The following is a 54,881-nucleotide window of genomic DNA, read 5'->3' as shown; positions in this document are numbered from 1 at the left end:
ACTTTAACTTATCGGAGGTGTTAAAGGGTGTCAAACGCATATATTCGCACCGGAGAGTTACGCGATGGATTTACGATGATGTATCATGAAGTTTTCGACTTGTACCATCCATATATAGGCGACAAGGCGACACTATACTATCTATACCTATTGCGTTACCGAAATCATGAGTCGGAAAAGGAAACGTTCGGAAAGTCGTGGAATGGACGCACTAATGTCGTAGAAAAATTTCAGCTAAGTTATTCGACATTACCGATTCTTGATTCGATATTGGAGGCGGTTGGATTAATAAAAATCGAGTATAAGCCTGTTGGTCGCGGAAAGGACAAAATCATTTACATTGTCAATGATCCAATGGATAGACGTAAGTTTCGCGAACAAGAGGCTGTTATAAGGGAAAGGTTACGCCAAGTGATTACGAAGCATACAAACATAGGAAAACTGCTTGGTAAGGAGCAGGGGCTTAAATTACTTGCCTGAAAGTTATCTCTTTAGCTATGTAGATTTATATCTCTTGTAGTGTTAATGAAAAAGATAAATATAAAAAGACTTATTTAAAAAGATTAAATAATTGCGCCATTATAAAAATCAATAATGTCGCTACGCTTATAAAAGATTATGCGAAAATGTACTACTTATCTATTATCCGCAAAGAAGTAAATACAAAGTAGTAATAAATAACAGGCGCCAGCCACGCGCCACCAATTTACGCAGAAAGGGTCGATTCGCATGCCGGACTTTACGCGAGGTATTATCGAATTACAGCGACGTATTTACGCACAAACAGGACGTCGTACAGACGCGTATTACAAGGAAGGGTACGGAGCATTATTCGTATATGAAGGCGATCAGTTAACGCCGCAGAACGTCATTCACAGAGCAGACGAATTGCACTTAGCGCTATTAAATTTTTAAGGAGGCACACGAAAAATGTCCGAAATCAAAAAGGTAGTTTTACCGAAAGAAGTCGCCGAAGCAGTCGAAGGTTTTCGGTTTCATCTAGGTATGGACGAATTAGATTTAATCAACATTGAAAAGTTTGGAGAGCGGTATAAACGAGAATATCGTCAGTGGTATGGCGCTATTATAAAGTATTTCGAAGACAGCCGACTAGACTATATACGAGCACTAGTCAACGGCTATGAAATCGCCAAGTCGCCCGAAGAAAGATTGCGCGAGTACTTCAACGCACGGTCGGCAGAGTATCACCGCGAATTGGCAGTAGGATGGTCGGTGCGGGCGCAATATTATAAAGGACAGGTGATTGCTATTAAAGAAATGCTAGATATTCTCAGCATCAAACTTGAAGGCATTAACGCCTAATTTAAGCCGTCAAACAGTCGCATATAGACGTTTTAAACACGAAGTAATACAAATAGTCTCGGACGCAATAAAGGCGCTTAAAACGACGATAATACACGAGGAAAAGGGGCGATAAAATGGCACGTAAATCTACAACGCTAACTGAACTAAATGCAATCATGAAACGTTGCTCGGAAATATCCGCAGTACGATACGTAAGTCCAACGATTCATCCCGGATTTAAAATCGTAGTCGCAATCGACTTGCACACGTCGCAGGGTACGAAGCAATTTACAATCACGAACAATCCCGATGAGAATTTCGAGCTAACGAAGGCGGTCAACGAATACTTAGACGGATTGGAGGCGGTAAAATGAGCGGAAAAACGCTCGAAGAACTTAACCGATTTAACCCGAATGTGGTTTACGTAATTTATAGCGATGGTATTCCGTATCTTAACGATTTCGGCGGTCTTGAAGTCGCAAAAAGCGAGGCAAAAGCGTTAAGTAAGATCGCGTTTATCAAACGTAGGAATTTTGGGTATGGCGAATTTACAGCGGAAAAATACGTAAAGGAGGACTGGAAATGACTGACGAACAACTCGCCGCAATAAAAGAGCGGGCGGAAAAGGCTTCGGCTGGACCGTGGGAGATTGATGAAGAGATCGACGGAGTTTACAGTGGTAAGAATACGGTTGTGAGAACAGTAAATCCATCTTCACGTTATAGTTCGCGGATTGTCAGCGTAGGGCAAACTAGAAGACACGTAAAAGAGGGTGCCGAGCAAAACGTAGAATTCATCGCCAACGCCCGTCAAGACATTCCCCTACTAATCGCCGAAATCGAGCGCCTACGCATCGTTGAGCAAGCGTATGAAGCGCTGAAAAAGGCGCTGTAGAAAGGAGGTAGGTGCGTAATGCCTAAACGGAAATCAGACGTAACAATTCTCCGAGAGCACTTAAAGCAACGCCACGTCGAGGTATACGGAATTGATTACGTCAGCAACAATTACGCGATGGAAGGGCGTAATCTTAAAACGATGATAGCGCAATATGGCGTTGATGTCGTGCGCCAGTTCATAGATGCATGCTTTGCGGACTACCGACCAACGCGCGACTACCCTGGCTTAAATTTCGCGTTTATGTTTTCGTATCAAAGGGCGCGTATATTGCCGCGAGTGCTTGCAGACGAGAAGAGACGACATTTGGCGGAATCGCACGAAGAACAAACGAGCAGTACAAATTTAACGGAATGGTGGTAGGTAGCATGAATGAAACGGGCTATCGCACGGAAAAACGACACGCAAAGGTTGGCGAACGTATTTTGATTACGAAGGCGGAACCACTATGGGACCAAGCGTATAAAAACGGGGACATACTTACTGTGGTTGAAGCAAACGCTGTCGCAAAGGGTGACGTTTATGTAAAAGAACAATCGGATTTTATTGATTATAGCGAATACGAAGTAATTACGGAGGTGGAAATCGGAATGAACAACGGAATCATCGAACAAATGCATGCGGAAATTGCGGAATTAAAATCGAAAGTGACTGCGCTGGAAGACCGATTGTCAAACGGAAAGGTGCCGGAAGTGCCGAAAACAGGGCGTCAATTTCTATCCGAACAACGTCAGGAATCACGCGACGAAATCATTGAAAAGGCAAAGCGCGATGTTACGGAATTAAGTACGACTTGGCGTGCAGGATGTACTTCGTTAATGTATCCGCCTAGCGCATTTGATCCTAAAACGGAAAAGGTGAACTTCGAAATTAATCGCGAGAAACGTACCGTTGTTTGCTATATCACTTACGATTTATACGGAAAAACGCATACTAGCTTTCGAGGCATCGCCAAATGTGGGCCGACTGACTGCTTTAACGCTCACATAGGACGCGCAATCAGCCTTCGCCGTGCGCTAGGACTCGAAGTGCCTGCGGAGTATTTATCGGTGCCACAGCCGACGGAGGTTCGAGTGGGTGATGTTATTAAAACTAGTGCGTATAGAGAGTTAAATGGTTCCGAATTTAAGACGGATGTAAATTCCGGTATGGTACGTAAAGGACTATTGAAATATATACGTTATGAAATCATCGACGACAGTCGCGAAAATGAACCGAAGGTGGTGGCGGAATGAATACGTTCGAAAATTCGAAAGTTAATCTGCATCCAATTGAAAAGTTCGTCTTGCTCGTAAATTCGGCGTTTGTAGCGTTTGTTATATTCACGCTATCTTACGTTATGATAACGGAATTTGGCGGATTATATGGCTTCGTAGGCGTCATTGGCGTTCTTCTTTCGCTGTGGTATCCGATTATGGTATATCGCGCAATCCACGGAAAAGGGATGAATCGCTAATGACCACGGATAAATGCTATTGCCTCGAACGTTTCCGCAAGACAGACCCGAACATCAACGGCGACTGCCTGCGCGGAAACTGTGCGAGGTGGAGGAGCGAAAATGGATGGCTTACCGTCAGCGAAGCGCTCGGACCGTTGCATCCATCGAAGTGTCCCGAATGCGGAAACGTCAATTATCTGACGGAAGAAGGCACGAAAAGCACCGTCCATTGTCAGCGGTGTTATCGCCATTATGAATACGGAGGTGTTGCGGAATGACAAGCGTAAAGGGAATGACGTGGGGAACACCGGAATTTGTTGCGGTAGCAAAGCAGGCGGAAGAACAAGCGTCAGTGGACGAACGTGTAAAGGAACTGACGGAAGAACTTTGCCAAATAGTTTGTAATAGCGTATTTTCCCACGAAACATTCGAACAAGCGCGCCAAGAAGTCAAACGCGTGTTTGAGCTGTTCGATGAAACGGAGGTCGATGGTTATTGAACCTTAACCGCATATTAAAACGTTCAAGCGACAAGACTTACACCGGATATGATTATACGCTAGATGGGGCGAGTGAACCACGTGTAAAAGGCGAAGATAAACGCAAACGAACGAAGCTCGAACGTACAGTTCGAAAGCGAATCGATAGGAAGGAGGCGGAACAGTTTGACGAACACTCATGCGAATAATTGTCTGTTGGCTGACCATTGCTCACTCGCAGGCACGGCGAAATGCAACCGAACGTGCGGCGCATTTATTGCCTTGCATGGCATGACCGGCAAAAGCGGTCGAGCTGGCGTTGCTAATATACCGAGCGATTACCGGCTCGTGACGCTTGCCAATTCGCCAGCGCGCGCTAGTCAGCCGGATGTCTATAAAAACGTTGATGCATATGTTCGGACGTTCGAGCGCATGTTTGAGACGGACGCTGAACGCATTAAATCGCTGTTCCTTTTCAGCGAAAGTCCTGGGACGGGCAAAACAACGACTGCATCGGCGATCGCTAACGAATATTTAACGCAACATTATATTGGATCGTTGAAACGGAATAGGCAACCGTTGCAGCGACCGGTTTACTTCCTTGACGTAAATAACTGGCAGACGTTATATAACGAATTTAATCGTGCCAACATTCCGGCTGATGTTGCGGAACGAGCATCGCGCGAATATTACCGTCAAATGGAACTGGCGAAACAGGCGCAATATTGTGTGCTCGACGATATTGGCGTAAGGCAGGCGACCGAAGCGTTTAGGGCGGATTTGCATTCGATCATTAACGCAAGGGTGGCGAATGGGCTACCGAGTTGCTATACGTCTAATTTGCCAATCGAGGAAATGTCGCAAGTTTTTGACGCGAGATTATACGATAGGCTTCGTGACCATTGCGCGGTATTGAGTTTCAGCGGAACGAGCAAAAGGGGGATGCGTAAGAAATGAACGAAAGGGAACGAATAAAGGAATCGCTAATAACGCAAGGTTTCGATGTTGTTAACGTAGTAACAGCGTGGTCAAACGGCAGTAAAATCAGGCGCTATCAAGGTCAAGGAGAAGGAAGCGAGTGGCACAGTCCAAAAGACGGCTATCGCAAGATGTACGCTGTGTTAATCGAGGTGAAGGAGGCGACCGAATGACGAAACAACGCTTTAACTTCGGCGATTTGGTCCGTGTTGCCGGCTACTTTCCTCGCGTGTTCCAAGTCGACGGTTGGCGCACGGAACACTGGCATTATCCGGAGGAAGAATGGACGGACATGGTTTACGAATTGCACGACGTACAAACAGGTGATTGGCTTGAAGCTGACGAGGAAGATTTGTCGATAGTTGTGCCGGCAATCATGGCGAAGGATTATATCGCGTATAGGCTAGTGCAGAACGATAGCGACGGATGGCCGGATACCTATGAAAAGGAGGCGGTTAAAATGGCGAAAGAACCACGCAAGCTGACAGCACGCGAATTATCGGCGCAATAGGCGGAAAGACGCAAGAAGGAGCGCAAGGAACGCGAAGTAAAAGTTAACGCGCTGCTCGACGAATTGAACGACTATAAAGCACTTGCGGACAAATTCGGCGATGAAGCGTACAAGGCGCACGTTGATTATTTAACGTTGAAGCTTGCGGAATTGATGACGAAATGAATATGCAGATAAAGGTGACGCATAAATATTTCGTTGTGCCTGCGGAGGTTGACGGACAATCGTATGTGATCGAGAAAGATGACGAAATGCTAGTAAAGCAAGTACGCCGATATGGTCCGATAGATGACGAAATGATTGGCGAATTACTGTACCGGATTGAAGAGGGAAGCAAGAACGTAATACGGCGCGCCTTTGAGGAAATCGTCAAAGTGGACGCTAGTTTGATAGATTCGTCAAAATAAAAGGAGGACGTTAGAATGGCGGAATTATACTTGTACAAATACAAAGCGGAAGAATTAATCCACGTAATGCAGGTCGCGTTGAGTACGCATTTGCCAGACCAAGTAAGGAGCGATATTTACCGGATGTTGTACGAGGCGGTGACGGAAGAAAACAAGCAAGCGATATATTGGCGCAACGTGTGGGAGGAACGATATGATAAGCTGATTGATCGCGATTATGTGCGAAAATGGAACGAATTAAGGCTGAAACTTGGTCGGATGGATGATGCGGTTAAGACGGATGATGTGCTTGAGTTAATGTTGAAGTTGGATAGAAGCGAAAGTATTCGATAGTTGACACAAATTACGAATTAAGGAGAGCGGGTGGGAGGTTTGTCCAAAGTATTAGATGCGTGTTGCGGTAGTAAGATGTTTTGGTTTGACAAAGAAAACGAAGATGTACTTTTTATGGATAAACGAGAGTTAGAAACAACTTTAAGTGATGGCAGGAAATTGGTCGTTAAGCCGGATATTGTGGCTGATTTTAGAGAAATGCCCTTTGAAGATAATTCTTTTTATCTAGTTGTTTTCGATCCTCCACATTTGCTTAAAGTAGGCGAAGAATCTTGGTTAGCAAAGAAGTATGGAAAGTTAGAAGAAAGTTGGCAGAGTGATATAAAACAAGGTTTTGACGAGTGTATGAGGGTTTTAAAACCAAACGGAACACTTATTTTTAAGTGGAATGAGGAACAAATAAAACTTAGTGAAATATTAAGAGTGATTGACATTAAACCGTTGTTTGGTAATAAACGGAGTAAAACACATTGGTTAGTTTTTATGAAGTAATTTCGCAATATGAAAGGAGTTGACGGTATTTGCAATACGCTAATCTATTATTCTCGAAAATATGCGACGAGGATAACGTTTCAGCACTTACGCGCTACGGAATCACAAGCGCCGATCTACCAACAGCAGGCGAACGCCAAGTCTTCCGTTTCATCAACGATTATGCCCAACAAAACGGAGGCAAAGCGCCCTCTTACGCCACTTTGACGGCTGAATGTCCCGATTTCATTTATACGCCACAGGTAGGCGATTCCTACGAGTATTTAGCGCGTCAGATCAAGAAGTACGCGGCGAAAATGTCGTTCGTCGAGCTAGTGAACGGAAGTGCCGACAAGCCTGGCGAAATGTTCCGTAAATTCGACGAGCTAGGCGAAAAAGATTTCGAAAGTTACGTCGAATGGTTGCAAACGACGCTCGAAGGGATTAAAATAGGAACAAGCGTTCGGAAATCAGTAGGCAAAACGTTAGCCGAAATTAAGGCGGACTTTAAGGCGGAATTCTTGAAGCGCGAGGAAGGATCGTCAGCCAAGCGTTGGGATACGCCGTTCGAGTCATTAACGCGAGAAATTTCCGGATGGTTCAGCGGAGATGTTTACGGAGTTATCGGTGAGTCAGGCCGCGGTAAAACGTATTTGCTTTGCGTCATTATTGATTCGTTATTGCGTCAGGGCGCTAATGTCCTCGTCAAGTCGTTCGAGGTCAAGGAGTACGTATGGATTTCGCGACTAATTAGCGTAGCGACCGCAGTTGACGAATTGTTGGTCGATGAGCTAGGGCGAAATTTGGGGCTGCCGAATAAGCGTATATTAGCGGGCAACCTTGACGATGAAATCCGTGCGCAATTCCTTACCGTTGTTGAAACGCTAGATTCGTATTATTCTGGAACGCTATTTTTCCAAGGCAAAAGTGGCGCAGAATTAACGCGTTCACTCGACGATTTAGAGCGTGAAGTCATGACGGGAACCATTGACGCTGTGGTGATCGATCCATTCTACGGATTGTCGGACGTTTACGGCAAAAACGTTAATAAAACGGCCGGTGGCGCGGCTGAATATGCGGCAACACGATTCGAGCAGATTATCGGCGATAACGATGTGGTCGGATTCTATACGGTGCAGGCGACCGTTGAAAAGAAGCAGACGGACGACACAGGCACGCGTGAGCTAAAAATACCGACGCGCGACCAAGTAAAAACATCGAAGCGCCTGCTCGATATTGCGACAAATTTAATCGGATTCGATAGCGTGGAAAAAGAAGGAATCGCGATGCTTGGAATCGAAAAAGGGCGTAATGGCGGTGAAGATTTTCGGCTCGAACTAATGGCGCTATTTGGCTACGGAGTGCTAAAGGAGTTTCCTAGCGGTGAAGTGGCTGCGAAACAATTCGGATTTTAAGGAGGCGAAATCATGCGGAAATTCTTTTACGTATTTAACGAAGCCGACGTCAGTAAATGGAAATATTGTCCGTTATGCGGCTCCCCAATTATCGAAGTATATCCGGGCGATTTCTGCGGACATATAACGTGTGCGGGCGATGATGATTGCGAAATAGACTTCGAGATTGAGTTAGAGGACGTGAGCGCCGATGGCGGAAATTAACATACGCGGTCAAACGCTAGACATCGACGTAGAGGCGGAGCTGCGCCAATTCGAGTGGACGCGACCGACCTGGAACGCAGACAAGCTCATCGCAGCATCGCCGTTCAGGTTCGACCGTTCGCCGTCGTTCTTTGTCCGCCTAGAACCTTACGCAAATTATCCGGCTGGCACGTGGGCTGATTCGGGCTACTATGACGCGGAGTGGTCAAGCGGCAACTTGATGAAACTCTTATCGTTCTTGCGCAACGAAACACATGAGGAAACCGAGGAATATTTGCTTGATACCTACGGATTTTTGGTAAGTAATACCGAGATAAAATTGAAGCCCGTTAAGCTACGCGTTCAGCGATCTAGGCAGTCGTTGAACGACGGGCTATTGGCGCAATATGCCGAGGATTACGCTTACTTGGAATCTCGGGGCATTAGCGTAGGAGTCCAGCGACAGGCGGGCGTCAAATATGATGCGCAAAATAAGGCGGTCGTGATTCCGTGGCGGCTCGCTGACGGGCGGTTGGCAAACGTTAAATACCGCAAAACGTTCGGCAAAGCGTTTTGGTACGAGCGCGGTGCATGGCCTATTCGCGAACTAGTTTACGGAATTGAGCAGGCGGAAAAGACAACAGTGCTGTGCGAAGCTGAGATCGATGCGCTGTCGTGGCGGATGGCGGGTTATGCTGCGATTGCGGTCGGTGGCGCGAGCTTTAACGAGTTTAAGCGTGACGTCATATTGCAGTCGAAGGTCGATGAGCTTTTAATCGCGACGGATAACGATAAGGCTGGTGAAAAGTTGCGGGAGGAAATTGCGTATTATTTGCGCGGGCGAGTTGGATTGCGGAATGTTTACGTAGACAGTCGAGTGAAGGACGCTAATGAGGCGTTGGTTAAATTAGGCGCGGAATCATTGCGGAAATCTGTGTCTCAGTCGGAAAGTGTGCGATGCTTGTACGTGAAAACCCGTACTTTCGGCTTGGGTAAGCGAACATAAGCGTCAAATCTTACCCGTCCAAATCTTGCTTCGGATCATCGTATGCCCATTCGTATAGATCGTCGATATCGCAGCCAAGTTCGATCGAAATGACTTTCGCGGTATCGACTCTCATTATATTGCGACCGCGTTCCAAATCGGATATTTGCGATTTCGATTTACCTATTCGGTCGCCGAGTTGGGCTTGCGTAAGGCCGCGGGCTTTACGATGTTTTCGAAGCAAGCACCTTCCGACTTTAATCGTGATGCATCACCTCAATTATGTATTTATTTTTGACTTTTGTACTCTATGTAAATAACTTTTTCTATTGGAACTTCAAGCTCTTGACATAATTTTATTAGCGTTGAAATACTCACAGGCTCATTTTTACTTATTTGCGCTTGAGTTTTAGCATTTAAACCTACCAATTCTCTAAAATCACTAAGTACTTTTCCTTTCTCTTTCAATGTTAATTTTAATGGGTCGTAGTTAATCACGAAAATCACCTCCTTATATCATTAATGTTTACAAAATGGAACATTTTAATTATAATATAAATTATACCAAATATAACAACAATTGTCTTGTGATTATACATAGGAGTGGTTACTATGAAAGTCATAAAAAAAGAAATATTCGATTACATATCAGATAACGATATAGTTGAAAAAGAATTCGCGGTAAAAATCGGGTGTAAACCTTCCCAACTCTCTGACGCAAAACTCGGTAAAAATTTAAATTTCAGAGTTTTATTAAAGGCGGTAATCGTTATGAACGGCAAAAACTACAAGAAAAAATTGGAGGATTGGTGCCTACGATTAGATTATGCAGAAGGAATAAAGCATGCGTTTGAATATGCTAGTTTAACAAAAAATGAAAAACTTTTAGGTAAAATGTTGGATAAACATAAAAACTCATTTGGAGTAGTTAAAGAATGTTGCATAGTATACGGGTTGTTATATAAACATATTAGATATGAATTTCCCGAAACCGAACTAAAAGATAGAGCTGATGCTATTAAAGGAATAAAAAACAAAACGTTATTACTTCTGATAGAAATAATAAAAGTAATAGGTTTATATTATAAAAAAAAGTATTTAAGAATGCTTGAGGACCTCGAAACAATTGAAGATAGCATAAAAAAATTAAGCGATAAAAGAGAATTATTTATAAAAGAATGCTACTTCATTCGTTGTTCAGAAGCTTACGCCCCAGCTTTGTTTCAACTAAACTCTTTAGATTCCCTCCGACAACACGCAAAAAGATTAATTAATACAAATATAAGCGCGACATTAACTGCGGCTGGGTATTATTATATGGGAATGTCGTACATTGTTGAGGACAAGGAAAGGGCCCTCCAAAATCTTCAACTTAACTACGAAATCCTAAAAGGCCGTCATCACAGATCAGCTACACACGCATTGTCGTGCTTAAATTTTGCAAGATCATATCACTACGAAACTTTAATCGCCGGCGAAGAAGATGAAACAATAAAAGTATATAATAAAATAAAGCTTAACAAAAAAATTACTGACGAAGAAAAAGACATTATAAAAAACAGTCAAAGTTCTATTCCATTTAAAAAATACTATCTCTCCCTAGAAGAATCTTCCGTAGAAAATCTAAGCGAATCAGTAGCAATATTTGCATCCGATAAAAAATTATTTTATGCTAACTTAGTTCTGCAAGATATAAAAAAACTAAATCCAAATATGTTGGTGATTGACGGCCTCCTAAAAATAAATTTCTATCAAAAAGGAGAAAACCAATATGAAAAAAACTGCTATCACTGTTTTAGCGATTTTAGGGATTTTAACCTCATTTGTTGTTAGTTTTTCAATAGCGAATCATCAAAGTAACGAAATACAATCTGCCGACCCAGAACCAAGACCATAATAAATGTGATCCCCTTTCCAACTAGGTTAGGGGTTTGTTTTTTGTTTACATATGTATACACAAAAAATCATTTATAAAAGATTGTGTATTTTATAAATATTCCCTTTTCATTGGTTTATTATGTAAGCATAAAATAAATTTAATTATTTTATAAAAATATGCGCGAAACAAAAATGGTGCGGGTATTATTATGTGTCAGATGAAAAAGGGGGAAACAAAATATATGAATCTTGAAAATTTAATAGCAGATTTTAAAAAAACCGGTAGCGATACTATATTCGAAAAGGTATATCGAGAAATCGAAAAGGAAACACGGTTTAACCAACAACAGTACATCGAAACTGTTGCCGAATCAATAAATGCAACTGAACATGAAACTCGCGAACTGTTTGACGATTGCATAATTTACACTATTAAAAATTACAACGAATCAAAACGATTCATCCCGTACTTTAAATGGAAGTTCAGAAATATGCGTGCTAACTTTATGCGTGATAAACAAACGGTGGATTCAATCGAAATATATGCAAGTCAAATGAATGAAACAGCAATGCATCATTTTGAAATTGTAGACGAATTTAATCTCGAAAGACATATAACCAAAAAGAAAAAGGCCGACCAGATGCAACTGATCGACTTTTTCCTGAATGGAGCGGACACAACAACGACTGCAATCGTTGAAACGTTCCTAGCACATCCTAAACCTACTGCGACTGCAATCGCAAAGGAAATCGGGTGTCACCATTCGAAAGTAATACGCGCTTTAAATCGCCTGGCAGCGAAATATGATACTAAACAGTTCGGGGATTACCACGACTATTTAGTTGCGCAATAAACGAAGTCTATGGGGCATTTAGGCAATACGTCCCATACGCTTCTTATAGTTTATTATACGTCTTTGTAGTGAAAACGTAAATAAACGCTTTCTTGCTAATATTATCAGCATTCGACACATTTCGCAATAGGACGGAGGTAAACGTAATGAAACTGAAAAGAACGTTACAGCGCATTAAATGCGACCCCATCCATCTATACGAAGGAACAGGCGCAGAAGTTTCATTAAATATTAAGGCGGTTCGCATCGCATGAAAAAATATACGGTCACGGACCACGCAATCCAACGCGCAACAGAGCGACTCGGTATTATGGCGGAACATGCAACGAATCATATTGTTCAACTGATGCAAACAGCGTTCTATAACGGCGATACACCGTCCAAGCACGGCGGCATGGCAAAAGTTTACGATCACTATAAAACGCGCACGCGAATCATAGTCGGCGAGGATTCGAAAATAGTTACCGTTTATAGAATGCCCGCAACAACGAGCGATATTCCGCAAGCATTCTCGAACGACATTCGCCAATTAGTTAAACGCAAGTTTGCGAAAGCGCAACGCGAACACAAACGAATAGCACGCACGCTTGAAATCGAAATAGCGGAATTGAATTTACAGATCGCGCAGTTACGGTTGAATATTGCGAAGGCAAGATCGCCAAAGGTTCGCGCTACTATACAAGCGAAAATGAACGAAATCCAGTCGTTATTTAACGCAAAAGAAATCGAGTTAAGTAGCGAGAACGAGTCATTTTTGGAAATGAAAAGCGGAACGGAGGCGCTACTATGACCGCAATCATCGCAATCTATCTCGTTAACCTTATCGCTTTATTCACGTATTTAACTTGGAAAGGAGCAACGGAAGATGACCGTCAAAGTCGTTGATATGACGCAAGTCAAGCGAAATAAGAAACGCAAACAAATCGAATCAATGTACATTGCGTTTTACGGAAATACGTATGCGAAAATGAGCGCGAAGTAATGGGGATGGCGCATAAAAAAGATCGCAGTAGTTTCCGTTATCAAGCGAAATATAAACCGATTGGTAAGAGAATACACGGAGAAGACCCGTTATTACAAAACTTAAAGAAAGAATTGATATCAGAGGAGCAGACGAGGCGCACTAAGTAATTCTCGCGTCCGTAGGAAATCGCGAAGGGTAGTCGTTAAGTAATTAAGAGTCGCATCGATTCGCTAAACGCTGTCGGTGTTTCGATTGCAGAGACTCGCGGTTTGCTACGGGCGCGGGAAGTTATGAGGACGGAACAGCTGGCCGTCACGCTTGCCGGAAACACTACGATCTCCGTCGTAAGCTACGGTGTGAATCGATCGGCGAGTAGTAAAAAGAGCGTAAAAGCTAAGAGATGCGGAAGTGGCACTCCGCCATAACAATCCGGTGTTCGAATATTAATCAAGGAGGACGTTAAATGGGAATTAGAGATACGCTAAAGAAACGCGAGGAACAACGTGACGCAGCAGCCAACGGAGGTGGTCCAAGCGATTTACCGGAAGGCGTAAAACGCTATGTAGGAATGGGAAGCTATGGCGAAGTAAATAAGGATGGTCGCACGTTTATTGTTCTTGCTGATCCGGACGAATGGTTCTACTACTTCGTTCACCAAGACAAAAAATACGAAAATGGGCGAACAACTCACGCGTTTAAAAAGCATACGTGCTTGCATTCGCCGAAAGAAGTCAACGCCGATTTAGTGAAATATTTCAAGCCGGGCAAGTCCGAATGTATTTCGTGCAAAGCGGGCGCTAAACGCAAAATGTACGCAATGATTCCGGTTTACGATTTAGAGTACGGAACATATCGCGTAATCGACACCGTTGAGTTCCACGTAAATAACTTAATCGCCGACTACGATAAAATCGAAAAAACGATGAAGAAGGCGACTAAGAATCCGGATTATTCTATCGTTGGCGAAGCAGTTCATATTAAACAAGTCGATAAAACCTTTTCGATGGAATCTGGCGACGCAACTGACGAGCAATTAGAAGATGCGAAGAGATTCATCGGCGCGGAGTTCGATTACGTTGAGCTTGCGAATTTCCGTGAAATTGACGACATCAAAACGTTATTGACTGACGCGGAAGACGGTTCGATTGACAAGTCGGTGTTGGGCGCAAGTGAAACGCAAGATGACGATGATCTAACGAAACAATTTTAAACGGAGGTGATTAAATGGCCCACGAAACCCAAGTAACGGGCGCTATATCGGAATTGACCGCAGCTAGGGCGATGATGGAATCGCTCGGCTGGGAAATTAGTCGACCGTTAGTGCCAGAAGTTTACGATTTCTTGGCGCGCGATCCGGTCAACGGCGAAAGCTATCGCGTCCAGGTTAAAACCTTGCGCATCCGTACAGACCGAAATAATGCGCTCGTTGTTTATGCGAAGAAAGGAAACGGTAAGCCCTATACGCGTGATGAGATCGATCTGATAGTCGGCGTAAATGGCGATCGTGCTTTTATGTTCGAATGCACGGGTTTATCGGAATATTGGAGCACGGAACAAACGGCTAAGACGCGATGGATTGAATTAACAAATACGAAAACGGAGGCGGTAAATTAATGGCGAAACTAACAGGCGTCAAAACTATCGACATGGTTAACGGTGAAATTACGAAGGTTGCTTATGATGGCGCGGAATACGTGAAGGTTGACGGGAAGGCACAGGCTGGCGATTTAATCCGTTTCACAGTAAATAAGTTAACCGATATTGATAGCGGAGATTTTTTCGAAATTGGCGCGGAGCTAGAGTATTACGATAACGGCGGCGATGAACGCGACGCGAATTTTTACTACGCGGAAGGGTATTTCAATGTTTTCCGCAAAGTAGAAATGCAACATCACGCCAAGCAATCGCCTAGCCTTTCCGAACGTGTTGACGCGCTAGAGAAACGAGTCGAAGCGTTGGAAGGCGAAGCGCCTGCGGAAGAAAGCGACGAACCCCAATACGTCCTAGTTACCGACCGTGAGCCACAAGTTGGCGATTACGTTAAATATGACGATGATCTTAGCGATTACATTACCGCGGACAAATATTACGAAATTATCGAAATTGACAGTTACGGCGACCCGCAGATTATCGACGATGATGGCGATGAATATGATACTGGCGGCGATGATTTCGAAGTTTATGCGAAAGCTGGCGGAAGCGAATCCATTTCGGATGACGACCTAGTAAACCTCGGCGCAATCAAAACGAAGAAAGGCGACTTTGTTAAGTTTCACAAAGATCACGGAAGAAGCACGACTGCCGGTAAGCTGTACGAAGTTGTCGACGATAGCGACTACTACAAAGATGACGAAGGCTATACGGGATTTACAACGAAAGGCTGGGGCGGACTAGAACAGCGTGACGTGTATCGTTTGATTACGGAGTCTGAGCCAAAATTAAAAGTCGGCGATAAAGCACGTTTGCTATCTACTCGTGGAAGCCTAAGTGGATTTAGCGCAGGCGATATCGTAACACTACACGAAAACAAAGTCGGTAAGTCAGATTTTATGGTAAAAAAAGGAGGATCACGCGGATATACAAACGCAAGCAATCTCGAAAAGGTTAGCGAAGAGGAACTAGCGCAAGAATTTCACGTAGGTGATTACGTTAAAATCCTTTCCGCAGGAGAGTACGGCGGGGTAGACGTTGGTACAATCGGTAAAGTATCCGTAGGTCACGGAGAGTCATATGAAATTCGCGTTGATAAGTTAGACGGAAGTGATCACGATTACTTTGTCGCTAGTCAGCTTGAAAAAGTTAGCGAAGCCGACACAAAATTCGCGAAGCCAGGACGTAAGCAAGGCGAATTCAAGAAAGGCGATATTGTTCGCGTGATTAATGGAAGAGGCAGTGGTTTTAGCGGTCATAACGGGACTATTTCGGAAATTGACGAAGATGATGAGTCATCGGTTCCGTATCATGTCATTAAGCCGAAGTCAATTCAAAGCGGAGCAGATACGTGGCTTAGATCGGATCAAATCGAACTAATCGCGCCAGTCGAAAGCCGAGGCGATCGAGCATGATCCATCGTCACGACGCATACCTACAACCGCCCGAGCCAGTCATCGCTGGAAAATGCGCAAACTGTGGCGGCGAGCTATACGACGGATGCGAGTACGTTCGCGACCGGTACGATGACGAGTGGTATTGTGACGATCAATGCTACGTCGAGCGCAGGCGGAATGCTGGCGACTTGGTGACGGAGGTGATCGGTGATTGAAATTACGGTTAAATGTGACGCAGCCCGACGACGCAAAGGAGCGCGTCCAATCGGCAGCACAGCGGAAAGTGGCAGCGACGGAAACGATCGACGAAGCTTGGACGCGAATACTTGCGATGAAAAACTCCGACGCTGACCAAGCGCGACTGATCGAGGTTAAAAACGCAATGCTTTCGGGGGTTCTAGGCAGACATCCCGAGAGCGTTGCAAAGCGCTTTAGTAAGGCGGAGGCGCTTCGGCTTTATAAGGAATTGGCGGAAAGCAAACGGGAGGCTAAGTTAGCGGAATTAGTCGCCAAGACACCGAGTAATTACGTGCTAGTCGATACATTCGAAAAATTATACCGATTGCGCGACGACATAGCAATGTCTGACATAATCGCGTTTGACTGCGAAACATTTGGCGAAAACGGAGGGGCGCTAGACCCGTGGCGCGGCAAAGTTGCGGGCTTCTCCGTTTCCACTCGCCGAGCAAGCTACTACGTGCCGATTAATCATCGCGGAGCAGATCAGTTACACATTCACTCTATCAGCGAAATATGGGACGTATTAGAGGACGCTAAAATCGTTATGCACAATGCGCCCTTTGATTGCAAGTGGTTTGCGGTACATTACGACGTAAATTTAACGGACGCTTTGTACGCAGACACACGTATAATGGCGATGAGTCTTGACGAAAATCGCGACCACCGTTTAAAGAATCTATTAACGGATTGGCTGAAACAGCCGAGCGATAACTTTGACGAATTGTTTCCGAATACGCCGTTTAATGAAATATCGCTTGATGTAGCGCTTCCTTATGCGGCAGGCGATACGGAAAAAACGTTGGCACTATTCGATTGGATTTCGCAATGGTACGACAAGCGACCGGATTTGCAGGAAATCAAGCGCTTGTTTTACGAAGTAGAAATGCCGGTACAGCGTCAGTTTATTAAGTCCGATCTTCGCGGAATTAGGTTCGACGTAGAGCACGCGGCTACACTTGACGCGAAACTTGCTATTGAAGAGGCGGAGTTGTACCGAAAAATAACGGATTTATTTGGCGAAGCAATCAACCTGAATTCGCCGGCGCAACTTAGCAAGAAATTATTCATCGACTTGAAACTAACGGACTACGGAAAAGGTTCAACGAATAGCCGATTCATGAAGAAGTTAAAACGTGAGCATCCGGTTATACCGTTGTTGCTTGAGTATAAGGAGATCGGAAAGCTTCGTTCTGCATTTACGCAAAAGTTGCCGAAAGAGGTAAAGTCGGACGGTAAGATTCACCCGTGGCATAACACTTGGGGCGCAGCGACCGGTCGGTTTACATGTAAGGACCCGAATACGCAACAGATTCCTGCCAAACGACCGGAAGTTCGACAGTTATTCCTGGCAACTGGACCCGACCGTATTCTCGTTTCGATAGATTACAGCCAAATTGAACTTCGTGTATTAGCGCACATGGCGAACGAAAAGGTATTGATTGATGCGTTCGAACATGGTCGCGACATCCACTCGACAACAGCAGCGTTAATCAGTCCGTATTCATACGAGGAAATAGAAGTGAACAAGGACACGGACGGCTCACCGCAACAGAAATATCGAAAGCAAGCGAAGATTGTAAACTTCGGCATTGTGTACGGAATGGGCGCAGGCAAGCTCGCGGATACGTTGGAAATTACGAAGAAAGAAGCGCAAAAGATTATCGACGACTATTTTCGCGGATATCCAGGCATCAAGCGATATATGGACGAACAGCACGCGAAAGTAATGAAGCAAGGATTTGTTACGGATATATTCGGACGCAAGCGCCGATTGCACGAAGATATTAAGTCAAAAGAGAAATGGCGAGTGTTTAGCGCTCAAAGGATGGGCGGAAATTTTCCGATCCAAGCGAGTGCCGGTTCGATATTAAAGAAGGCTATCGTCGACTTGCAGACGGTGTTACCACGGCATGATTCGCACATTCTGCTCCAAGTACACGATGAGCTAGTTCTTGATTGTCCGCGTAATATTACGGAGGAATCGTTGCAGGAAATAAAAACAACGATGGAAAAGGCGGTAAAATTGCTCGTTCCTGTACGTTGCGATGTCGAGATAAATCCGGAAAGATGGCTCGAAAAAGTAAGTAACGAAGATTGGTTCGATATGGAGGAGGACGAATAAATGGAAGATAAACAACAGTTGTTATTTCGCGCTATGCAGTCGGCAAAATTACAGGAGTTGGCGGAGCTAAAAGGCGGAACAGGTCATTTACGTAAGCCATTATCCGTAAAGGAAGAGGAATCGCGCAGAATTAAACGTAAGCAAGCGAAAATGTCGCGAAAGGCTAATCGATGAAGGCACTCGCATTCCTAGCCGTATTCGCCACCGTGCACTTTGTCGCACCATTCGCGGCGCCATCGTTTGCGCCAACGATCATCCAATCGGCAGCCATAACGGTGTTGGCATTCGTGGCTAGGGCGTTGTTGACGGCAAAAGACGAGTATACGTTGTTTATTTACGAAAAGGAGGACGATTAATGGGAAACACTTACGTATTTATCGATTTAGAAACGACAGGGCTTGATTATAAAACGGAACAAATTACGGAAATCGGAGCAATTAAGTTAGACGATAACTTCGACGAGATTGATCGTTTTCACACGATGGTTTCGCTTGAAAAAGGACGGGAATTGCCGGAGTTCATTACGAAGTTAACCGGAATAACCGCGCAGGACTTAGAAGGATGGCCGCCTGAAAACATCTGTTTAACGGAATTAGCGACTTTTATCGGCGACTCTATCGTAGTTGCGCAGAATGCTCCGTTTGATCTTTCATTTATTAGTCGAGGTGACATTTATCCGGAATCATTTATATGTACTCGTGCACTAGCTCGCTACGTTGAGCCAGAATTGTCCGCTAGTTTAAAGGACGTTTGCAAGCGACGCGGAATTGATTTAAATGGTCATCATCGCGCCTTAAATGATGTCGAGGCAACGATCGAAGTATTTAAGGAATATGTGAAGGAAGCGCCTGGCTACGTGTTGCTTAACGTTGTGCTAGACGAACCTAGTCGCCCATTGAAGTTTGTACCGAGAGGATCAAAAATACGTCATATTTACCATGTTGCACTTACGCCGTTAGAAATCGTTGAGATTGCTAGAGCGCTTCCCAACGGAGAATTAAAGGAGCGTCTTTCCGGCGCATCAAACAGAAAGGGAGCGATTAATTGACTCAACAATTAGCGGAAAAAATAGCGAAGGATTTCTTGGACTTCCTAGACGAGTTTCACCTATACGAGCAGCCATATGACGATAAGATGGACGCTGAATTTTACGAACAATATGCACGCGTTCTTCGCGAACAATCCAAGTGGGGCTACTTTAATTGGAAAACGGCGCCCGACGGAACACCTCGTCCGTTATTTTCGCCGAGTGGTGCCGGAAAGAGCGAACGCGAGTTATACGAAAAGGCTATTAAGGCGAAGAAGGATAAACGACCGTCAAATCGAAATCAACGTGATTGGACAGGACTCGGCTCCCAGGTTGGGGCTTATATTCAACGCGAAGTAATGCTTGCGGAATTACACTACGAAAAGCTAACCGGCAAGAAACCGAAGTTTAAATTCGAGCGTACTGAACGAAACGAACCGGCATTTGAACATTTCAAAAAAGTAATTCACGAAGTGGAGCATAATGGCGAAAAGTTCGGCTTAAACGGATTGCCGGACGGAATTCTCGAATATACGAGCGATGATGGCGAAATCTTACGCGTAGGACTCGAAGTAAAGTCGTTTCAAAAAAGCTATACGGAGTTCAAAAAACACGATAAGCCGAAACTCGACCACGAATTGCAAACGACAGTTTATTCGGAAATGTACGGATTGGATTATTACATTATTCTGTATCACCTAACGTATGGAGCCGATTGGGATCGCGAATTTAGTCGAAGTAAAACTTACGGAAGGTTCATAACGCAGGATCATCGCAATGAAATTCTCAACAAGTTTGCTCGCGTTACGAAAGCGTGGAGAACGGGCGTAGCACCGGGATTGGACTTAAACGCATGGAAATATAACGACTACAAGACGTCAATTGCGAAATCACTTACAGAGGAAGAATTGGCGAAAGTGAAAGACCAAGTTCGCCGAATGATGCGTTCTGGATTGCCGGATTGGAAGAAGCAAAGCTATTACGACGTGTACGAATTTATAAAAGAGACTCGCGAAGGGGGAATTGCGTAATGTTAAAAAGTCGCAGAGAACGTAGAGAAGAGGCACGTAAAAATAAAACGAAATTTGAACCGCAATATAACGGGCGTACTCCACAATCATACGAAGAATTTTACGGAGTTGGTTACGAAAGATTTAACAATAAATTCGTAACGATTAAGGAGGTAAAATGAGAATCCTAGCGTTCGACATATCCGCAAGCCCTGGCGTCGCTGTTCTCGAAATCAAGCGAGGTCGCCCGTTGCTTGTCTACGCAGATTCCATCAAAACGGACACATCAACGCCCGACTCGCAAAGATTCGCCTACGTAGAAGCTTTCGCAATAAAGGCGATACACGAACGCGGTCCATTCGACGTAGTAGTGCGCGAACATTTCACGAAGGGCGGAAGCAAGCGCTCAACGCAGCTCGTATTCGGTTCATGGGCGATGATTGACGCGGCGCTCGGTAAATACGGCTATAAAGTAGACGCGGAGATAACACCGACAACCGTTAAGAAAATCGTAGGCGGAAACGGCAGCGCAAGCAAGGAAGAAGTCGAAGCAGGCGTTCGTCGCATATTAGGGCTTGCGGACGATTACGTATTCAAATCGAATGATGAATCGGACGCGGCGGCGATCGGTCTTGCGTATCTGATTCGCGAAGGACTGATCGAAACATGAGCGACGCTGAACTGTACGAAAAATTACTCGTCTCACTCCAACGCGAGCTTATCGAAATTGACCGAAAGATCGAGCAGGCTCGCGTTCATGAGGCGGACTTGCTCGCTAGGCGGGCGGAAGTAGTCGAGGGGATTAGCGGAATAACGAAAATGAAAGGGCGGATTGAATGAATTACGCAAGTTTAAACGAGGACATCAAGCAGTTTACCGAGGTGTTTCCGATAACACCCGATATGAAAATGACGTTCGATGGCGTGTCGCGCTTAATTATGCTCGACCGTTATACGTTCAAGGATACGGAAAAGAAAACGTTAAAAGTCGGCGATTTCGTCGTACTTACTGTAAAAACTGACCCGAAATTCCCTGCGCGTGGTTACGGCTATGTGACCGCAATAGATTGGGCCGAAGGAAAAGCAAGCGTCAAACTGGACGAATCATTTACCGGCGTGTTGGAGGACGATGTTGAAATTACTACAGGCGTCGTGACTCGTCCGTTAGATATTATTGACAAGCCACTCGAAATTTATTACGAGCAGATTGCGAAAAGAAATGCTCGCGGGCTTGCGGCAGTTGAAGAGGACGAAGCAAAGCGTGAACAAAGCCAGCGCGACTTTTACGAGATATTAGTTTCGCTTGACTTCGTGCCAGGCGGTCGCGTTATTTACGGAGCTGGCGCAAATACCGATGTGACATATTTTAACTGTTACGTAATGCCATATCCGAAAGACTCACGCGAAGGCATCGGAGAACACCGCAATAAAGTAATGGAGATCATGTCGCGTGGTGGCGGCGTAGGAACGAACGGATCAACATTGCGCCCAAGGAACGCATTAGCTCGCGGCGTTAACGGAAAGTCAAGCGGTTCCGTTTCATGGCTCGATGACATCGCGAAATTAACCCATCTTGTCGAGCAAGGTGGAAGTCGACGCGGGGCACAAATGCTGATGATGGCGGACTGGCACCCTGACATTATCGAGTTCATCATTTCGAAAATGCAGAATCCTCGGATCATACGATACTTAATCGAAACAACGAACGACGAGCAAATCCGAACGCTCGCGAAAGATAAGCTTAAATTTACGCCGTTGATGCAAGCGGAAAAGGATATTTATGAGAGTTTCATCGAACAAGGCGCTGATAAATGTAACGATGTAGCAATGCAAAAAGCAGAACAAATTCTCGAAGATGGAGGAACATATTCCGTCAATAACGAGGAATTCCTAACGGGCGCTAACATCTCCGTTGCATTAACGAAAGAATTCATGCAAGCAGTCGAGGATGACGCGGAATATGAATTTCGCTTTCCTGACGTTGAAAATTACAGCGCGGAGGAAATGCAGGTGTATAACGATGAATGGCATAAACACGGCGATGTGCGCGAATGGGAAGCTCTAGGGTACGGAATCAAAACGTATCGCACGATCAAGGCGAAGGAATTATGGAATCTCATTAATATTTGCGCAACGTATTCCGCAGAACCTGGCGTGTTCTTCATCGATAACGCAAATGAAATGACAAACGCAGTTGCTTACGGTCAGAAGGTCGTTGCAACTAACCCCTGCGGAGAGCAACCACTCGCACCATATAGCGTTTGTAATCTCGCAGCAGTAAATCTCGCTAACATGGCAAACAAGGAAACGAAAACAGTAGACTATGACCGCCTTAAAAGAACCGTCGAAATCGGCGTTCGGTTGATGGATAACGTAATTGAGGCAACGCCATACTTTATGCCGGAAAACACGAAACAAGCGCAGGGAGAGCGTCGACTAGGTATGGGCGTTATGGGACTTCATGACCTACTAATCTATTGCGAGGCTGAATACGGAAGTGATCTCGGCAATGAAATCGTCGATAAGGTTTTCGAAGTAATGGCGACGACAGCATATCGCGCATCTATTAATCTCGCAAAAGAAAAAGGGAGCTTTCCGTTTTTAGATGACGGATACGATACGGGGAACCGTCGAAAATTTATCGCAAGTGGTTATATGTGTAAAATGCCCGAAGATATTCGCGAAGACATATTTAAACACGGCATACGCAATTCGCACATCTTAACGGTAGCACCGACGGGCTCAACCGGATCAATGGTCGGATGCTCTACCGGATTGGAGCCTTACTTCTCGTTCAGTTACTTCCGCAGCGGTCGACTCGGTAAGTTTATCGAAGTCAAAGCGGAAATCGTACAAGAATATCTCGACGCAAATCCGAGCGCTGATCCGAACAACTTGCCGTCATGGTTCGTTAGCGCGATGGAATTATCGCCGGAAGCGCACGCGGACGTCCAATGTATTATTCAGCGTTGGGTTGATAGCTCGCTTTCCAAGACGGTGAACGCGCCGAAAGGCTACATCGTCAGCCAAGTACAGGCGGTATATGAGCGCTTATACAAAGGCGGAGCAAAAGGTGGCACAATTTACGTCGATGGCTCGCGTGATGCACAAGTGCTTTCGTTGACGGCCGAAGAGAACACGTTTGAGGACGCGGAAATAGAAGCACCAAAAGTCGTGCTAGTGGATACGATTAATGACGTTCGATCTACCGACGTGACTTACGGTAACGAAATTGGCAATAAGTGTCCTGTTTGTCGCAAAGGTGAGGTAATCGACGCGGGCGGTTGCAACACATGTAATAACTGCGGTGTTCAGTTGAAATGCGGTCTATGACGGGCCACTTTTCAATTCTCATCCGTTAAATACATTAGGAGGCGGGTTTATGGCATTTTTCGGAGTAACAGCACGCAATGAGGAACAAAAACGCGCCATGCAAGCGTTAATCAACGATAAACCGTTCACATTCTTAACAGGTCCAGCGGGCAGCGGTAAAACATTAATTGCACAGGCTGTCGGACTAGAGCGCGTAATTGAAGCACCAGTTTACCGCAAAATGATTTATACACGACTACAAACGCAAGTCGGGATGGACGTCGGGGCATTGCCAGGCGATCTAACCGAAAAGACATATCCATTCATTGCTCCGTTTATGGATAATCTCGAAGTCATGAGCGAAAAGTCAAGCGAAATTAAGCGTTACTTAACCGAGGGAGACGATGATAAGCGTAAAGTGTTCTTCGATTCCATTCAAACGATTCGCGGGCGATCGCTTAACTACTCCTTCGTTATGTTCGATGAAATTCAAAATGTCGACATTCATACAATTGCTGCGCTTGGCACGCGTCCGGGCGTGAAAGCAAAGTTCGTTTTCCTCGGCAACTTTTCGCAGATAGATAATCCGAAATTGCGCGGCACTAACACAAACGGGCTATATCGATTGCTAAACGGATTATACGAACGTGGCGCGCATGAATATTTCGACCATATTAATCTAACGAAAACACAGCGTCATCCTGTCGTTGAAGTAGTCGAAGATATTCTGCGTAATCATGAAATGCCTGCGGAATTTGCGGAACTAGAGGCGCGCGGCAATGTCTAAATCCGAAGTTATCCACGTTTTATCCACAGTAAGCAATAAGGACACAATGGCGCGGTTTGTCAGTCGGATGGACTGCGCCACAGTTAGCGAGCTATTCGCGTATTTAGAGTACGCTGACCAAGCGACGATGGGTCGATGGTATGGCGTTTATGCGAGCTTAATTAAGGGAGGCATATCCGATGTTTAACGGTCTGGATTATCGTGATAGAGATTTATTACTCAAGGCAATAGTACGGTTACTAAACGCAATTGCAAGCCATTTTGAGTCTAAACAAGGAGGACGAAACGAATGAATAAACAATACGAAATGGTGGCGGACTTTCAGCGCAAAATGGGTCAGCCAGTGGCGGATAAGCCGACGGTAATGAAATGGGACAGACGAAGTGATCGTTATCATTATATGGAAGAGGAATTAATCGAATTTTTTGAGTCAGACGAATTAGTCGACCAATCAGACGCAATGATAGACCTCATTTATCTCGCAATTGGTACGCTAGTTGAAATCGGCGTCAAGCCTGAAGCCCTATTCGAAATTGTGCATAACGCGAATATGTCGAAGCTATGGCCGGACGGAAAGCCACGCACGAATCCGGAAACTGGCAAAATTATTAAGCCGCCGACATTTGTGCGTCCAGAACCGTTATTGCAGGCGGAAATCGAACGACAAGCATCCGTCAAGACACCGCGCAAGGAATCTCGCAAACTATCCGATTATCATACGGAAACGACGGTTTATCTTGACGAAAGCGAGGCGGAATGATGCTTGATGTCATCGTTACAATCAGCATTTATCTAACATTAATACTAGGTGTCGGAGTACTTATTATTGCTTGCTATTACGTATGGGACTACGCGGTAAAACTTATTTTAACCTTCTTTAAACTCCACGGATTATTTATACGTTTTATGTACGAATATTACAACGAAAAACACCGTAGACCTTCCGATTTAGTGAGACCGGAAATATCGGATAAGGAGGCGGAATGATTGGCGGACAAACAATACTTAGAACTAGCACGACACATACTCGAAAATGGCGTTGAGAAATCCGATCGAACCGGCACAGGCACGCTATCAACCTTCGGCTATCAAATGCGGTTTAACTTAGCAGAAGGTTTTCCGTTGCTGACTACGAAACAATTGCACTGGCCGTCAATTGCGCATGAGCTTTTATGGTTCTTGCGCGGCGACACTAATATAAAGTACCTCGAAGATAATGGCGTTAGGATTTGGCGTGAGTGGTCCGATGAATACGGCGATCTTGGCCCTGTCTATGGGCAACAGTGGCGCGGTTGGAATGTTTGGAATGACAGCGGTGATTTCGTTACAACGGTCGGTCATGATCAAATCGCGGAAGTCATTCAACAAATCCGCACGAATCCAGACAGCCGACGCCTTCTAGTTAGCGCGTGGAATGTCGGCGAACTCGATCAAATGGCGTTGCCTCCGTGCCACTTTGCGTTTCAGTTCTACGTAGCAAATGGACGATTGTCGTGCCAGCTTTACCAACGCTCGGCTGACGTATTCCTCGGCGTTCCGTTCAATATCGCAAGCTATTCGTTATTAACGCACATGATTGCGCACGTAACTGGATTAGAAGTCGGAGAATTTATCCATACGCTAGGCGATGCGCATATCTATACGAATCACATTCCGCAAATGTATGTGCAATTGCAGCGCGAGCCTCGACCGTTGCCAACGTTGAATATTAAGCGTAAAGTAACGGACATTGACGAGATCAAATTCGAAGATTTCGAGATTATTGGCTACGATCCACACCCTAAATTAACCGGAAAGGTGGCAGTATAATATGACTAAAATTCATACGATTGCAGACGAATCACTTGGCGGTGTATTACGCGAATATGTAGAGGTTGACTGGAAGGCTGACGTTGGGGACTACGTAATTATTGTTAATGCAGAGTCAGACTCGTACCATTTTGGCGAATATAGAAACGGTGATATAGCGATTATTAAAAGATTTAGGAATGATGATAGTCAAGTCGGAGTATATGCGGAAACTACGCTTATCGATGGTGAGGACGCGCAGTTATACGCACATGAATACAATGCGTTAGAACCGACCGACATCGTTCAAATCGACGACAGACGCTTTCGCTTAGTCGAGCGAAAAGCCGAGATTGGCGAGGACGTGCTCGTAATTGACGATGCCTGCAATCAATACGACTTTGGCGGAGTATATACGGTTGCATGTGTTGATTATCACGCTCATATACCTTCGAAAAATGGTGGATTGGTCTTCATGGAGGACTATGAGTATTATGTACTCGTTCCGATCGAGCAAGACGATCAACCTATCGAAGCACACGCAGACGATCCCGACAGCATAATTGACTTGCTCGCGAACTTGGCGCGCAGAGTTACGGAATTAGAGGCGGAGCTGAATGAACGCAAGAGAGTAGACGAAAAGCTTGACGCTGACATCCATGCGGAGTCACAGCGCCACATGTACCGTCAACAAGAGACTGAACGCGTATGGGAAAAACTCCAAGGATTAGCGAAGATTACCGAAGCTAACACGGACGACATCGCGGACTTGGACGAACGCATTATCGAGTTAGAAGAAGGCGCAAGCGCGAAGCAGACAGACGTCGTAACATACGAAAAGTTTCTCGACGCTGTTGCGGATAAAGTGGCGGAAAGGCTGGTGGGTCGATGATCCATCGCGACGTCAAAATAACGAAGATTTGTCTAACGGGATTGCTTCGGAGTGGAAAGGATACTGTTGCCGACTATCTTTACGCTAAACACGGCTTCTATTGTACGGCGTTCGGCGACTCTCTAAAGCGAACAGTCGCGGAAGTGTTTCCGTGGTCTGTGACGTCATCAACGAAGCCACGCGCGCTCTTGCAACAATACGGACAGCTTATGCGCGAGATTGATCCCGACGTGTGGGTACGTCATGTTGAGCGTAAGATTGACGCAATGACACGATACTACATCGACAAGGGCGAAACGGAGATAGGCGTCGTGATTTCCGATCTCCGCCAGCCTAACGAGTATGAATGGGCGCGCGCCAACGGTTTTACAATCATTCGCGTCACAGCACCAGAAGAACTCCGCCTAGCCCGTGCGCGATTGGCTGGCGATGATTTTACGGAAAGCGACCTCGATCACGATACCGAAAGTCATGTCGGAAAATTCGAGGTAGATTACGAAATTATTAACGGTGGGACGGTCGAGGAATTGCAGGCGAAGGTTGACGAGATTATGGCGGAAATTAGCGGAGTGAAATAGGCAATCACTCCGGCTTACTCCGTGTCATCTTTCGCTAATTCAAATCCACGCCACCTAACGCCGTTTTGGTCTTCCCAGCCGATGTCTTTAAATTTCACCGGAAGCATATCGCCAGTCAACGCCAATTTCGACGCAATCTCTTTGCCGGCTTTTGCGCCGAGATAGCCGCGCTTGTCGAGCTTAACGGCAGTCGCGTTCGGCACCTTGGCAAGCTCCTGTTTAACTAAACCTAATCTTTTATTTTCAACATCAACGCTGATAACAACGTACTGATAAGCAGACAGTTTTAATTCACGTTTAGCCGTGCTACTTACACCGAGTCGGTAGTATTTATCAATTGTTAACGCAGAGTCACCGCGACTAGCGAGTTTCAACGGTTCAAACGGCATAGTAACACCTCGTTTTTTTCTATAAATATAACGTAATAACAAACGAAAGTCAAACGAACGGGAGGTTATTAGATGGAAGTATGGCGAAATCTAAACGGAATTGTAGAAAACGGAGAAAACTATGCATTGTCTACGTGTGGAAACGTAGTGAATATAACTACCGGACTTGCACTAAAGCCGTCGCAAAAACGATCCGGGTACTGCCAAGTTGTGTTGCAACGTAACAAAAAGCGAAGGTATTACGTGGTTCATCGTTTAGTGGCTATTGCTTTTCTCGAAAATCCAGATAACAAAGCAATGGTCAATCACATAGATGGTGTCAAAACGAATAACCACGTATCTAATTTAGAATGGGTTACGCCTAGCGAGAACAATATACATGCAATAAAAACGGGTCTGGTTAATATAGAAAAACAGACGGAAATATTAGTAAAATTCAACTCCCAAGAAGTAATTCAATACGATTTAAATGGACACGTGATCAACCGGTTCAGTAGTTGTGCAGAAGCATCGCGTAATACCGGTATGCTGGCAGATACGATTCAAAAACAATGTCGAGCCAACGCTAAGCCGCGATTTCGAAACTTTTACTTTAGGTTCGCAGACGAAAAACAAAAGGAAAGGAAGGCTAACTAATGCGTGTTTTAAAACTTCACTCGCGCGTACAGTCCGGCAAGCAACGGCCAGCCTGCGTGGTCAACGAACGTCAGGCATTGCTCGTAAGTGACAGCGTAGTAAGAGTCGGTCTCGGCTTCGCGCAATACTTCGATTGATTTCGCGTGATCGAGCGTCAGATAGCGTCCGCCCGAGTGTAGAACGACAAGGTTATCGTCAACGATGAGCGTGCCGACAGTGTAGCCGTCCAAGCGGTCGATTAGGTCGTTATAGCGAGACATAATAAAGTACCTCCGTTTTGATTTCGTCTTATTGCGTCTATATTAGCGTGTTTAACGACGAAGTGTCAAGCGAAATAAAGCCCGCCAACAATCAGGCGAGCCAACTAACGAAACTAGGCAAGCGTAATAAGCCCGCCTTTGTATAGTTGCGGAACTTCACGCGGCATTTAATTGGCGACACAAGATACGAATAGTCATCGGTCGATTTAGCGATTGGTATTCGGTACACACGCGACTTTTCGCTCGCAGGCACACCGAGTTCCATTACGCCAAGATAGCGCCCATCGGCATCCGAAAGCAGCCATCCGAATTCCTTTTTGCGATATCCGGTCACGAACACATCAGCGTATTGATAGTTAATCACTTTAAGCCACGAATTACTACGTTTGCCGACTTCATAGCGCGAGTCTTTGCGCTTTAAGACGATGCCTTCGAGCGATTGATCCTTTACTGCGTCGAAATAAGCAGCGCCATGACCTTCGACGAATTGCGTCTTGGCGAGCAGCGCAGAATCGGTCGGTATCAATTCCGCAAGTAGTTCTTTGCGCTCGAGTAACGGTCGACTAGTCACACGCTTGCCTTCGTGGTGTATGACGTCAAAGGCAACGAACGAAATAGGCGTTGTATCGCGTGAACTCATAAAGCGACTCATAGCCGCCTCAAAGTCCGGCTTGCCCTCATTATCTGTCGCGATTAACTCGCCGTCTAGCACGGTGCCAGGCGGAATATCAAGCGCGGTTAGTTCGGGAAACTTTGCGGTTATTTCGTTCTTGTGGCGCGAATACAGGCGGACTTTGCCCGCGTTGTCTGCGGAATATATTAAACGGATGCCGTCGAGTTTGAGTTCCGTTAGGTACTTGGAATCTTCGAACGGCGCATCTAACTTGTGTAATAACATTGGCGAAATAAACATCGAAAACACCTCGCTTAATTATAGCACGAATAGGCAGCGTGCTTGACTAGGCGATTAATGGAAATGGAGGAGATTCTTATCGGAACAGTGAAGGTGGATATTAATTCGAAAGAACGGGCGCTAGAAACACGCTACAAGGCGCTGGACAATGCGCAGGGAGTTCGCATGCTACTAGGCGATTACCATGCGCTGGTCAGCCGTCGGGAGGATGATGAAAAATGAGCGTTTGGGATAATGACTTTAACCGTACGTACGCAGAATACCATGGTGCGCCATTGCGTTCGAGAGAATGCGATCATTGCGGGAAAGAATTGATTTCGGGAGAGAAAGCGAAAATACACCGAGAATACGGGCGTCTATGTTTAGACTGCGTTGATTATTTACGTGAGGAGGGTATGATTTGACGAATACAATGTATAGCTTCAAAATCGGTTATCACAATGCTCAGATTCACGAATATATAAACGTCTTGATTTCTTTGTTACGTAAACACAAAAAAGAAGGACGTCCAGTTACCGTGGAGCAAAGAATGCGTAGGGTCGATGTATTATGTGAGGCATATTATCAGGAAATTGGAATTATGCCGAAAGTACCTGCGCTAGAACGTCTAAGTTATATAACGATGTTTGATGAATTGACGGATAATCACCCGGATAAGATGACTCGCGAAGAGTATCCGATTTTAAGCGAAGACCAGGGAGAAAGACGTCAGTTCCGTGAAAGGGTAGCGAAAGACATGTCGATAGGCGACCGTAGATTCTTCGGACGAAGGAAAGTATCATATACGGACGATAATGGAGCCCCGCAAGTGAGAAATTCTAAGCTAGTTGGCAATACTGATGTAATGGAAAGCGTAGATTTGCGTTTAGACTTATTAGACGCGATAGATAAAGCTAATTTAACTACACGTCAAAGACAATCGTTATGGCTAGTTTATGGGGAAGAGATGACGCAGGAAGAAGTAGGGTTCGTTATGGGCATATCGCAACCGATGGTCGCAAAAAATATTGACGTTTCATTGTCGAAATTAAGAAAAATATACGGAATCTAGGTTATAAATTAAACGGTTAGTTACCTGTATAGACGCCGAAAGGGACGAAATAATAAACGCTATAAATAGAACCGACCACGCGGAATCATGCGGACCAAGGTCGGTCGTTTTTAGTTACTATGAAATTTTTACTAAAATAAAGGATAATCCCTCCTTTTGTCGAATTAATTAGGTAGAAAGGAGGTGTGTATTTGGACGCGGTAACAAGAAGTACACTAAATCTATACTTACTTTCTGTTAACTCTTTAATAGATAACGGCGAGAAAGAAACAATTGAATTTATAAATGAAGCTTTAGAAGCTAAAACTGTATTTGATATATTGGAAGTTAAATACGGAGAAAATCAACCTTTTGACTTTGTTGACAGAAATAAGGTCCACGATTTACTACATGACATGTGGGCTACTTTTGACGGCAGAGAAGAGAGAAAGTTTTGGGTATCTAATAATGGATTATGTTTGCTAGTTGCTTATATTGGTGAACTAATGGCAAATTATTAATCCACCTAATTAAAGATCGTCGATTTTTCGGCGTTCTTTTTATTTGCGCTAAACAGTGTAGGCAAGGTGAACGAACGAGTCGGGTATGCTCCGACCAGCCTTTCCGTATCAACTAAACGGAGGGTAACCGATTTGAAAATCGATCATAAAGGAAATACAAGCGAGCACCGTTACTTCGACGGTGTTTTTTCGTATGTAGACGAAAACGGCGAAGCGCGTATATCAGCGCCAGCATATACGCACCGAGTCGTTAGTAACGCACAGACCGAAGCGTATAAGGCGGAACAGGAACGCGAACAATGGCGCAAAGGACGTCAGCCTAGTTTTACCGCGTCGAACATGCTGAATTTGCACGAAGTATATAGCGTGCTTACAACGGCACAATGCGGCTATTTAATGCTGCTACAATGCTACGTAGATTTCGACGGAGGAACGCTGGTAAATCCGAATAAATCTCCGATGACTAAAATCGATATGATGAGCGTGCTACAGCTCGCTAAGAAAACGAGCACCTTTTATGATTTCTTGGACGCATGTATTGCGCACGGCATTATCGCTGAAACTGACGGCGTATTTGCGGTTAATCCACGCTATCATTTTCGTGGCGCATTCGACGATCAGTATATTGTTAAGAGTTACAGCGCCAAGCTAAAGCGTGTCTACCGCGAGGTAAAGGCGGCTGACATCGGACTGATTTATCGCATGCTGCCGTTTATCCATTACGAAACAAACGCACTTTGCGCTAACCCGTTCGAAGCGAATCCGTCACAAATCCGTTGGTTTACGCGGAAAACATTGGCGGAAGCAACTGGCGTCAGTCCTGGCGAAATAAGCCGTAGATTGCCGAGAATGACGTTTGATGGCGAATATGTAATCGCACAGGTTATCGTTGGCGGCAAGCGTATGTACATGTTTAATCCGTGGGTATTTTATCGGAAGAGTAGCGAACCAGATGCGACGTTGCAGGCGGTATTTAACGTTAAGCCAAAACGGAAGTAAAAGACAAAACCTTGCGCCACTTCATTCGCTATCGCTCATTACGTGTCGCTACTATCATTTATTATTTTCCGCATATGGTTTTAATTAAAAGATAGAAGCGCCGAGTGAGGTACGAACGAAGGCGCAGGCTTTGGTAACAAAGACTAAGAAATAATTACACGTTTTTTATAAACGTATAGCATAGAAAACAAGAGGAATACGGCGTAAATAAGCGATTTCTAACGGTTTTTAGCCTTTTTTACTTATTCCGAATAAGCGCACACTTTTAGCCGATTTTTCCGAATAAGCGCACACTTTTATTGCACGAATTTACCACGGCAATTTTATGCGGATGTAACATGGACACTATTACGCATATTAGTAAGAAGGAACACGGCGTATTATTGCGGAAGGTGTTACGCTAAAAATCAGCAAACGCGCTCACCGCGGACAGGTCGCCAAAACTCGAGGGCAAGCGCTGTTTTCCTTTACTATACTAAAGCAACCGTTATGCAAATCGTATGCATAAACGTACTTCCAACGATTACCAACCGTATTCAATAATAACGGGAAATAGCGTATGTATTCAGCCTATAAACAGCGGTATAACAACGATGTATAAAACCGTGCATAACCGATAAATTAGCGTACTTGAAGAACGTTGATATAATAACGTTTATGCAACGTATGTATTCCCCATAATGTGTATTATGTAAACTAAAAACGTATATACAATACACGAATATGCAATCGTAGTATACAACGGAATGTATACCATATTCATAGTAATACATTAACACTTTTCTGTACGAAAGTGTAAAAATACACCCCGGGGGCTTTATTTGGCTAAAGCGTCGGGTCTGACATCCGATTATTTCTTGCAAATTTTTAAACCCGAGGGTCATCAGCGTACTGTAGCGAACGCATAACGTTATGACGCGCTATATATGGCTAAACAGCCGTTTTAATTTGTCGCTAGACATAGACGCTAAAAACACGAAAGGAGGACGTTAAAATGACGAATGCGCGCTTTGAATTTAAGGAGCATTTACTCCGCGAAGGTCAACGACTTGCCGCGCAATTGCTAGTCGAATACGAATTTACACCGAAAGGTGATCGGAAAACCAAGGAAGAAATCGCGGAAGAAGCCGGCATTTCACGCATGCAATTACACCGTTGGGACACGACGGATGAGAACTTCATCGCGTATAAGAACTACCTTGCATCGCGCGTTGTCGACTCTCAACTTTCGCTAGTTTATTCGAAATTGATCGACGGAATCAAGAACGGATCGATGAAGGGCATCGAGCTGTACTTGAAACGGATCGGCGACCTTAACGATAAAAGTGAAGTCACGATTAATACGACCGGCGGCGATGAATCGTTCGAGGATCGCAAAGCAGCGTTGCTTGAGCGATTGAAAGGTAACGAACAAAATTAAGGAGGTGCGCTGCTATCGCATATATTGACGGCGTTTGGCTCGATCGTGATACGCGACAACGGCGCATCGATGAGCTAACGGAAGAAAACGAATTATTGGCGAAGATTATTGCGGGTCCAAGCGGAACGAACTACGATTTAGACCGGTTGGAATCGAATCTTGCGATATTGGAAAAGTTGAATCGCGTACATCGCGCAGAACACGATTTGATTTATTTTACCTACGAATATTTCAGCGAAGATTGCAATTCGGACAATTCTTCGAATCTGATTCCGGCAGGGCAGTCACTACAGAACGCTGCAGACTTTCACCGAACACTTTGCTCGTTGCTCGATGAGGTAACACGCGGAGAACAAGAAACAAACGTCGGATGGTCTGTGGGACGTCGCCATGCTAAGACGGCATACTTATCAAATTCTTACTTGGCGCATCAAGTAGTTTATCGCCTACAAAAATATATCGTCGAAGTGTCGGAAACAACCGACGTAGCCGGCGACTTTATAAAATGGACCGTAAATCAGTTGAAGTTTAATGAAAAGCTTCGCGAGGATTTCGGTCCTTTATTGCATCCAAAACCATCGATGAACGAGGTTGACAACAAGTACGAATTTATAACGTCAACAGGCACGAAGGTGGAATCAAAAGGAATAGGAACGCAAATGCGCGGATTGCGTCATTTATCCGAGCGCCCTGGGTTGTTCATCCTAGATGATTTAGAATCCGGCGAGAATACGAACACGCCAGAATTACGCGCGAAAAACCTTCACTGGTTCCGTTCAGAAATGTTAGAGGCGCTCGGCTTCGGCGGCATGTGTATTTACATGGGTACGATAGTCCATTACGATAGCTTGCTTAATCATGTGCTCACTAAGCGTAAGGACTTCGTTTCGCGAAAGTTTCCGGCGATCCTCTCGTGGTCTGAACGCGAAGATTTGTGGGAACAATGGCGTAATATTTACAATGCCGATGAAAAGGACGCAAAAGAACGCGCGGACGGTTTTTACGAAGCCAATAAAGACGAAATGTTGCGAGGTACTAGCGTATTATGGCCGCAAATGTACTCATACAAGTACTTTATGGAAAAACGCGAATCGATGGGCGCTAGGGCGTTCAACCAAGAATACCTTGGCAATCCTGTCGACGAAGAATCACAAATATTTAATCCGAGCGAATTCATTTACTACGTTGAGTCGGATTTAGATATAACGCAATGCGACATTTATGCAGCTGCCGATTTCGCCATGGGAAAGCAAAAAGGCGATTACTCTGCGTTTATATCGATTGCAAAGAAACGCGACACGGGCGTTTGCTATGTTATTGATACGTTTATTGAACGCGTAAAACCAGACGTTTTCATGCGTGAAATCGTTAAACGAACGCTTCATTACCAGTACGAAGGGATTGCAGTCGAGGCACAGCAGGCGCAGGAATGGTTCGCAGATAAACTACAGGAAGAACTACAAAAACATGGATACCCTGCATATACGCGATTATCAAAAGTTAAGCAGAAAACGCGAAAAGCGCTACGTATTGAGGCTCTATTGCCGGACATTCAAGCCGGACGAATCAGATTTCGCAAAGATCAGCGCTTATTGCTCGAAATGTTTGAACTTTATCCGAACCATAATCACGATGACGGACCGGACGCGACCGCCGACGCTTTTAAGTTAGCGAAAGGATCAACCGTTATAGTTCAGACGCTTAAAAAACGATCAAGATAACGAAAGGAGGCGCTTAAATGTCCTACAACGTACTATCCGATTACAACATTATGTCACCGCCAGATATGGACGTATTACTTTTTAACCCGTTCCAGCAGGCGCTAGGACACGAAACATTCGCGCGTATACAGCGACAGCTTCGATTCTATGATTATTACGAAGGCAAGCAACACGTCGACCCACAAACGGGACAACTCGTTAAAGCATCGGAATTGCCACGACCTGACGGACTTGATTACGACCCAACACGATACGCGACGAATTATTTTAAGGCGTTCATCAAGCGTAAAGCACGTTGGCAAATGGGCGGAAAGCACGGATTATCCGTTTCGCCGAAACAAATCGATGACATGCTCGACGCGGTTAAGCCGGAATACACGCCAAGCGATGCACAAGTGACGGAAAATACACGCGCGGAATCCTACGAAAAGCTTCTCTATCAATTGTGGCGCGAAAATAAAATGCGTGAGAAGTTGTTAGTGGCGGCGCGTGATCGTTTAATTGCCGGACGAGTCGGATGCAAGATCGTGTTCAACCCGAATACCGGTAAAATTCGATGGGTATTCCGTCCAGACACGGAAATATTTCCGGTTTATACCGACGATGACTACGAGGACTTGGTCGCCGTTCATTTTATTGTGCCGAAAATCATCGACGATAAAGAATTCTATCAAAAGCAGACTTTTTCGCTGGAAAACGGAGAATGTTTCCTTGAGGAAGGCATATACGATCAAAATTTACGCTTGAAAAAGACGATTACCGAAAAACAATCAATGGGAATCGATTTTATTCCGGTTGTACTTTTTCCGGTCTACGATTTAAACGGGGAAACATACGATAACAGTGAAGTCGACGACATGAAAGAGCAAACGGACATTCTTAATAAGATGAACGAAGACGCGATCGACTCTTTAAAATTCGAAATGTTCTCGATGACCGCATTAATTAACGTACCGGAAGGAACATCGAACAAAGTTGATATTGCGCCAGGCGCTATCATTGAAGCGAGAGGGTCAACGGACGGTCAATCGCCGGACATTAAAAAGGTCGAGGGCGGATTCCGTTGGAAAGACGCTTTCAAGGATCAATACGCGCGAGTAAAAGGAGCTTTGCACGAAATTACTGGATTGCCACAAGTAGTTCCGCAAGAGTTAAACTTTGGCGGGTTAAACGGCGAAACTTTACACGTGCTATTTCACGACATTATTCAAGAAACCGAGGAACATTGGCTCTCGTGGGGTCCACGTTTAGAGGAATTACACGAAAAAACCGTGCGATACTTACAAGCTCGCGTTGATAGAGACGTCTTTGCATACGACCGTAAAGTCGTAAAACTAATCGGAACGGACTACGAAAACGAAGTCAAATTCGTATTACCATTACCGGATAATCGCAAAGAATTAGTCGAATTATTAACGCTTGAAATGGACGCAGGACTGGAGTCGCAAGCAGGCGCAATGAACCGTTTAGGCGTTGAAAACACGAACGCTAAGAAGCAGGAAATTGACAACGAACGAACTGCCTCGAAGATAGCGCAAGACCCTTATAACGAACAAACCTCGTCCGAGTGACGTTAAACGGAGGTATATATGTTATTTGAAAAACCAAGTCTATTACGTTTGAATTTACAGCATTTCGCAGAAGACCCACCAGTCAACGAACCACCGGCAGCGGAGCCGTTAGAACCGCAAACACCGGTCGTTGATAATAAAATTCCATACGACCGTTTTAAACAAAAGGTCGACGAAGCTAACGAATTAAAACGTCAGCTTGCGGAATTGACTAAGACGAAAGAAGATGCTGAACGCAAGAAGCTCGAAGAACAAAACGAGTTTAAGGCGTTGTATGAAAAAGCGCAAGCCGATCTTGAAAAAATTCAAGCGGAAGCGCAAACGGTAAAACTCGAATCCTTAAAAACTAGCTTGCTCGTTAATGCCGGCTACACTGGCGAGCAGTTAGAACGCGTACGCAAATATATTGTTGGTGCCAGCGAAGAAGAATTAAACGCATCACTCGAAGAATTAAAGAAAGACATTCCGCCTAAGTCGTTAGGTGTTGATCCTGGCGCTGTTAATACGCCAAGACAGCAACCACAACAAAAAGACTTAGCGGAAGAAGGGCGCTCAATTTACGAAAGATTAAAAGCGGCCGGAAAAATCCGTCGCTAATAACAAATAGGAGGAAAACGAAATGGCATACAATTTACAAACTTCACAAACAGCTTTCAAAAGCGGAAAAAATATTCTAGCTTCCGAGCATTTTCAGTTCGTTGAAGCAGGCGCGACAGTGAAAGCAGGGGAAGGCGTTCTTGTTCCAGGTCAAGCAATCGCGCGTGTCGCAGCTGACGGAAAGTGGGTAAAATTCGTTGATGCAGACGTAGCAAACTATGACGACTTCGGAATCTTAAACGTAGATGTTGACGCAACTACTTATGACGCTATTGTTGGCGAAGTATTAGTAAGAGGTTCCGTATATGATGCAAAGTTAGTCGGAGCAACGGCAGTATTTAAAGGCAAAGTACCGACAATTCGATTTGTAAAACATATTTAACTCGGCGCTTTCGGTGGAAGGTGTCTTTTTTATTACCAAAAATCAATTTTAATCTAGGAGGAATATAAAATGGCAGGAATTACACATTTAAAGGAATTTCAGAAGCCGTCACTTCGCGGACTAATTGACGCGACAGTCCAAGACGCAGTACCAACGCTTGGTGATCGTTTCTTACCGAACGCTAACGTTTTCTCAAATACTTTCGCGTATGACGTTATTAAAACAAATAAATACATTGGCGCTATGATCGGGTACGGTTCAGAGCCACCGGTTGTTGACCGTGACGCGGTTGCTTCTAAAATAGGCGAAATTGCGAAAATGGGTCTTAAATATATTGCAACCGAGGAAGAACTGCTTGCGTTACACCAAGCACGTAATGACGGAGAAAAAAGTGCGATGATCGATAAATTAACGCTAAAAGGCGTCGATTTAGTTCAAGCTATCCAACGTCGAATCGACGTAATCAAAATGGAGGCTTTAACTAAAGGAAATTTCGCATACAACAAAAACGGCGTAAAGGTTTCCGTCGACTTCGGTATTCCGGCGGAACATAAATTGGCGTTAACTTCTCCTAACGATTGGTCTGACGTTAACCGTGACGTAATCGCTGATTTACTTGGGTGGGTTTCAACTTACGAAGCAACAAATGGTCAATCTCCGGCTGTTATCTTAATGAGCCGTGAAGCTCAAGCGAAATTACTTGTAAATAAAGTAATCGTAGCGGAAGCAGGACGACCAACTGGATCAAATCGCGTAAGCCAAGCGGAACTAAACGAAGTGCTAGGCGGATTCGGATTACCGCCAATCCAAATCGTTACTGATCGAAAAGTTACGGTTAAAGACATCTATTCCGGTAATGACGAAGTAATCGAATTTATGCCAGCTAATCGCATCGTAATGTTAAGCGAAGGCGTTGGCGAATTCTTACTTGGTCCTACGGTAGAGAACGACTTCCAACCAGGTATCGCATTAGAGGCGAAGGATAAAGACGAGCCAATTCAGTCTATCTTACGCGCTGTTGCTGCGGGATTCCCTGCGTTAGAAAAACCATCTTTAATCTTCCACGCTGACGTATATACGATCTAATAACGAGCGCTCTTAGGGGCGCTTCTTCTTTATAAAAATTAATGGGAGGTGTTCGCATGAAAATCGAGGTTCTTGACGCCATTATTGACGGACATGTTAAGGGCGAACAACTCGAAGTATCGGACAAATCTGCGCAGTATTTAATTTCTATTGGTTATGCAAAGGAAGTTAAAGCGGAGGAAACACAGAAGCCTGCGCGTACTAGAACAACTAAAAAATAGGGAGGACGTTAGATGGCGACATTAGCCGAACTATCAGAGCGCTTATTAAAACGGTTTAAGAACGTCCCGAACGTTGCTATCGAGGATACAAACGATTGGACGGAAGAATCTATGCTGGCTCACGGTTATCAGTCGACATCTACCGTTCCAACCGATCAAGAAACGCTTATACTGCTTTATGCTCAAGCGGAAGGATTATCGCAAATTTCGCTTGCCACGGCGCATTATTTTAAGTACACGGACGGTGAGGAACAAGTCGACAAAACGATGATTCCCGAACAATACCGAAAACTTGCGAAAGACATTCGCGAAGAATATGAGCGCAAAAAGTCGGTCGATTCGGGAGCATCCGTTCGATATATGAAGCGAGTTGATCGTCCGTGACCAACCAAGAACGCCTCGACGCAATCCTCGAAAAAATAGCGACCGACTACGGTAAGCTTAACGCAAAGCAGCAGGCATTCGCGGTAAAAGAAATCGGACGTATTCGCGCGGAAATCGCCGACTTGCTTGCGGACTATGCGGGCGATGACGGCACGATTAAAAAACAACGCCTTACACGTTTGTTACGCAATCTTGATTCAATCGAGGCAGGCATACGAAAAACCGGAATGACCACGATGGAAACCGTCATTAACGAATCCTCTGCGTTCACAACAAACGCAATTACCGGCGCATTAACCGAAGTTATAGGCGCGGCAGCGATTAGCGGAATTGTGACGGACAGGATTAACGAGGACGTGGTTCGATACGTTATTAATCGATTTGGCGACGATGGACTCGTATTAAGTGATCGCGTGTGGAACGTGGCGGGCGATATTCGCGATGAAATGGCGAAAACATTGCGATCGGGCATTATTCGCGGCGAATCGGTCGGCACGCTTATTAAACGTGTGCGCGACGTTCACGACAATGAAACCTGGAAAATTAAGCGGCTAGTCGTGACGGAAGGAAATACAGCGCATAGGGTAGCGGATGCCTATTGTGCGCAGCGAAGTCCTGTCGTGCAAGCTGTTCGGATTCACCGCGGTAAAGCTGATCGTCCCGAGCACCGTTGCTCGCAGTTGGAGCAAGAGGATAGATACGGAATGGGAAGCGGTGTTTACTTACCGTCGGATTCCGAAGTTTTTAATCCACATGTAAACTGTACATCTTTCTTGACCTACGTATTAACGGAAAAAGCGAAATAGGAGGTGCGTAAATGCTAACGCAATCAGACATCGAATTTATAAAGGCTAATCGTGCGGAAATAACGCAGAATCGCACCGACTCTATTACGTTAGTGCGAATGGTTGCCGGAGAGCCTGACCCGTACACAGGTGAGCCAACTGTCGGGGAATCAACGGAATTAATCGACGTAATATGGAAGGAATACTCAACGGTTGCAAACGGTGAGCGTTCTGTCATTAATGGCGTTGAATTAATCGCTGGCGACGTGCAGGTGACGTTCGAGTTAACGGTCGATTTATTGAATGTGATACGCATCGAAAAGAACGACGTTAATTACTCGATCGTTACCGTCGATGAAAAAGGCCTAGGCGAAGTCAATCGGCGCGAGTGTGTCGTAAGGAGGCTGACGTAATATGGCGCGAGGAAGATCAACGGTTCGAGTACAAGGCGTTGAGGAAGTATTGCGACGTTTAGGAGAAGAAGGCGCACGCGAAATGGTCGATAAAATTGACGAAGTGGTCGAGCGTCGAACATTGATGATGGTTAATGATGCGAAAATAGGAGCGCCGATTGATACCGGACTTCTAAAGAACTCGATTCACTTATACGGCCGTCAAATGAAAATGTCGCGGGTTTTCGGGTCCAATGTGGAGTATGCTACTAAGCAAGAATATACGCACGCGACGAAAAAAGGATTCTTTCGCAAGGCTGTGTGGAATCATCGCGAGAAATTGCGCGAAGATGCGCGCGAGGTGATCCGTAACCAATGATGCACGAACTTACTTACTCAATTATTACGCATATAAAGGCGCAAGTAACCGAATTGGTTGACGTCGTTTGGATTTACGATGGCGTGACGTTAACAGGCAAAACAAAGCCGTTCGGCACGGTTGAGCAGATGGCGGGTAACACGAACATCATTGCAAAAGAGCGCGAGTATTTCGAAACATTTTACCGTTTTCAAGTCGGATTACATGCGAAATCCATTGCGGAACGATCGCGCTTACAAGAAAAAATAAAGAACGCGCTATTACAGCCGAATATTGCGCTATTAGATACGAGTCAACCGTTCCCACCACCGACGGTCGGCTTTTTTTATTGCGATGTGCTCGCAGTCACTCCGATTCCAGTCGCGGATGTGACGGATGAAACGAACAAGAACCTCGTCTATTTCGACGTTGAGATTTATGTTCAGCGGAAAAATGGCGAGGCGGATTTAACGAAATTTGAACAATAACAAGGAGGATGAACGATGGCAAAAGGTGTAAATTTTTTAATTTATATCGAGGATAAAGTGACGCCTGGTACGTACATCAAGGTCGCAGGCCAACGTGGAGGTACGATAAATAGATCATACGACACGATTGATATTACGACGAAAGATGGCGACGGATGGATGGACGAGGACTATAGCTTCGGTTCATGGTCGATCGAGGGCGACGGTCTATTGGTCGAAAGTGACGCTGGATTTCTTGCGCTAGAGGATGCGTTCGAAAGCACTGAATTTGTAAAGGTGCGCTTTCAAACTGCGGCAGGAAACAAGTACGAAGGTAACGCATTGATCACGGATTTTCCTGTTGAGGCGCCTTACGACGATTCAGCAACATACTCGATCACTTTAAACGGAAAAGGAAAATATACGAAAGTATTGGCGTCTTAATTGACGCCTTTTTCTTTTGAAATGGAGGCAACGAAATGGCAGGCGTTTATATAAGTCTAGGCGGAAAAGAACGCGAATTACGGTTTTCATTTTTATCGTTTAAGGCGCTTGAACAGCACTACGACAAGCCGGTGCAAAAAGTGTTCGAAGAGGAAATGAACTCCGGCAAACTATCCGATTTAGTCGTCATTATTTGGGCGTGTTTACGCAAAGAAAAATTGACGCTAGGAAAAATCGAGGAATTGATTGACGAAGCAATTGAGAACGAAGAAATTACGCTTGAAGAATTAACCGAAAAATTATCGAAAGCCATTAACGAATCAAAAGTCGTAAAAGGTGCGGCGAAAGCACCAGAGGGCGAAACTGACCCAAACTAACAGACGGTCGCGAGTCATTTATTTTCGATTATGACGAACTCATGACGCAAGCGACCGGATTACTCGAACTTGCGCCGGAACAATTTTGGTACTTAACGCCGAGGGAACACGCGAACATGATCGCCGGCTACCAACTCCGACAAGATGCGGAATGGCAACGGTCGGCGCAATTAGCTTCGTGGATTATGTCGGCGCAACTCGGCAATAAAACGCCAACAGCGGATAAGTTGCTCGGCAAAGATAAGCACGGAAAACAACGACAATCAAACGTCGTCTCTATAGAACATAAACGCAAAACATTAGCGGAATTAGAAGATTCGCTTGGAAAGGCGGTGAATTAATGGCGGGACTAGATATATCGTATCGTATAACGGCGATCGATAACTTTTCGGACACTATGCGCAATTTAGATCGTCAAACTAGGCGAGCGTTCGATTCGATCGGCGATATTGGCAAAGCGGTATCTATCGCAGGAATTGCGCTAGGCGGAGCGCTAGGATTAGCGGCTAAGTCGGCGATGGATTTCGAGCAACAGATGTCAAACGTTAAAGCGGTATCGGGCGCAAGTGGCGACGAAATGAAGCAATTAACGGCATTGGCGAAAGAACTCGGCGCAGAAACGAAGTATTCAAGTAAAGAAGCTGCGCAAGGCATTGAGGAATTAATCAAGGCGGGTGTTTCCACTGCGGACATCATGAACGGTGGCCTTAAAGGCGCGCTATCACTCGCAACGGCTGGCGAACTAGAACTTGCGGATGCTGCTGAAATTGCTTCGACAGCATTGAACGCGTTTAAGGCGGATAACTTAACGGTCGTCGACGCAGCAAACTTGCTAGCAGGGGCGGCAAACGCATCGGCTACGGACGTAAGTGAACTTAAATTCGGACTCTCAATGGTATCTGCGGTTGCGTCAGGCGTAGGGCTATCGTTTAAAGATACGACGACAGCATTAGCGACGTTTGCGCAAAATGGGTTGAAAGGTTCAGATGCAGGAACGTCACTCAAAACGATGTTACTCAATTTATCGCCGTCAACTGACGGAGCAGCAACGCAAATGGAAAAGCTTGGGCTACTTACGGCAGATGGTACGAGTAAGTTTTACGACGCTAACGGTTCAATTAAGTCACTCGCGGAAATTGCTGAATTGTTAAAGACGCAATTAGCGGGATTAACCGATGAACAACGTCAATTAGCGCTAAAAACGATGTTTGGTACGGACGCTATTCGTGCGGCAAATATTTTATACAAAGAAGGTGCAGCAGGCGTAAGCAATATGTACAGTGCTATGTCGAAGGTAACAGCGGCAGACGTAGCGGCGGAAAAAATGAATAACGTTAAAGGACGTATAGAGCAGTTAAAAGGCGCGGTCGAAACGATGGCTATTTCGCTAGGTAACGCGCTATTGCCGGCTATTTCAAAGATCGTCGCGGGCTTGCAATGGCTAGTCGATAAGTTTAACGGATTGTCTCCGGCTATGCAATCGTTCATTGCGATTACTGCCGTTGTCGTGGCGGTGCTTGCGCTTATTGCGGGTCCGATACTTATTTTAATCGCTATGCTGCCGTCACTAATGATGGGCTTCACAGCAATAGCGGGAGCAGTTGGTATGACAGCGGGCGCATTGGCGGGGCTACTCGGTATCATCGCAGGCGTAGTCGCAGCACTCGCGCTCATTGGCGTTGGCTTATATATCGCGTACCAAAAAGTCGATTGGTTTCGCAATGCAGTCGACGCAGCATGGGCGTGGATTAAGTCAGCATGGCAGAATGCACTAACGTTTATCAGCGGAATTGTGCAGTCGATCATGGGTGCTGTGTCCGCGTTCATTGGCGGAAAACTAGCGGAAATTAAATCGTTTTGGGCGGAAAACGGTGCGCAGATCATGAGTCTAGCGAAAACAAACTTCGGAATTGTTGTCGCGGTCATTAAAGGCGCGATGGATGCAATAAAAGGCGTTTTCCAAATCGTATGGCCGTTAATTGTTGCGGTAGTAAAAGTCGCGTGGGCGCTAATACAGTCCGTCATAGGCACGTTTATTACGGCGATACTCGGCATTATTCGCGCAACCATGCGGTTAATGCAAGGCGATTGGCAAGGCGCTTGGAACGCGATTAAAGACACGGCGAAAACGATCTGGCAGAATATCGTCGGCTACTTTAAAGGAATTGACCTACGCCAAATCGGTAAGGACATCATAAACGGATTGATCAACGGAATTTCGTCGATGGCTGGCGGTGTCGCTAGAATCGTCAAGAAGATCGCCGATTCCATACCGGACGGCGTAAAGAAATTCCTCGGCATACATTCGCCATCGCGCGTACTCATGGAGCTTGGCGGTTATGCAGGCGAAGGGTTCCAAATAGGGCTATCCGATCAATTGTCGCAAATTAAATCGGCATCGCGCGACTTGGCTTACGCAGCGGTTCCTAACGTTCAGCCACCGTCCACGCAAGGCTATGCATCGTCAGTACCGGCGCAACAGACGACACAAGCGAACACTAAGCCGGTCTATATTACGAATGTCGTTACGCTAGACGGCTACGAGATTGCACGTACGACGTCGCCTTACATTGACGCTATGCAAACGGATCGCGTGAACTTAAATACGTTTATGAAAGGGGATAAGCGATGAACACGATCATAACGCGACTTGACGGCACCATATACGACTTTGACGCAATCGGCATAACCACACGCGATTTCGTTGTTTCATCGCCGAAGCCTCGCCATTTTACCGAACAAGTCGACGCAAGAAGCGGGCTGATCGATATGGGAACCGTTTATGACGCCCGTCCGATTAACGCTTCATTCTACGCCAAAGCGGTCGACAACGCCGACTATGCGCTCATGCGCGACGAAATATTTCGCATGTTACGGTCGGACGAAGCGTTTTACGTTACCGAATCGCGCAATCCAGGGAAGCGTTGGCGCGTAAAGGTCGCGGATTCGTTCGGACTGGATCAGCAAAGGCTATACGGATTCTTTGACGTTGAGTTTGTCGCATATGCTGGCGTGGCTGAATCGATAGGGACGACGCTTGATGCGGAAACATTCGAATTTCTTGACTTACCCGTATCCGAGTTAGATTACGCGGAGATTAGAAAGCTTAGTTTTCGCGTGTACAACGCAAGCGGACGAAAAATTGATCCGAGGTACGACTCGCTCGTCATTTCATATCGCGGCGTATCAACGAATCTACAAATTCAAAACGTGACGACTAACGAAACGTGGACGTACACAGGTACGACATTAGCGGACGATGAAATTCGGCTTGATGGCGTGCGAGCGACGAAGAATGGCTTGAGCATATACCGCGACACGAACCGAAAGCTTATTACGCTCGCGGAAGGCTGGAACGAGTTTGTCGTTAGTGGAGTGCCTACGCCGAAGAGATCGGCAGTACAGAAGCATGCGCCAAAGAATACGGAGACACAGCGGTATAATCCGTTTGCCTTCGAATTTACCTATAAATTCCTATAAGGAGGACGAAAAATGGCATACAATACGAAAGCGATGTTAACGGACGTGAACGGTGATTTAATTCCGCAATATTATGATCCGGTGGCGGACGATTTCTTTCCGTTGACGCAAGATTTGAATAACGTATTAATTCAGAATGACGATGGGACTGCGGTTCCTATTAAGCTAACGGGGAGTAATGTTCAATTACTTAACGCTGTAAGTGCGGTAGGTGCTGGAACTAATACTGCGGTTGGACAATACAGTGACTATTCGTTTGAAGTATGGGGAACGGCAACATCATTTACTCTTCAAATTCAAGCAGTTGGACCTTCTGGAACAGCAAGAAACTTGAAGATTTGGGATGAGTTAAACAACAAATTTGTAGATGGAAATAATATAACTACAGCAGGTTTTTACACTGTCTCGTTGCCATCGTTTACAAATTTAAGAGCTAATGTTTCAGTAATAAGCGGAGGAAATGTAAATGTTTCGGGAGGTATGATGCAATAATGTCAAAAAAAGCTAAACAATTAGCAAAAGCTTCATTCGAACAATCAAAAAAAAATGCCGATGAACTAAAAATCGTACTTAGAGAAGAACCGAGTAAAAATTTATTTAATAAAAATGATGTTATTAATGGATACTATGTACGATGGGTTACAGGAGAACTTGGTGTTAATACTGATTATTCATCTAGCGATTATATTATGATTAAACCTAACACAAGTTACGTCATAAATATTTTTGACCAGATCGCTTTTTATGATGAAAGTCAAGTTTACATTAGTGGGTTAGATAGTACAGGACAATTAGGACAGGAGGTTACTTTTACATCACCGACAAACGCGGCGTATATCCGAGTATGTATGCCAACATTAAATTTAGATTCATATCAATTAGAAGAAGGAATGGAAAGCACAGAGTATGAAAGTGCTATTATTTATAAGTTATCGCCTTCCACAAAAGTGATGAATGTTAATATACAATCAAAATCTATCGAAACAGACAAACTTGTTGATGCAGACAATTTTGTTATGACCATTAGCGTAGTAAATCTATTCGATAAAGATAATGTAATAGATGGGAAATACACGAGATGGAACTCTGGTCAATTAGTAGATAATCCTTCTTATATATCAAGTAATCTTATAGAAATAGATCCTGATAATGACTACGTCATAAATATTTTTGACCAGATCGCTTTTTATGATGAAAGTCAAGTTTACATTAGTGGGTTAGATAGTACAGGACAATTAGGACAGGAGGTTACTTTTACATCACCGACAAACGCGGCGTATATCCGAGTATGTATGCCAACATTAAATTTAGACATCTATAAATTAGAAGAAGGCACAATCAGCACTTCATCAGCGGCTACTTTACCACCGCGGATAAAAGTTACAGACGAAAATTTAAAAGTTAAAGCGATTGGCGTAGATAAGCTTATCGATGGGGATAGGGTCGTTTTAGCAATAAAAAGTAAAAACCTATTTAATAAAGAAGCTATCACTTCTGAAAAATATGTACGTTGGGATATTGGAAATCTTGGAGATAACGTCAATTATTCAGTAAGTGAGTATATACCTATAAGCCCAGACACAGCATACGCGGTTAACTTTGGTGATCAAATCGCTTTTTTTGATGCTAACAAAGTTTATGTGTCTGGGATTAATTTTAATTCAACTCCGAATAATTCTGTAACATTTTTTTCACCCAATAACGTGTATTATGTACGTTTGTCTATCCCTAATTCTAAGTTGTTAATAGCGCAATTAGAAGAAGGAACGGAAAGCACAGAATATGTAGGTTATGACAGTATGGTTATCCCGTCATCATATCTCGAAGGTATGAGTTTCGGCGGCGGTATTTTCAAGACAATACACTCTATAATAGCTCCTATTCGCGCAAACAATGGCTTTAAAATAAAACTGATTGGAGATAGTATTACTCATGGTGTAGGAGGAACTGGATGGCAACAAAATGGAGAACAAATAGGTTCAACATCTTTTTACACCTCGCCCGATAGCTATTGCTGGGGAAACTTATTAAGAGATTATCTCTACGAAAAGTTCTCATGTACAGTGAAAAACTGGGGAACAACTGGTAGGACTTCGAGTTTCCTTCTATCTAATTTAAGTACATTAGTTGAGGCTGATGATGATGTTATTATTTGTATGATTGGGACAAATGACAGGAATGCAAGTAATAATACAACCAAACAGGAGTACTATGATAACTTGATTGCTATCGGAAATTATGTGCGAGGATTAGACAAAGAGATAATTTTTATGAGCTCTATTCCTGCGTCAATCGCAAATGAAACTGATGTAGGTAATCCAAAGAATTATCATATGGAAGATGTTGACCATATTGTTATGTCTGTGGCTACGTATTTTGACATGGAGTACATTAGTCTCTATAAAAATTTCATGAATTATTGTGATTTAAAAGATATTACAATTGATTCATTACTTGCAGATGGGCTACATCCAAATGATCAAGGTTATGGCATTATGTTTAATATTGTTACTGACCATTTAGGGATTGGCAGAAAACGACCAGGAGCCACCTGGTAAAAAAACAGAACCTTGAAAAGAGATATGTTACAAGTTGTTATAATATTGTATACTATTTGTAATATATGTTACAAGGTAGGTTCTGTTGTATGCTTAGAATGATAGATGTCATTAAAAAAATTATGAATTTTGGAAATTACGATGAAAGATATTCGGTCAAGGATTATTCTCCACTAACCCATAAAACTTGTTCCGAGTGCGACGGATCAGGACGAGCGGATGTGTTTAATGATTGTGAGACTTGCAAAGGAACAGGAATTGTTCGCAAAACCTATACAGAATATGTCGCTTCTTTGCCGCCACTAAAAGAAAAATAGAAACATACTATTGTTAATTTAACTAACGGAATTCTTATGTTGAATAAGGAAGTACCTTTGAGGGCTCTTTTGAGTCCTCTTTTTCTTTTGCGAAAATTTACGAAAGGGGATGACGCACATTTTATCGATAACTAACATCGCAGGCGAAACGGAAGCCCTCACGAATATACGCGGATTAACACGCACAAGGAAGGTCAACGGCGAGAAGTCGTTGGCTTTTTTCGTTATACCCGACGCTTCAAACGCACATTCATTCGGCATGGTTGACACGGAATCGACCGTCGAATTTGACGGCGAAGAATACGTAATCAAAACCGTCAGTGAAAAGAACGTAGGCTTGCGGTCAATTAAGGAAGTCGGCGCAGTTCACAAGTTCTTTTGCGACATGATTGACGACTATCAATACGACACATACACCGGCTCAATGACGTTCAACGCGGCGCTTAATTTCGTATTTGGCGGAACGGGCTACACGTTTAATATCATCGATTCATTTACCGCGGAAACATTCGATAACTTCGGTGATGATAACAGACTTGCGCTATTCCAAACGATACTTGAACGATACGGTGCGGAATTCTACGTCAACGGCACGCAAGTTAATCTCAAGCGCGAAATCGGCGTTGATACGGACTTTCAATATCGCTACGCACACAATGTTAAGACGCTCGACAAAAAAATCGACTCGACCAATTTAGCGACCTATGTTCGCGGATATGGCAAGGACATCGAAACGGAATACACGTCGCCTAACGCAGCAGTCCTCGGCATTCGCCATGCGCCGGCTGTGCGCGATGATCGCTATACAACGGTGGAAGGCTTGCTTGCACGCTTGCAAAACGACTTGAAAGACGAGCCGGATTTGTCGATCACGATTGATTTCGCGGAATTGCGTACAGCCGGCTATTTATACGAACAGCCGAACGAAGGCGACTATGGCTTTATTATTTACGAGCCGATGAGCCTCGACATTGAAGCGCGTATCGTAGAAATCAGCGAAGAATTTAACGCAGATTTATTGCCGATCAAAACGGCTGTCACGCTGTCCAATTTTCGCGAAGGCATAACGGACGTACTGACGAGATTTGCGCAAACGTCTAAACAAGTTAATCGTCTATTTAACGGGCAAAAGGTGCTTCCATACAACGTGCTAGATGAAGCCGTTAGAATCGCGACCGAGGCATTGCAAAGTGCGCAGACCGAGCTTGAATTTAATAACGGCATAATCGCGCGCGATAAAACAAACCCGAATTTGCTCGTTCTATTCAATTCCGCGGGACTCGGCATTTCGACCGACGGCGGACAGACGTTTACCGAAGCGATCACTTACCTCGGCGTAAATACGAGCCTATTGACCGCGGGACAAATTAACGCGAATAACATTAGCGTGCTTGGCGGAACAGTTGACGCTTATACGTTAATAGATGCGGAAGGTCTATATGTTAAAGGTGGCGCTATACAGATAGAAAGGCCAGACGGGTATGTAGTCGTTAACGACGGTATTTTGCAGAATGGGTTCGCTATTCAAGGCGCATACCCACCTTATAGGACCGCAGGAATAACAGAAGATGGGCCTTGGGTAAAGGTAAATACGACAAACAGATTCGAGAACATTCAAGCGTACACGTTTAAGCATGATACCCGATATTTAGTTGCGAAAGTTGGTATTTTTACGCACAACGGAATAACGGGATACTTGTCATTCGACCTAGATACATCGGACGGAGCAGGAACGTCGATAACTGAATTAGCCACAGTGTCAAGATCGGGTGATGACGATGGATGGACAACATATGTGACGATGGACCTCGGAGTTCCTGAAGGTAGTAGAAAAACGTTGTATGTCCGAATGTATGGAAATGATCCTGATTGGTTTGTGTTTGGTCGTATTTTATATATTTGTCAGGAGGGCTGATATGGGAGTTTTACTATTTTGCGACGTAGACGGAAATGGAAAAATAACTGAAAGTATCGTTGGGGCACGTGTAGTACCGATGAAACAATATGATTACTTTTTTTATATCGCAGACAAGGACGCTGGAACGGTCGTACAAGGAATACCGGACTATCGCATTGTCGACGGCGAGCTAACGGAGGTGTAAACGAATGGCGGAACCAATATCACGCGACATTGCCGAGCTTCGCGAGTGGCTTGTGCGCATAGACACGAAAGTCGACTATTTAAACGAGGTTAGGCGGACAGCGGAAGAAGCAGACGAAAAGGCGGGCAAGGCGCTCGCTCTATCGGAAGAAAATAAGGAACACATTCGCGATATGAAAGCGAACACGAAATGGGTATGGGGAACGATTTTAACCGTTGTCGGCTTGCTTGTAACGGTCGGCATAGCGGTTTTCAGTTAAGCCAGTCGGTAGTCGCGGCTGTCCGTTGGCTACGTAACAAATCGCGACACCGACCTTAACGCTATTTTATCATAAAATTACGAAAGGAACTGACGAAATGAAAAAAATCGTTGATATTTCGCATCACCAAGGCACAATAAATTGGGACGAATTTGCGAAGGAAGTAGCGCTCGTTATTATTCGGGTGCAAGACGGATCAACCACGATTGACCGTCGCTACAAGGAGTACGTCGCGGAAGCCAAGAAGCGCGGCATTCCGTTTGCGCACTACGCCTTTACGCGCTTCGTATCGGTCGCTGACGCACGCAAGGAGGCGCAAGACTTTTACGCACGTGGCGACAAGGACGCATTATTTTGGGTCGCTGACGTCGAAGTCAAAACGATGGGCGATATGACAGCGGGCACGCAAGCTTTTGTCGATGAGTTGCGCAGGCTTGGCGCAAGCAAGGTCGGAGGCTATTTCGGTCATCACTCGTATAAAGCGTGGGGACTTGATCGCGTAGGTAACATAGACTTTACGTGGATTCCTCGCTACGGTTCAAACGACGGCAATCAAAACGTCAAGCCTGCGTATGCTTGCGAGTTGTGGCAATATACGTCAGCGGGGCGCGTGGCTGGCGTAGCCGGTAACGTAGATTTGAACGTATTAAATGGCGATAAGTCGCTTGAGTGGTTCACCGGCAAGGTTATCGAGGCGCCTAAGACGGAAGTAGCGGCGGCTCACTACGAGGCGCCTAAACCAATCCAACGCGTTCGCGCTACTGTCGTTTCTGACATTCGTTCAGCGCCGAGTCATACTGCCGGATTTGTCCGCAATACGGTAGTTGGTGAGGAATTCGACGTATACTCGCACAACGGAGATTGGCACGAAACAGATGCCGGATGGATTGACGCAAACGGTGGCAACAACCTCTATTGGGTCGATAATCCTGCGTTAAAAACTGCGCCAGCACCTACGGTCAAGCATTACGTCATCAAGTCCGGCGACACGCTCGGCAAGATTGCGGCGAATTGTGGCGTATCCATTGCGCAATTACAAGCATGGAACGGCATTAAGAATCCGAACAGAATTTACGCGGGTCAAAAAATACGAGTGAAGTAAGGGAGACGATAATATGAAACGTTTTAAAAATTACGCATTGTGGATTGCAATAGCTGCGGTTGTTGGGATGGCGCTAGTAGATTTCGGCGTGATTCCTGATACGCAAGTTTTCAACACTTACGTCGATAAAATTCTGTATATCTTAATCTTAGCGGGCGTAATTAACAATCCGTCTAACGGGTCCGGCTTCAAAGACGAAAAATAATCGAAATATTGCGAGGGTCGGCGAAACTTTAGCGCCTGCTCTTGCGTACATACTAATAACGCGATATATTAGAAATAAGGAGTGATTACGTAATGGAAGCGCAAGTAATCAGCAATGAAACGTTAGTTATCGAGGTTGAACGCAAAAAAGGTTCCATACTAGGCGGAATAGGGCGAGTGTTTGCGTTCACATTTGGCGGATTCGGCATTCTTATTTCCGCACTATTATTCGTAACAATCATCGGAATATTTCCGGCAATTGGCTTGTTCTTTATGTCGCTCGGATTGATTTACGCATCGCTCGGCAAGCAAGCGGTCAAATGTCCGCATTGTAAAAAGCGTCACTATGTCGTAAAGACTGCGGAAAATATGACGTGTTCAAAATGTCGCAGATTGACCGTTATCAATTGGAAGTAACGTAAAACGCCCCGTACTTAGCGGAAATTATCCGTTGAGGCGGGGCTATTTTTTGTTTATCGTAAATAATTCGTTCATGTCCGTAATTTCAAGCACCTCCGCAATCTTTCCGAGCGCATCCTTAGGGTAACGCTTCATCTTTCCAGAACATAACTCGCTAACTGTCCGCGTAGATAGTTCGGTCATTTCCGCAATATCCTTCTGCTCAAGTCCACGCTCTGCTAAAATCTCTTTCAATCGAAGCTCCAATACGATCGCCCTCCGTTTACTGTTTCCTTAATTATACGATATTTTTGCAGATTACGCAATTCGTAATTGACAATTTTAACGGACATGTTTATACTTACGTTAAACGTAAATTACGGAAGGAGTAATCGAAATGATAGTCGCAAACGAAGCCACGCTCGAAAATCTAGTAAACTTCGAATCTATCGCGCAATTAAACGAAACTGTGCGCGAACATAAACGCAATAACAAGCTAAATAAGACGGAGGTCGCCGTGCTTGACATACTACATCGCCACAGCGCGAAATACATCGGCGTGTCATTTCTGCGCAAAAACAAAATCGGCGAGCTAATCGGCAAGTCACGCCGTACCATTATCCGCGTATCCAACCGTTTAGAATCGCTCAACATCATCAAGCAACACGAAATGAAACGAGCAAGCGATATGCAACAAACGAGTAATGCTATCGTTATACTGCCGTTTATTGCGAAAGATACGCCGTCGACTGACGCAGAAATGCACGATATCACACAAGAGGTAAGCGAAAATGTCACGCATAAGACAACACCTTCTTTAAAACAACCGAATAATAATACATATAAAGACACGACAATCGCGTCAAATGCGCTAAAAGGCGCGCTGCCAAACAATATCTACGACGCCATGTCTCGTTATTTCAGCGCAGAAGCAATCTATAAATATTACGGTATATTGTTACGGGCAAAATCATCGGTCGATTCTAGCGTCACAATCGAGGATAATCCAGCGCCATTTGTTGACGCATGGCACGCAACGATACTAAAAGCGAAGCAAGGCAAGGTGCGGAAAATGGACGACTACTTGTACGCAAGTTGGAGGCAGGCGACGTATACGGCGAAGGCATTGCAGAATGATGGCGGTAGCATGGCGCGGATTTTTGCGGAGTGTATGAACGGTTGATAAAGAACGTTTGTTCGTGTATAATTGCGCTAGAGGTGATGACGAATGGACAAACGACTAAAGGATCGCGGACTAATGAAATGGACCGGACTAATGTTTCCGGAGCATGTCGCCATGTTGCGTCAAATGCGTGGTGAGCAGGACCTATGCGAAAAGCCGATCGTGGACGACTTTATGCGAGCGGAGTTTGACGAGGGTATATTTTACGCGATGGAGTACAATCTGACGGTTAGATTTACGACTTGGCAGGCGGGCATGATCGAATACGTGACGGGTTTTATCCATTACATCGACCATGTTACGGAGGAACTTCGGATCGAAACGTTTTCGGACGGTTTTAAACGTGTGCGTATGGCGGACGTGGTTCGCGTCGATGTGGTCGAGGATTAGCGCTTTCCTTCTATATAAATACGTGCTAAAATAGGTAC

General features: G+C 44.8%; 79 protein-coding genes and 1 pseudogene (1 of these 80 only partly in view). 74 read left to right on the top strand and 6 right to left on the bottom strand.

What is annotated here, in order from left to right; genetic code table 11:
• From FDO66_RS07135 to FDO66_RS07045, 20 genes are all read left to right on the top strand, one after another.
• A protein-coding gene (locus FDO66_RS07135; protein ID WP_181444483.1) for a hypothetical protein crosses the window boundary here: on the top strand, positions 1-24 show its end. The gene continues 321 nt to the left of window position 1, outside the view; only the last 24 of its 345 coding nucleotides appear in the window; its start codon lies beyond the left edge, outside the window; it ends in the stop codon at positions 22-24.
• Between the two features lie 3 nt (positions 25-27).
• Positions 28-480, top strand: coding sequence for a hypothetical protein (locus FDO66_RS07130; protein WP_141431955.1), 453 nt, complete (start codon positions 28-30; stop codon positions 478-480).
• A 249-nt stretch (positions 481-729) separates the two neighbouring features.
• Positions 730-915, top strand: coding sequence for a hypothetical protein (locus FDO66_RS07125; RefSeq protein WP_141431954.1), 186 nt, complete (start codon positions 730-732; stop codon positions 913-915).
• 15 nt (positions 916-930) lie between these two features.
• Entirely contained in the window at positions 931-1,323 is a 393-nt protein-coding gene (locus FDO66_RS07120) for a DUF1642 domain-containing protein (protein ID WP_141431953.1), read from the top strand.
• Positions 1,324-1,439: 116 nt separating this feature from the next.
• Positions 1,440-1,679, top strand: coding sequence for a M20 family metallopeptidase (locus FDO66_RS07115; protein ID WP_141431952.1), 240 nt, complete (start codon positions 1,440-1,442; stop codon positions 1,677-1,679).
• The gene (locus tag FDO66_RS07110; protein ID WP_141431951.1) at positions 1,676-1,891 is read left to right on the top strand and encodes a hypothetical protein; all 216 of its coding nucleotides are present in this window, start codon (positions 1,676-1,678) and stop codon (positions 1,889-1,891) included. The genes FDO66_RS07115 and FDO66_RS07110 overlap by 4 nt, the downstream gene beginning before the upstream one ends.
• Positions 1,888-2,199, top strand: a complete 312-nt coding sequence (locus tag FDO66_RS07105) for a hypothetical protein (RefSeq protein WP_141431950.1) — start codon at positions 1,888-1,890, stop codon at positions 2,197-2,199. The genes FDO66_RS07110 and FDO66_RS07105 overlap by 4 nt, the downstream gene beginning before the upstream one ends.
• Before the next feature lie 18 nt (positions 2,200-2,217).
• On the top strand, positions 2,218-2,562 hold the full coding sequence (locus FDO66_RS07100; RefSeq protein ID WP_141431949.1) for a hypothetical protein: 345 nt from the start codon (positions 2,218-2,220) through the stop codon (positions 2,560-2,562).
• A gap of 5 nt (positions 2,563-2,567) precedes the next feature.
• Complete coding sequence (locus FDO66_RS07095; RefSeq protein ID WP_141431948.1) at positions 2,568-3,434, top strand: hypothetical protein; 867 nt, start codon at positions 2,568-2,570, stop codon at positions 3,432-3,434.
• On the top strand, positions 3,431-3,655 hold the full coding sequence (locus tag FDO66_RS07090) for a hypothetical protein (RefSeq protein WP_141431947.1): 225 nt from the start codon (positions 3,431-3,433) through the stop codon (positions 3,653-3,655). Before FDO66_RS07095 ends, FDO66_RS07090 begins: the two co-directional genes overlap by 4 nt.
• Before the next feature lie 256 nt (positions 3,656-3,911).
• Positions 3,912-4,136, top strand: a complete 225-nt coding sequence (locus FDO66_RS07085; protein WP_141431946.1) for a hypothetical protein — start codon at positions 3,912-3,914, stop codon at positions 4,134-4,136.
• A complete protein-coding gene (locus tag FDO66_RS07080; protein ID WP_141431945.1) occupies positions 4,133-4,324 on the top strand; it encodes a hypothetical protein in 192 nt (63 codons plus the stop codon). The genes FDO66_RS07085 and FDO66_RS07080 overlap by 4 nt, the downstream gene beginning before the upstream one ends.
• The gene (locus tag FDO66_RS07075; RefSeq protein ID WP_141431944.1) at positions 4,302-5,072 is read left to right on the top strand and encodes an ATP-binding protein; all 771 of its coding nucleotides are present in this window, start codon (positions 4,302-4,304) and stop codon (positions 5,070-5,072) included. The genes FDO66_RS07080 and FDO66_RS07075 overlap by 23 nt, the downstream gene beginning before the upstream one ends.
• Positions 5,069-5,266, top strand: coding sequence for a hypothetical protein (locus FDO66_RS07070; protein ID WP_141431943.1), 198 nt, complete (start codon positions 5,069-5,071; stop codon positions 5,264-5,266). Before FDO66_RS07075 ends, FDO66_RS07070 begins: the two co-directional genes overlap by 4 nt.
• Complete coding sequence (locus FDO66_RS07065) at positions 5,263-5,604, top strand: hypothetical protein (protein ID WP_141431942.1); 342 nt, start codon at positions 5,263-5,265, stop codon at positions 5,602-5,604. Before FDO66_RS07070 ends, FDO66_RS07065 begins: the two co-directional genes overlap by 4 nt.
• A gap of 161 nt (positions 5,605-5,765) precedes the next feature.
• Positions 5,766-6,011, top strand: a complete 246-nt coding sequence (locus FDO66_RS20780; protein WP_181444482.1) for a hypothetical protein — start codon at positions 5,766-5,768, stop codon at positions 6,009-6,011.
• 15 nt (positions 6,012-6,026) lie between these two features.
• Complete coding sequence (locus tag FDO66_RS07060; protein WP_141431941.1) at positions 6,027-6,344, top strand: hypothetical protein; 318 nt, start codon at positions 6,027-6,029, stop codon at positions 6,342-6,344.
• A gap of 75 nt (positions 6,345-6,419) precedes the next feature.
• Positions 6,420-6,836 (top strand): methyltransferase domain-containing protein, encoded by a 417-nt coding sequence (locus FDO66_RS07055; protein ID WP_141432052.1) that lies wholly within the window; start codon positions 6,420-6,422, stop codon positions 6,834-6,836.
• Between the two features lie 29 nt (positions 6,837-6,865).
• Positions 6,866-8,230, top strand: coding sequence for an AAA family ATPase (locus FDO66_RS07050; protein WP_141431940.1), 1,365 nt, complete (start codon positions 6,866-6,868; stop codon positions 8,228-8,230).
• Between the two features lie 190 nt (positions 8,231-8,420).
• Positions 8,421-9,419 (top strand): toprim domain-containing protein, encoded by a 999-nt coding sequence (locus tag FDO66_RS07045; protein WP_141431939.1) that lies wholly within the window; start codon positions 8,421-8,423, stop codon positions 9,417-9,419.
• 10 nt (positions 9,420-9,429) lie between these two features.
• Here FDO66_RS07045 and FDO66_RS07040 read toward each other — a convergent pair whose 3' ends face one another.
• Together FDO66_RS07040 and FDO66_RS07035 are read right to left on the bottom strand one after the other, a co-directional pair.
• Positions 9,430-9,642: a helix-turn-helix transcriptional regulator gene (locus tag FDO66_RS07040; RefSeq protein WP_181444481.1), complete on the bottom strand. Its 213-nt coding sequence runs from the start codon at positions 9,640-9,642 to the stop codon at positions 9,430-9,432.
• A gap of 44 nt (positions 9,643-9,686) precedes the next feature.
• Complete coding sequence (locus tag FDO66_RS07035; protein ID WP_141431937.1) at positions 9,687-9,896, bottom strand: helix-turn-helix domain-containing protein; 210 nt, start codon at positions 9,894-9,896, stop codon at positions 9,687-9,689.
• Positions 9,897-10,010: 114 nt separating this feature from the next.
• Between FDO66_RS07035 and FDO66_RS07030 the strand changes: the two genes are divergently transcribed.
• From FDO66_RS07030 to FDO66_RS06955, 20 genes are all read left to right on the top strand, one after another.
• Positions 10,011-11,231, top strand: a complete 1,221-nt coding sequence (locus tag FDO66_RS07030; protein WP_141431936.1) for an AimR family lysis-lysogeny pheromone receptor — start codon at positions 10,011-10,013, stop codon at positions 11,229-11,231.
• A 287-nt stretch (positions 11,232-11,518) separates the two neighbouring features.
• Entirely contained in the window at positions 11,519-12,130 is a 612-nt protein-coding gene (locus tag FDO66_RS07025) for a hypothetical protein (protein WP_141431935.1), read from the top strand.
• Positions 12,131-12,380: 250 nt separating this feature from the next.
• Positions 12,381-12,920: a hypothetical protein gene (locus tag FDO66_RS07020; RefSeq protein ID WP_141431934.1), complete on the top strand. Its 540-nt coding sequence runs from the start codon at positions 12,381-12,383 to the stop codon at positions 12,918-12,920.
• Between the two features lie 637 nt (positions 12,921-13,557).
• Complete coding sequence (locus tag FDO66_RS07015) at positions 13,558-14,304, top strand: single-stranded DNA-binding protein (RefSeq protein ID WP_141431933.1); 747 nt, start codon at positions 13,558-13,560, stop codon at positions 14,302-14,304.
• Positions 14,305-14,318: 14 nt separating this feature from the next.
• Positions 14,319-14,708, top strand: coding sequence for a PDDEXK-like family protein (locus tag FDO66_RS07010; RefSeq protein ID WP_141431932.1), 390 nt, complete (start codon positions 14,319-14,321; stop codon positions 14,706-14,708).
• Positions 14,708-16,159, top strand: a complete 1,452-nt coding sequence (locus FDO66_RS07005) for a KOW motif-containing protein (RefSeq protein ID WP_141431931.1) — start codon at positions 14,708-14,710, stop codon at positions 16,157-16,159. The genes FDO66_RS07010 and FDO66_RS07005 overlap by 1 nt, the downstream gene beginning before the upstream one ends.
• A gap of 193 nt (positions 16,160-16,352) precedes the next feature.
• Positions 16,353-18,503: a DNA polymerase gene (locus FDO66_RS07000; RefSeq protein WP_258535642.1), complete on the top strand. Its 2,151-nt coding sequence runs from the start codon at positions 16,353-16,355 to the stop codon at positions 18,501-18,503.
• The gene (locus FDO66_RS20775; RefSeq protein ID WP_181444480.1) at positions 18,504-18,677 is read left to right on the top strand and encodes a hypothetical protein; all 174 of its coding nucleotides are present in this window, start codon (positions 18,504-18,506) and stop codon (positions 18,675-18,677) included.
• Positions 18,674-18,859 (top strand): hypothetical protein, encoded by a 186-nt coding sequence (locus FDO66_RS20770; protein WP_181444479.1) that lies wholly within the window; start codon positions 18,674-18,676, stop codon positions 18,857-18,859. Before FDO66_RS20775 ends, FDO66_RS20770 begins: the two co-directional genes overlap by 4 nt.
• Positions 18,859-19,551 carry a 3'-5' exonuclease gene (locus FDO66_RS06995; RefSeq protein WP_141431930.1) on the top strand — a complete coding sequence of 231 codons (693 nt, stop codon included), beginning with the start codon at positions 18,859-18,861 and terminating at the stop codon, positions 19,549-19,551. The genes FDO66_RS20770 and FDO66_RS06995 overlap by 1 nt, the downstream gene beginning before the upstream one ends.
• A complete protein-coding gene (locus tag FDO66_RS06990; RefSeq protein WP_141431929.1) occupies positions 19,548-20,561 on the top strand; it encodes a hypothetical protein in 1,014 nt (337 codons plus the stop codon). Before FDO66_RS06995 ends, FDO66_RS06990 begins: the two co-directional genes overlap by 4 nt.
• Positions 20,561-20,722: a hypothetical protein gene (locus FDO66_RS20765; protein ID WP_181444478.1), complete on the top strand. Its 162-nt coding sequence runs from the start codon at positions 20,561-20,563 to the stop codon at positions 20,720-20,722. The genes FDO66_RS06990 and FDO66_RS20765 overlap by 1 nt, the downstream gene beginning before the upstream one ends.
• The gene (locus tag FDO66_RS06985) at positions 20,719-21,210 is read left to right on the top strand and encodes a crossover junction endodeoxyribonuclease RuvC (protein ID WP_141431928.1); all 492 of its coding nucleotides are present in this window, start codon (positions 20,719-20,721) and stop codon (positions 21,208-21,210) included. The genes FDO66_RS20765 and FDO66_RS06985 overlap by 4 nt, the downstream gene beginning before the upstream one ends.
• A gap of 166 nt (positions 21,211-21,376) precedes the next feature.
• Positions 21,377-23,872: a vitamin B12-dependent ribonucleotide reductase gene (locus FDO66_RS06980; protein WP_141431927.1), complete on the top strand. Its 2,496-nt coding sequence runs from the start codon at positions 21,377-21,379 to the stop codon at positions 23,870-23,872.
• 49 nt (positions 23,873-23,921) lie between these two features.
• Complete coding sequence (locus FDO66_RS06975) at positions 23,922-24,638, top strand: PhoH family protein (protein WP_141431926.1); 717 nt, start codon at positions 23,922-23,924, stop codon at positions 24,636-24,638.
• Positions 24,639-24,927: 289 nt separating this feature from the next.
• Positions 24,928-25,398 (top strand): pyrophosphohydrolase domain-containing protein, encoded by a 471-nt coding sequence (locus FDO66_RS06970; RefSeq protein WP_141431925.1) that lies wholly within the window; start codon positions 24,928-24,930, stop codon positions 25,396-25,398.
• Positions 25,398-25,625: a hypothetical protein gene (locus FDO66_RS20760; protein WP_181444477.1), complete on the top strand. Its 228-nt coding sequence runs from the start codon at positions 25,398-25,400 to the stop codon at positions 25,623-25,625. The genes FDO66_RS06970 and FDO66_RS20760 overlap by 1 nt, the downstream gene beginning before the upstream one ends.
• Positions 25,626-26,447: a thymidylate synthase gene (locus tag FDO66_RS06965; RefSeq protein WP_141431924.1), complete on the top strand. Its 822-nt coding sequence runs from the start codon at positions 25,626-25,628 to the stop codon at positions 26,445-26,447.
• Position 26,448: 1 nt separating this feature from the next.
• The gene (locus FDO66_RS06960) at positions 26,449-27,318 is read left to right on the top strand and encodes a hypothetical protein (RefSeq protein ID WP_141431923.1); all 870 of its coding nucleotides are present in this window, start codon (positions 26,449-26,451) and stop codon (positions 27,316-27,318) included.
• Positions 27,315-27,896, top strand: coding sequence for a deoxynucleotide monophosphate kinase family protein (locus FDO66_RS06955; protein WP_141431922.1), 582 nt, complete (start codon positions 27,315-27,317; stop codon positions 27,894-27,896). Before FDO66_RS06960 ends, FDO66_RS06955 begins: the two co-directional genes overlap by 4 nt.
• A gap of 14 nt (positions 27,897-27,910) precedes the next feature.
• On the opposite strand, the gene FDO66_RS06950 is transcribed toward FDO66_RS06955, so the two are convergent.
• A complete protein-coding gene (locus FDO66_RS06950) occupies positions 27,911-28,285 on the bottom strand; it encodes a hypothetical protein (protein ID WP_141431921.1) in 375 nt (124 codons plus the stop codon).
• Between the two features lie 72 nt (positions 28,286-28,357).
• On the opposite strand from FDO66_RS06950, the gene FDO66_RS06945 reads away from it, so the two are divergent.
• On the top strand, positions 28,358-28,921 hold the full coding sequence (locus tag FDO66_RS06945) for an HNH endonuclease (protein ID WP_141431920.1): 564 nt from the start codon (positions 28,358-28,360) through the stop codon (positions 28,919-28,921).
• Positions 28,922-28,929: 8 nt separating this feature from the next.
• Here FDO66_RS06945 and FDO66_RS06940 read toward each other — a convergent pair whose 3' ends face one another.
• Positions 28,930-29,181 carry a hypothetical protein gene (locus tag FDO66_RS06940; protein ID WP_141431919.1) on the bottom strand — a complete coding sequence of 84 codons (252 nt, stop codon included), beginning with the start codon at positions 29,179-29,181 and terminating at the stop codon, positions 28,930-28,932.
• Positions 29,182-29,272: 91 nt separating this feature from the next.
• Positions 29,273-30,094, bottom strand: a complete 822-nt coding sequence (locus FDO66_RS06935; RefSeq protein ID WP_141431918.1) for an ATP-dependent DNA ligase — start codon at positions 30,092-30,094, stop codon at positions 29,273-29,275.
• Positions 30,095-30,151: 57 nt separating this feature from the next.
• On the opposite strand from FDO66_RS06935, the gene FDO66_RS20755 reads away from it, so the two are divergent.
• From FDO66_RS20755 to FDO66_RS06790, 31 genes and pseudogenes are all read left to right on the top strand, one after another.
• On the top strand, positions 30,152-30,316 hold the full coding sequence (locus tag FDO66_RS20755) for a hypothetical protein (protein ID WP_181444476.1): 165 nt from the start codon (positions 30,152-30,154) through the stop codon (positions 30,314-30,316).
• The gene (locus tag FDO66_RS06930; RefSeq protein ID WP_141431917.1) at positions 30,313-30,498 is read left to right on the top strand and encodes a hypothetical protein; all 186 of its coding nucleotides are present in this window, start codon (positions 30,313-30,315) and stop codon (positions 30,496-30,498) included. Before FDO66_RS20755 ends, FDO66_RS06930 begins: the two co-directional genes overlap by 4 nt.
• Before the next feature lie 125 nt (positions 30,499-30,623).
• Positions 30,624-31,145, top strand: a complete 522-nt coding sequence (locus tag FDO66_RS06925; RefSeq protein WP_181444475.1) for an RNA polymerase sigma factor — start codon at positions 30,624-30,626, stop codon at positions 31,143-31,145.
• 191 nt (positions 31,146-31,336) lie between these two features.
• The gene (locus tag FDO66_RS06920) at positions 31,337-31,645 is read left to right on the top strand and encodes a hypothetical protein (protein ID WP_141431915.1); all 309 of its coding nucleotides are present in this window, start codon (positions 31,337-31,339) and stop codon (positions 31,643-31,645) included.
• Positions 31,646-31,777: 132 nt separating this feature from the next.
• Positions 31,778-32,644, top strand: coding sequence for a hypothetical protein (locus FDO66_RS06915; protein WP_258535641.1), 867 nt, complete (start codon positions 31,778-31,780; stop codon positions 32,642-32,644).
• Positions 32,645-33,638: 994 nt separating this feature from the next.
• Positions 33,639-34,064, top strand: coding sequence for a phBC6A51 family helix-turn-helix protein (locus FDO66_RS06910; protein ID WP_141431914.1), 426 nt, complete (start codon positions 33,639-33,641; stop codon positions 34,062-34,064).
• A gap of 95 nt (positions 34,065-34,159) precedes the next feature.
• Complete coding sequence (gene terL / locus FDO66_RS06905) at positions 34,160-35,785, top strand: phage terminase large subunit (protein WP_258535640.1); 1,626 nt, start codon at positions 34,160-34,162, stop codon at positions 35,783-35,785.
• A 17-nt stretch (positions 35,786-35,802) separates the two neighbouring features.
• On the top strand, positions 35,803-37,356 hold the full coding sequence (locus tag FDO66_RS06900; protein WP_141431912.1) for a phage portal protein: 1,554 nt from the start codon (positions 35,803-35,805) through the stop codon (positions 37,354-37,356).
• Between the two features lie 18 nt (positions 37,357-37,374).
• A complete protein-coding gene (locus FDO66_RS06895) occupies positions 37,375-37,953 on the top strand; it encodes a hypothetical protein (RefSeq protein ID WP_141431911.1) in 579 nt (192 codons plus the stop codon).
• 22 nt (positions 37,954-37,975) lie between these two features.
• On the top strand, positions 37,976-38,335 hold the full coding sequence (locus tag FDO66_RS06890) for a hypothetical protein (protein WP_141431910.1): 360 nt from the start codon (positions 37,976-37,978) through the stop codon (positions 38,333-38,335).
• Between the two features lie 69 nt (positions 38,336-38,404).
• Entirely contained in the window at positions 38,405-39,421 is a 1,017-nt protein-coding gene (locus FDO66_RS06885) for a major capsid protein (RefSeq protein ID WP_141431909.1), read from the top strand.
• Between the two features lie 56 nt (positions 39,422-39,477).
• Positions 39,478-39,642: a hypothetical protein gene (locus tag FDO66_RS20750; protein WP_181444474.1), complete on the top strand. Its 165-nt coding sequence runs from the start codon at positions 39,478-39,480 to the stop codon at positions 39,640-39,642.
• Positions 39,643-39,654: 12 nt separating this feature from the next.
• The gene (locus FDO66_RS06880) at positions 39,655-40,026 is read left to right on the top strand and encodes a hypothetical protein (RefSeq protein ID WP_141431908.1); all 372 of its coding nucleotides are present in this window, start codon (positions 39,655-39,657) and stop codon (positions 40,024-40,026) included.
• The gene (locus tag FDO66_RS06875; RefSeq protein ID WP_141431907.1) at positions 40,023-40,832 is read left to right on the top strand and encodes a structural protein; all 810 of its coding nucleotides are present in this window, start codon (positions 40,023-40,025) and stop codon (positions 40,830-40,832) included. The genes FDO66_RS06880 and FDO66_RS06875 overlap by 4 nt, the downstream gene beginning before the upstream one ends.
• Positions 40,833-40,843: 11 nt before the next feature.
• Entirely contained in the window at positions 40,844-41,224 is a 381-nt protein-coding gene (locus FDO66_RS06870) for a hypothetical protein (RefSeq protein WP_141431906.1), read from the top strand.
• Position 41,225: 1 nt separating this feature from the next.
• Entirely contained in the window at positions 41,226-41,582 is a 357-nt protein-coding gene (locus FDO66_RS06865) for an HK97 gp10 family phage protein (protein WP_141431905.1), read from the top strand.
• A complete protein-coding gene (locus FDO66_RS06860; protein WP_141431904.1) occupies positions 41,579-42,049 on the top strand; it encodes a hypothetical protein in 471 nt (156 codons plus the stop codon). The genes FDO66_RS06865 and FDO66_RS06860 overlap by 4 nt, the downstream gene beginning before the upstream one ends.
• 15 nt (positions 42,050-42,064) lie before the next feature.
• Entirely contained in the window at positions 42,065-42,472 is a 408-nt protein-coding gene (locus FDO66_RS06855; protein WP_141431903.1) for a phage major tail protein, TP901-1 family, read from the top strand.
• 35 nt (positions 42,473-42,507) lie between these two features.
• Positions 42,508-42,849 (top strand): hypothetical protein, encoded by a 342-nt coding sequence (locus FDO66_RS06850; protein WP_141431902.1) that lies wholly within the window; start codon positions 42,508-42,510, stop codon positions 42,847-42,849.
• A 20-nt stretch (positions 42,850-42,869) separates the two neighbouring features.
• On the top strand, positions 42,870-43,190 hold the full coding sequence (locus FDO66_RS06845) for a phage tail assembly chaperone (protein ID WP_258535647.1): 321 nt from the start codon (positions 42,870-42,872) through the stop codon (positions 43,188-43,190).
• Positions 43,191-43,231: 41 nt separating this feature from the next.
• Positions 43,232-44,368 (top strand): annotated as a pseudogene (locus FDO66_RS21445) (phage tail tape measure protein); the annotation flags it as partial.
• 1,109 nt (positions 44,369-45,477) lie between these two features.
• Positions 45,478-46,329 (top strand): phage tail domain-containing protein, encoded by an 852-nt coding sequence (locus FDO66_RS06835; RefSeq protein WP_141431899.1) that lies wholly within the window; start codon positions 45,478-45,480, stop codon positions 46,327-46,329.
• 12 nt (positions 46,330-46,341) lie between these two features.
• A complete protein-coding gene (locus FDO66_RS06830) occupies positions 46,342-46,821 on the top strand; it encodes a hypothetical protein (RefSeq protein ID WP_141431898.1) in 480 nt (159 codons plus the stop codon).
• On the top strand, positions 46,821-48,887 hold the full coding sequence (locus tag FDO66_RS06825) for an SGNH/GDSL hydrolase family protein (RefSeq protein WP_141431897.1): 2,067 nt from the start codon (positions 46,821-46,823) through the stop codon (positions 48,885-48,887). Before FDO66_RS06830 ends, FDO66_RS06825 begins: the two co-directional genes overlap by 1 nt.
• Positions 48,888-48,976: 89 nt before the next feature.
• Positions 48,977-49,204, top strand: coding sequence for a hypothetical protein (locus FDO66_RS06820; protein WP_141431896.1), 228 nt, complete (start codon positions 48,977-48,979; stop codon positions 49,202-49,204).
• Between the two features lie 109 nt (positions 49,205-49,313).
• Positions 49,314-51,119, top strand: coding sequence for a phage tail protein (locus FDO66_RS06815; protein ID WP_141431895.1), 1,806 nt, complete (start codon positions 49,314-49,316; stop codon positions 51,117-51,119).
• Between the two features lies 1 nt (position 51,120).
• Positions 51,121-51,306, top strand: coding sequence for a hypothetical protein (locus FDO66_RS06810; protein ID WP_141431894.1), 186 nt, complete (start codon positions 51,121-51,123; stop codon positions 51,304-51,306).
• A gap of 4 nt (positions 51,307-51,310) precedes the next feature.
• Complete coding sequence (locus FDO66_RS06805) at positions 51,311-51,565, top strand: hemolysin XhlA family protein (protein WP_141431893.1); 255 nt, start codon at positions 51,311-51,313, stop codon at positions 51,563-51,565.
• A 97-nt stretch (positions 51,566-51,662) separates the two neighbouring features.
• Positions 51,663-52,667 carry a GH25 family lysozyme gene (locus FDO66_RS06800; RefSeq protein ID WP_141431892.1) on the top strand — a complete coding sequence of 335 codons (1,005 nt, stop codon included), beginning with the start codon at positions 51,663-51,665 and terminating at the stop codon, positions 52,665-52,667.
• A 13-nt stretch (positions 52,668-52,680) separates the two neighbouring features.
• Positions 52,681-52,872, top strand: coding sequence for a phage holin family protein (locus tag FDO66_RS06795; RefSeq protein WP_141431891.1), 192 nt, complete (start codon positions 52,681-52,683; stop codon positions 52,870-52,872).
• A 92-nt stretch (positions 52,873-52,964) separates the two neighbouring features.
• The gene (locus FDO66_RS06790) at positions 52,965-53,288 is read left to right on the top strand and encodes a transposase (RefSeq protein WP_141431890.1); all 324 of its coding nucleotides are present in this window, start codon (positions 52,965-52,967) and stop codon (positions 53,286-53,288) included.
• 45 nt (positions 53,289-53,333) lie between these two features.
• On the opposite strand, the gene FDO66_RS06785 is transcribed toward FDO66_RS06790, so the two are convergent.
• Positions 53,334-53,537 carry a helix-turn-helix domain-containing protein gene (locus FDO66_RS06785; protein ID WP_141431889.1) on the bottom strand — a complete coding sequence of 68 codons (204 nt, stop codon included), beginning with the start codon at positions 53,535-53,537 and terminating at the stop codon, positions 53,334-53,336.
• 130 nt (positions 53,538-53,667) lie between these two features.
• On the opposite strand from FDO66_RS06785, the gene FDO66_RS06780 reads away from it, so the two are divergent.
• Together FDO66_RS06780 and FDO66_RS06775 are read left to right on the top strand one after the other, a co-directional pair.
• On the top strand, positions 53,668-54,453 hold the full coding sequence (locus FDO66_RS06780) for a helix-turn-helix domain-containing protein (RefSeq protein WP_141431888.1): 786 nt from the start codon (positions 53,668-53,670) through the stop codon (positions 54,451-54,453).
• Between the two features lie 45 nt (positions 54,454-54,498).
• Complete coding sequence (locus tag FDO66_RS06775) at positions 54,499-54,843, top strand: YolD-like family protein (RefSeq protein ID WP_141431887.1); 345 nt, start codon at positions 54,499-54,501, stop codon at positions 54,841-54,843.
• The last annotated feature ends 38 nt before the right edge of the window (positions 54,844-54,881 follow it).

This window comes from Bacillus sp. 03113 (assembly GCF_006546985.1).
In the GTDB taxonomy this organism is placed as follows: domain Bacteria; phylum Bacillota; class Bacilli; order Bacillales; family Cytobacillaceae; genus VATK01.
Note: the sequence above shows the minus strand (reverse complement) of the source record. Positions and strands in the feature narration are given on the sequence as shown.

What these genes read in the sequence shown, in the direction of transcription:
- FDO66_RS07125 (WP_141431954.1), top strand. Translation starts at nt 730, where the DNA reads ATGCCGGACTTTACGCGAGGTATTATCGAATTACAGCGACGTATTTAC.
- FDO66_RS07120 (WP_141431953.1), top strand. Translation starts at nt 931, where the DNA reads ATGTCCGAAATCAAAAAGGTAGTTTTACCGAAAGAAGTCGCCGAAGCA.
- FDO66_RS07115 (WP_141431952.1), top strand. Translation starts at nt 1,440, where the DNA reads ATGGCACGTAAATCTACAACGCTAACTGAACTAAATGCAATCATGAAA.
- FDO66_RS07110 (WP_141431951.1), top strand. Translation starts at nt 1,676, where the DNA reads ATGAGCGGAAAAACGCTCGAAGAACTTAACCGATTTAACCCGAATGTG.
- FDO66_RS07105 (WP_141431950.1), top strand. Translation starts at nt 1,888, where the DNA reads ATGACTGACGAACAACTCGCCGCAATAAAAGAGCGGGCGGAAAAGGCT.
- FDO66_RS07100 (WP_141431949.1), top strand. Translation starts at nt 2,218, where the DNA reads ATGCCTAAACGGAAATCAGACGTAACAATTCTCCGAGAGCACTTAAAG.
- FDO66_RS07095 (WP_141431948.1), top strand. Translation starts at nt 2,568, where the DNA reads ATGAATGAAACGGGCTATCGCACGGAAAAACGACACGCAAAGGTTGGC.
- FDO66_RS07090 (WP_141431947.1), top strand. Translation starts at nt 3,431, where the DNA reads ATGAATACGTTCGAAAATTCGAAAGTTAATCTGCATCCAATTGAAAAG.
- FDO66_RS07085 (WP_141431946.1), top strand. Translation starts at nt 3,912, where the DNA reads ATGACAAGCGTAAAGGGAATGACGTGGGGAACACCGGAATTTGTTGCG.
- FDO66_RS07070 (WP_141431943.1), top strand. Translation starts at nt 5,069, where the DNA reads ATGAACGAAAGGGAACGAATAAAGGAATCGCTAATAACGCAAGGTTTC.
- FDO66_RS07065 (WP_141431942.1), top strand. Translation starts at nt 5,263, where the DNA reads ATGACGAAACAACGCTTTAACTTCGGCGATTTGGTCCGTGTTGCCGGC.
- FDO66_RS20780 (WP_181444482.1), top strand. Translation starts at nt 5,766, where the DNA reads ATGAATATGCAGATAAAGGTGACGCATAAATATTTCGTTGTGCCTGCG.
- FDO66_RS07060 (WP_141431941.1), top strand. Translation starts at nt 6,027, where the DNA reads ATGGCGGAATTATACTTGTACAAATACAAAGCGGAAGAATTAATCCAC.
- FDO66_RS07055 (WP_141432052.1), top strand. Translation starts at nt 6,420, where the DNA reads ATGTTTTGGTTTGACAAAGAAAACGAAGATGTACTTTTTATGGATAAA.
- FDO66_RS07045 (WP_141431939.1), top strand. Translation starts at nt 8,421, where the DNA reads ATGGCGGAAATTAACATACGCGGTCAAACGCTAGACATCGACGTAGAG.
- FDO66_RS07030 (WP_141431936.1), top strand. Translation starts at nt 10,011, where the DNA reads ATGAAAGTCATAAAAAAAGAAATATTCGATTACATATCAGATAACGAT.
- FDO66_RS07025 (WP_141431935.1), top strand. Translation starts at nt 11,519, where the DNA reads ATGAATCTTGAAAATTTAATAGCAGATTTTAAAAAAACCGGTAGCGAT.
- FDO66_RS07020 (WP_141431934.1), top strand. Translation starts at nt 12,381, where the DNA reads ATGAAAAAATATACGGTCACGGACCACGCAATCCAACGCGCAACAGAG.
- FDO66_RS07015 (WP_141431933.1), top strand. Translation starts at nt 13,558, where the DNA reads ATGGGAATTAGAGATACGCTAAAGAAACGCGAGGAACAACGTGACGCA.
- FDO66_RS07010 (WP_141431932.1), top strand. Translation starts at nt 14,319, where the DNA reads ATGGCCCACGAAACCCAAGTAACGGGCGCTATATCGGAATTGACCGCA.
- FDO66_RS07005 (WP_141431931.1), top strand. Translation starts at nt 14,708, where the DNA reads ATGGCGAAACTAACAGGCGTCAAAACTATCGACATGGTTAACGGTGAA.
- FDO66_RS20775 (WP_181444480.1), top strand. Translation starts at nt 18,504, where the DNA reads ATGGAAGATAAACAACAGTTGTTATTTCGCGCTATGCAGTCGGCAAAA.
- FDO66_RS20770 (WP_181444479.1), top strand. Translation starts at nt 18,674, where the DNA reads ATGAAGGCACTCGCATTCCTAGCCGTATTCGCCACCGTGCACTTTGTC.
- FDO66_RS06995 (WP_141431930.1), top strand. Translation starts at nt 18,859, where the DNA reads ATGGGAAACACTTACGTATTTATCGATTTAGAAACGACAGGGCTTGAT.
- FDO66_RS20765 (WP_181444478.1), top strand. Translation starts at nt 20,561, where the DNA reads ATGTTAAAAAGTCGCAGAGAACGTAGAGAAGAGGCACGTAAAAATAAA.
- FDO66_RS06985 (WP_141431928.1), top strand. Translation starts at nt 20,719, where the DNA reads ATGAGAATCCTAGCGTTCGACATATCCGCAAGCCCTGGCGTCGCTGTT.
- FDO66_RS06980 (WP_141431927.1), top strand. Translation starts at nt 21,377, where the DNA reads ATGAATTACGCAAGTTTAAACGAGGACATCAAGCAGTTTACCGAGGTG.
- FDO66_RS06975 (WP_141431926.1), top strand. Translation starts at nt 23,922, where the DNA reads ATGGCATTTTTCGGAGTAACAGCACGCAATGAGGAACAAAAACGCGCC.
- FDO66_RS06970 (WP_141431925.1), top strand. Translation starts at nt 24,928, where the DNA reads ATGAATAAACAATACGAAATGGTGGCGGACTTTCAGCGCAAAATGGGT.
- FDO66_RS20760 (WP_181444477.1), top strand. Translation starts at nt 25,398, where the DNA reads ATGCTTGATGTCATCGTTACAATCAGCATTTATCTAACATTAATACTA.
- FDO66_RS06960 (WP_141431923.1), top strand. Translation starts at nt 26,449, where the DNA reads ATGACTAAAATTCATACGATTGCAGACGAATCACTTGGCGGTGTATTA.
- FDO66_RS06955 (WP_141431922.1), top strand. Translation starts at nt 27,315, where the DNA reads ATGATCCATCGCGACGTCAAAATAACGAAGATTTGTCTAACGGGATTG.
- FDO66_RS06950 (WP_141431921.1), bottom strand. Translation starts at nt 28,285, where the DNA reads ATGCCGTTTGAACCGTTGAAACTCGCTAGTCGCGGTGACTCTGCGTTA.
- FDO66_RS06945 (WP_141431920.1), top strand. Translation starts at nt 28,358, where the DNA reads ATGGAAGTATGGCGAAATCTAAACGGAATTGTAGAAAACGGAGAAAAC.
- FDO66_RS06940 (WP_141431919.1), bottom strand. Translation starts at nt 29,181, where the DNA reads ATGTCTCGCTATAACGACCTAATCGACCGCTTGGACGGCTACACTGTC.
- FDO66_RS06935 (WP_141431918.1), bottom strand. Translation starts at nt 30,094, where the DNA reads ATGTTTATTTCGCCAATGTTATTACACAAGTTAGATGCGCCGTTCGAA.
- FDO66_RS20755 (WP_181444476.1), top strand. Translation starts at nt 30,152, where the DNA reads ATGGAAATGGAGGAGATTCTTATCGGAACAGTGAAGGTGGATATTAAT.
- FDO66_RS06930 (WP_141431917.1), top strand. Translation starts at nt 30,313, where the DNA reads ATGAGCGTTTGGGATAATGACTTTAACCGTACGTACGCAGAATACCAT.
- FDO66_RS06925 (WP_181444475.1), top strand. Translation starts at nt 30,624, where the DNA reads ATGCGTAGGGTCGATGTATTATGTGAGGCATATTATCAGGAAATTGGA.
- FDO66_RS06910 (WP_141431914.1), top strand. Translation starts at nt 33,639, where the DNA reads ATGACGAATGCGCGCTTTGAATTTAAGGAGCATTTACTCCGCGAAGGT.
- FDO66_RS06900 (WP_141431912.1), top strand. Translation starts at nt 35,803, where the DNA reads ATGTCCTACAACGTACTATCCGATTACAACATTATGTCACCGCCAGAT.
- FDO66_RS06895 (WP_141431911.1), top strand. Translation starts at nt 37,375, where the DNA reads ATGTTATTTGAAAAACCAAGTCTATTACGTTTGAATTTACAGCATTTC.
- FDO66_RS06890 (WP_141431910.1), top strand. Translation starts at nt 37,976, where the DNA reads ATGGCATACAATTTACAAACTTCACAAACAGCTTTCAAAAGCGGAAAA.
- FDO66_RS06885 (WP_141431909.1), top strand. Translation starts at nt 38,405, where the DNA reads ATGGCAGGAATTACACATTTAAAGGAATTTCAGAAGCCGTCACTTCGC.
- FDO66_RS20750 (WP_181444474.1), top strand. Translation starts at nt 39,478, where the DNA reads ATGAAAATCGAGGTTCTTGACGCCATTATTGACGGACATGTTAAGGGC.
- FDO66_RS06880 (WP_141431908.1), top strand. Translation starts at nt 39,655, where the DNA reads ATGGCGACATTAGCCGAACTATCAGAGCGCTTATTAAAACGGTTTAAG.
- FDO66_RS06870 (WP_141431906.1), top strand. Translation starts at nt 40,844, where the DNA reads ATGCTAACGCAATCAGACATCGAATTTATAAAGGCTAATCGTGCGGAA.
- FDO66_RS06865 (WP_141431905.1), top strand. Translation starts at nt 41,226, where the DNA reads ATGGCGCGAGGAAGATCAACGGTTCGAGTACAAGGCGTTGAGGAAGTA.
- FDO66_RS06860 (WP_141431904.1), top strand. Translation starts at nt 41,579, where the DNA reads ATGATGCACGAACTTACTTACTCAATTATTACGCATATAAAGGCGCAA.
- FDO66_RS06855 (WP_141431903.1), top strand. Translation starts at nt 42,065, where the DNA reads ATGGCAAAAGGTGTAAATTTTTTAATTTATATCGAGGATAAAGTGACG.
- FDO66_RS06850 (WP_141431902.1), top strand. Translation starts at nt 42,508, where the DNA reads ATGGCAGGCGTTTATATAAGTCTAGGCGGAAAAGAACGCGAATTACGG.
- FDO66_RS06835 (WP_141431899.1), top strand. Translation starts at nt 45,478, where the DNA reads ATGAACACGATCATAACGCGACTTGACGGCACCATATACGACTTTGAC.
- FDO66_RS06830 (WP_141431898.1), top strand. Translation starts at nt 46,342, where the DNA reads ATGGCATACAATACGAAAGCGATGTTAACGGACGTGAACGGTGATTTA.
- FDO66_RS06825 (WP_141431897.1), top strand. Translation starts at nt 46,821, where the DNA reads ATGTCAAAAAAAGCTAAACAATTAGCAAAAGCTTCATTCGAACAATCA.
- FDO66_RS06820 (WP_141431896.1), top strand. Translation starts at nt 48,977, where the DNA reads ATGCTTAGAATGATAGATGTCATTAAAAAAATTATGAATTTTGGAAAT.
- FDO66_RS06815 (WP_141431895.1), top strand. Translation starts at nt 49,314, where the DNA reads ATGACGCACATTTTATCGATAACTAACATCGCAGGCGAAACGGAAGCC.
- FDO66_RS06810 (WP_141431894.1), top strand. Translation starts at nt 51,121, where the DNA reads ATGGGAGTTTTACTATTTTGCGACGTAGACGGAAATGGAAAAATAACT.
- FDO66_RS06805 (WP_141431893.1), top strand. Translation starts at nt 51,311, where the DNA reads ATGGCGGAACCAATATCACGCGACATTGCCGAGCTTCGCGAGTGGCTT.
- FDO66_RS06800 (WP_141431892.1), top strand. Translation starts at nt 51,663, where the DNA reads ATGAAAAAAATCGTTGATATTTCGCATCACCAAGGCACAATAAATTGG.
- FDO66_RS06795 (WP_141431891.1), top strand. Translation starts at nt 52,681, where the DNA reads ATGAAACGTTTTAAAAATTACGCATTGTGGATTGCAATAGCTGCGGTT.
- FDO66_RS06790 (WP_141431890.1), top strand. Translation starts at nt 52,965, where the DNA reads ATGGAAGCGCAAGTAATCAGCAATGAAACGTTAGTTATCGAGGTTGAA.
- FDO66_RS06780 (WP_141431888.1), top strand. Translation starts at nt 53,668, where the DNA reads ATGATAGTCGCAAACGAAGCCACGCTCGAAAATCTAGTAAACTTCGAA.
- FDO66_RS06775 (WP_141431887.1), top strand. Translation starts at nt 54,499, where the DNA reads ATGGACAAACGACTAAAGGATCGCGGACTAATGAAATGGACCGGACTA.